Annotated in this window: 49 protein-coding genes, 3 pseudogenes and 2 riboswitches (1 of these 54 running past the window's edge); of the genes and pseudogenes, 12 read left to right on the plus strand and 40 right to left on the minus strand. The window is 36.9% G+C overall.

Annotation, left to right across the window (positions count from 1 at the left end; all coding sequences use genetic code 11):
- Window positions 1-54: 54 nt before the first annotated feature.
- The 9 genes from JFL43_RS15465 to JFL43_RS15500 all read right to left on the minus strand — a co-directional run bounded on the left by JFL43_RS15465 (window position 55) and on the right by JFL43_RS15500 (window position 11,893).
- Window positions 55-255, minus strand: a complete 201-nt coding sequence (locus JFL43_RS15465; protein WP_200749729.1) for a hypothetical protein — start codon at window positions 253-255, stop codon at window positions 55-57.
- Window positions 256-825: 570 nt separating this feature from the next.
- On the minus strand, window positions 826-1,431 hold the full coding sequence (locus tag JFL43_RS15470) for a response regulator transcription factor (RefSeq protein ID WP_100795744.1): 606 nt from the start codon (window positions 1,429-1,431) through the stop codon (window positions 826-828).
- Window positions 1,424-2,563 carry a sensor histidine kinase gene (locus JFL43_RS15475; RefSeq protein ID WP_200749761.1) on the minus strand — a complete coding sequence of 380 codons (1,140 nt, stop codon included), beginning with the start codon at window positions 2,561-2,563 and terminating at the stop codon, window positions 1,424-1,426. The genes JFL43_RS15470 and JFL43_RS15475 overlap by 8 nt, the downstream gene beginning before the upstream one ends.
- 97 nt (window positions 2,564-2,660) lie before the next feature.
- Window positions 2,661-3,713 (minus strand): fatty acid desaturase, encoded by a 1,053-nt coding sequence (locus tag JFL43_RS15480; protein ID WP_200749730.1) that lies wholly within the window; start codon window positions 3,711-3,713, stop codon window positions 2,661-2,663.
- 297 nt (window positions 3,714-4,010) lie between these two features.
- Window positions 4,011-7,445, minus strand: coding sequence for a methionine synthase (gene metH, locus JFL43_RS15485; RefSeq protein WP_200749731.1), 3,435 nt, complete (start codon window positions 7,443-7,445; stop codon window positions 4,011-4,013).
- Window positions 7,426-9,285 carry a bifunctional homocysteine S-methyltransferase/methylenetetrahydrofolate reductase gene (locus JFL43_RS15490; RefSeq protein ID WP_200749732.1) on the minus strand — a complete coding sequence of 620 codons (1,860 nt, stop codon included), beginning with the start codon at window positions 9,283-9,285 and terminating at the stop codon, window positions 7,426-7,428. Before JFL43_RS15490 ends, metH begins: the two co-directional genes overlap by 20 nt.
- Before the next feature lie 72 nt (window positions 9,286-9,357).
- Window positions 9,358-9,465, minus strand: a riboswitch (SAM riboswitch).
- Window positions 9,466-9,686: 221 nt separating this feature from the next.
- Window positions 9,687-10,082, minus strand: a complete 396-nt coding sequence (locus JFL43_RS22650) for a class A sortase (RefSeq protein WP_234447822.1) — start codon at window positions 10,080-10,082, stop codon at window positions 9,687-9,689.
- A 35-nt stretch (window positions 10,083-10,117) separates the two neighbouring features.
- Window positions 10,118-10,351: a hypothetical protein gene (locus JFL43_RS22655; RefSeq protein ID WP_234447818.1), complete on the minus strand. Its 234-nt coding sequence runs from the start codon at window positions 10,349-10,351 to the stop codon at window positions 10,118-10,120.
- A 153-nt stretch (window positions 10,352-10,504) separates the two neighbouring features.
- On the minus strand, window positions 10,505-11,893 hold the full coding sequence (locus JFL43_RS15500; RefSeq protein WP_100795739.1) for a protoporphyrinogen oxidase: 1,389 nt from the start codon (window positions 11,891-11,893) through the stop codon (window positions 10,505-10,507).
- 260 nt (window positions 11,894-12,153) lie between these two features.
- On the opposite strand from JFL43_RS15500, the gene JFL43_RS15505 reads away from it, so the two are divergent.
- Window positions 12,154-14,187: a Na+/H+ antiporter gene (locus JFL43_RS15505; RefSeq protein ID WP_100795738.1), complete on the plus strand. Its 2,034-nt coding sequence runs from the start codon at window positions 12,154-12,156 to the stop codon at window positions 14,185-14,187.
- Between the two features lie 42 nt (window positions 14,188-14,229).
- Here the strand turns inward: JFL43_RS15505 and JFL43_RS15510 are convergent, their stop codons facing one another.
- The gene (locus JFL43_RS15510; RefSeq protein WP_200749733.1) at window positions 14,230-16,158 is read right to left on the minus strand and encodes an acyltransferase family protein; all 1,929 of its coding nucleotides are present in this window, start codon (window positions 16,156-16,158) and stop codon (window positions 14,230-14,232) included.
- A gap of 1,251 nt (window positions 16,159-17,409) precedes the next feature.
- Here JFL43_RS15510 and JFL43_RS15515 point away from each other — a divergent pair.
- Window positions 17,410-19,026, plus strand: a complete 1,617-nt coding sequence (locus tag JFL43_RS15515) for an SH3 domain-containing protein (protein ID WP_200749734.1) — start codon at window positions 17,410-17,412, stop codon at window positions 19,024-19,026.
- Window positions 19,027-19,734: 708 nt separating this feature from the next.
- On the opposite strand, the gene JFL43_RS15520 is transcribed toward JFL43_RS15515, so the two are convergent.
- From JFL43_RS15520 to JFL43_RS15535, 4 genes are all read right to left on the minus strand, one after another.
- On the minus strand, window positions 19,735-20,763 hold the full coding sequence (locus JFL43_RS15520) for an LLM class flavin-dependent oxidoreductase (protein ID WP_200749735.1): 1,029 nt from the start codon (window positions 20,761-20,763) through the stop codon (window positions 19,735-19,737).
- A 12-nt stretch (window positions 20,764-20,775) separates the two neighbouring features.
- A complete protein-coding gene (locus JFL43_RS15525; protein WP_200749736.1) occupies window positions 20,776-21,612 on the minus strand; it encodes a VOC family protein in 837 nt (278 codons plus the stop codon).
- 17 nt (window positions 21,613-21,629) lie between these two features.
- Window positions 21,630-22,022 (minus strand): DoxX family protein, encoded by a 393-nt coding sequence (locus JFL43_RS15530; protein ID WP_100795733.1) that lies wholly within the window; start codon window positions 22,020-22,022, stop codon window positions 21,630-21,632.
- 188 nt (window positions 22,023-22,210) lie between these two features.
- Window positions 22,211-22,564, minus strand: coding sequence for a helix-turn-helix domain-containing protein (locus JFL43_RS15535; RefSeq protein WP_200749737.1), 354 nt, complete (start codon window positions 22,562-22,564; stop codon window positions 22,211-22,213).
- An 87-nt stretch (window positions 22,565-22,651) separates the two neighbouring features.
- Here JFL43_RS15535 and JFL43_RS15540 point away from each other — a divergent pair, with 87 nt between their 5' ends.
- Entirely contained in the window at window positions 22,652-22,990 is a 339-nt protein-coding gene (locus JFL43_RS15540; RefSeq protein WP_200749738.1) for a hypothetical protein, read from the plus strand.
- Between the two features lie 102 nt (window positions 22,991-23,092).
- Here JFL43_RS15540 and JFL43_RS15545 read toward each other — a convergent pair whose 3' ends face one another.
- Window positions 23,093-23,662 (minus strand): manganese efflux pump, encoded by a 570-nt coding sequence (locus tag JFL43_RS15545; protein ID WP_200749739.1) that lies wholly within the window; start codon window positions 23,660-23,662, stop codon window positions 23,093-23,095.
- Window positions 23,663-23,798: 136 nt separating this feature from the next.
- Here JFL43_RS15545 and JFL43_RS15550 point away from each other — a divergent pair, with 136 nt between their 5' ends.
- A complete protein-coding gene (locus tag JFL43_RS15550) occupies window positions 23,799-24,554 on the plus strand; it encodes a DUF817 domain-containing protein (protein ID WP_200749740.1) in 756 nt (251 codons plus the stop codon).
- A 176-nt stretch (window positions 24,555-24,730) separates the two neighbouring features.
- Here JFL43_RS15550 and JFL43_RS15555 read toward each other — a convergent pair whose 3' ends face one another.
- The 7 genes and pseudogenes from JFL43_RS15555 to JFL43_RS15585 form a co-directional block, all read right to left on the minus strand.
- Window positions 24,731-26,131, minus strand: a complete 1,401-nt coding sequence (locus tag JFL43_RS15555; RefSeq protein WP_200749741.1) for a plasmid pRiA4b ORF-3 family protein — start codon at window positions 26,129-26,131, stop codon at window positions 24,731-24,733.
- Between the two features lie 156 nt (window positions 26,132-26,287).
- Window positions 26,288-26,643 (minus strand): annotated as a pseudogene (locus tag JFL43_RS15560) (transposase); the annotation flags it as partial.
- 227 nt (window positions 26,644-26,870) lie between these two features.
- Complete coding sequence (locus tag JFL43_RS15565; protein WP_234447820.1) at window positions 26,871-27,680, minus strand: CYTH domain-containing protein; 810 nt, start codon at window positions 27,678-27,680, stop codon at window positions 26,871-26,873.
- Window positions 27,677-28,783 (minus strand): MBL fold metallo-hydrolase, encoded by a 1,107-nt coding sequence (locus tag JFL43_RS15570; RefSeq protein WP_200749742.1) that lies wholly within the window; start codon window positions 28,781-28,783, stop codon window positions 27,677-27,679. Before JFL43_RS15570 ends, JFL43_RS15565 begins: the two co-directional genes overlap by 4 nt.
- Entirely contained in the window at window positions 28,776-30,437 is a 1,662-nt protein-coding gene (locus JFL43_RS15575; protein ID WP_200749743.1) for an ABC transporter permease, read from the minus strand. Before JFL43_RS15575 ends, JFL43_RS15570 begins: the two co-directional genes overlap by 8 nt.
- 61 nt (window positions 30,438-30,498) lie before the next feature.
- On the minus strand, window positions 30,499-31,527 hold the full coding sequence (locus tag JFL43_RS15580) for an ABC transporter substrate-binding protein (RefSeq protein WP_200749744.1): 1,029 nt from the start codon (window positions 31,525-31,527) through the stop codon (window positions 30,499-30,501).
- On the minus strand, window positions 31,524-32,489 hold the full coding sequence (locus JFL43_RS15585; RefSeq protein ID WP_200749745.1) for an ABC transporter ATP-binding protein: 966 nt from the start codon (window positions 32,487-32,489) through the stop codon (window positions 31,524-31,526). The genes JFL43_RS15580 and JFL43_RS15585 overlap by 4 nt, the downstream gene beginning before the upstream one ends.
- Window positions 32,490-32,626: 137 nt before the next feature.
- On the opposite strand from JFL43_RS15585, the gene JFL43_RS15590 reads away from it, so the two are divergent.
- Together JFL43_RS15590 and JFL43_RS15595 are read left to right on the plus strand one after the other, a co-directional pair.
- Window positions 32,627-33,529: a LysR family transcriptional regulator gene (locus tag JFL43_RS15590; RefSeq protein ID WP_200749746.1), complete on the plus strand. Its 903-nt coding sequence runs from the start codon at window positions 32,627-32,629 to the stop codon at window positions 33,527-33,529.
- A gap of 278 nt (window positions 33,530-33,807) precedes the next feature.
- A complete protein-coding gene (locus JFL43_RS15595; RefSeq protein WP_100795725.1) occupies window positions 33,808-34,524 on the plus strand; it encodes a 3-ketoacyl-ACP reductase in 717 nt (238 codons plus the stop codon).
- A gap of 214 nt (window positions 34,525-34,738) precedes the next feature.
- On the opposite strand, the gene JFL43_RS15600 is transcribed toward JFL43_RS15595, so the two are convergent.
- Both JFL43_RS15600 and JFL43_RS15605 read right to left on the minus strand, forming a co-directional pair.
- Entirely contained in the window at window positions 34,739-34,903 is a 165-nt protein-coding gene (locus JFL43_RS15600) for a hypothetical protein (protein WP_198517869.1), read from the minus strand.
- A 366-nt stretch (window positions 34,904-35,269) separates the two neighbouring features.
- Window positions 35,270-36,175, minus strand: a complete 906-nt coding sequence (locus JFL43_RS15605) for a cation diffusion facilitator family transporter (protein ID WP_200749747.1) — start codon at window positions 36,173-36,175, stop codon at window positions 35,270-35,272.
- 536 nt (window positions 36,176-36,711) lie between these two features.
- A riboswitch (M-box (ykoK) riboswitch) is annotated at window positions 36,712-36,882 on the plus strand.
- Window positions 36,883-37,254: 372 nt separating this feature from the next.
- On the opposite strand from JFL43_RS15605, the gene corA reads away from it, so the two are divergent.
- On the plus strand, window positions 37,255-38,223 hold the full coding sequence (corA, locus tag JFL43_RS15610; protein WP_200749748.1) for a magnesium/cobalt transporter CorA: 969 nt from the start codon (window positions 37,255-37,257) through the stop codon (window positions 38,221-38,223).
- 206 nt (window positions 38,224-38,429) lie between these two features.
- Here corA and cobT read toward each other — a convergent pair whose 3' ends face one another.
- On the minus strand, window positions 38,430-39,491 hold the full coding sequence (cobT, locus tag JFL43_RS15615; protein ID WP_200749749.1) for a nicotinate-nucleotide--dimethylbenzimidazole phosphoribosyltransferase: 1,062 nt from the start codon (window positions 39,489-39,491) through the stop codon (window positions 38,430-38,432).
- Between the two features lie 629 nt (window positions 39,492-40,120).
- On the opposite strand from cobT, the gene JFL43_RS15620 reads away from it, so the two are divergent.
- Window positions 40,121-41,518: an alanine/glycine:cation symporter family protein gene (locus JFL43_RS15620; protein WP_200749750.1), complete on the plus strand. Its 1,398-nt coding sequence runs from the start codon at window positions 40,121-40,123 to the stop codon at window positions 41,516-41,518.
- A 505-nt stretch (window positions 41,519-42,023) separates the two neighbouring features.
- Here JFL43_RS15620 and JFL43_RS23225 read toward each other — a convergent pair.
- Entirely contained in the window at window positions 42,024-42,182 is a 159-nt protein-coding gene (locus JFL43_RS23225) for a hypothetical protein (protein WP_325166692.1), read from the minus strand.
- A 291-nt stretch (window positions 42,183-42,473) separates the two neighbouring features.
- On the opposite strand from JFL43_RS23225, the gene JFL43_RS15630 reads away from it, so the two are divergent.
- Window positions 42,474-43,331 (plus strand): DUF2268 domain-containing protein, encoded by an 858-nt coding sequence (locus JFL43_RS15630; RefSeq protein ID WP_200749752.1) that lies wholly within the window; start codon window positions 42,474-42,476, stop codon window positions 43,329-43,331.
- A gap of 54 nt (window positions 43,332-43,385) precedes the next feature.
- On the opposite strand, the gene JFL43_RS15635 is transcribed toward JFL43_RS15630, so the two are convergent.
- The 5 genes and pseudogenes from JFL43_RS15635 to JFL43_RS15650 all read right to left on the minus strand — a co-directional run bounded on the left by JFL43_RS15635 (window position 43,386) and on the right by JFL43_RS15650 (window position 47,648).
- Window positions 43,386-44,093 (minus strand): class I SAM-dependent methyltransferase, encoded by a 708-nt coding sequence (locus tag JFL43_RS15635; protein WP_200749753.1) that lies wholly within the window; start codon window positions 44,091-44,093, stop codon window positions 43,386-43,388.
- A 485-nt stretch (window positions 44,094-44,578) separates the two neighbouring features.
- Window positions 44,579-45,751, minus strand: coding sequence for a TerD family protein (locus JFL43_RS15640; protein WP_200749754.1), 1,173 nt, complete (start codon window positions 45,749-45,751; stop codon window positions 44,579-44,581).
- Window positions 45,752-45,800: 49 nt separating this feature from the next.
- Window positions 45,801-45,902, minus strand: a pseudogene (locus JFL43_RS23230) (hypothetical protein); the annotation flags it as partial.
- A 719-nt stretch (window positions 45,903-46,621) separates the two neighbouring features.
- Window positions 46,622-46,735, minus strand: coding sequence for an IS3 family transposase (locus JFL43_RS15645; protein ID WP_267907812.1), 114 nt, complete (start codon window positions 46,733-46,735; stop codon window positions 46,622-46,624).
- On the minus strand, window positions 46,725-47,648 hold the full coding sequence (locus JFL43_RS15650) for a GNAT family N-acetyltransferase (RefSeq protein ID WP_200749755.1): 924 nt from the start codon (window positions 47,646-47,648) through the stop codon (window positions 46,725-46,727). The genes JFL43_RS15645 and JFL43_RS15650 overlap by 11 nt, the downstream gene beginning before the upstream one ends.
- A gap of 174 nt (window positions 47,649-47,822) precedes the next feature.
- Between JFL43_RS15650 and JFL43_RS15655 the strand changes: the two are divergent.
- Window positions 47,823-48,059: pseudogene (locus tag JFL43_RS15655) on the plus strand (tyrosine-type recombinase/integrase); the annotation flags it as partial.
- A 67-nt stretch (window positions 48,060-48,126) separates the two neighbouring features.
- On the opposite strand, the gene groL reads toward JFL43_RS15655, so the two are convergent.
- Entirely contained in the window at window positions 48,127-49,752 is a 1,626-nt protein-coding gene (groL, locus tag JFL43_RS15660) for a chaperonin GroEL (RefSeq protein WP_100795715.1), read from the minus strand.
- A gap of 37 nt (window positions 49,753-49,789) precedes the next feature.
- Window positions 49,790-50,074: a co-chaperone GroES gene (gene groES, locus JFL43_RS15665; RefSeq protein WP_100795714.1), complete on the minus strand. Its 285-nt coding sequence runs from the start codon at window positions 50,072-50,074 to the stop codon at window positions 49,790-49,792.
- A gap of 186 nt (window positions 50,075-50,260) precedes the next feature.
- Between groES and JFL43_RS15670 the strand changes: the two genes are divergently transcribed.
- On the plus strand, window positions 50,261-50,971 hold the full coding sequence (locus JFL43_RS15670) for a CPBP family intramembrane glutamic endopeptidase (protein ID WP_234447821.1): 711 nt from the start codon (window positions 50,261-50,263) through the stop codon (window positions 50,969-50,971).
- Between the two features lie 113 nt (window positions 50,972-51,084).
- Here the strand turns inward: JFL43_RS15670 and tatC are convergent, their stop codons facing one another.
- The 3 genes from tatC to JFL43_RS15685 form a co-directional block, all read right to left on the minus strand.
- Window positions 51,085-51,855, minus strand: coding sequence for a twin-arginine translocase subunit TatC (tatC, locus tag JFL43_RS15675; protein WP_100795713.1), 771 nt, complete (start codon window positions 51,853-51,855; stop codon window positions 51,085-51,087).
- A 17-nt stretch (window positions 51,856-51,872) separates the two neighbouring features.
- On the minus strand, window positions 51,873-52,064 hold the full coding sequence (locus tag JFL43_RS15680; protein WP_100795712.1) for a twin-arginine translocase TatA/TatE family subunit: 192 nt from the start codon (window positions 52,062-52,064) through the stop codon (window positions 51,873-51,875).
- A gap of 81 nt (window positions 52,065-52,145) precedes the next feature.
- Complete coding sequence (locus JFL43_RS15685) at window positions 52,146-52,784, minus strand: redox-sensing transcriptional repressor Rex (protein ID WP_200749756.1); 639 nt, start codon at window positions 52,782-52,784, stop codon at window positions 52,146-52,148.
- A gap of 126 nt (window positions 52,785-52,910) precedes the next feature.
- Here JFL43_RS15685 and JFL43_RS15690 point away from each other — a divergent pair, with 126 nt between their 5' ends.
- Window positions 52,911-54,851, plus strand: a complete 1,941-nt coding sequence (locus JFL43_RS15690; protein ID WP_200749757.1) for an ABC-F family ATP-binding cassette domain-containing protein — start codon at window positions 52,911-52,913, stop codon at window positions 54,849-54,851.
- 375 nt (window positions 54,852-55,226) lie between these two features.
- Here JFL43_RS15690 and tsaD read toward each other — a convergent pair whose 3' ends face one another.
- The 4 genes in view from tsaD to tsaE are tightly spaced (at most 9 nt apart) and all read right to left on the minus strand, a layout consistent with a single transcriptional unit that may run on beyond the window.
- Window positions 55,227-56,246 carry a tRNA (adenosine(37)-N6)-threonylcarbamoyltransferase complex transferase subunit TsaD gene (gene tsaD / locus JFL43_RS15695; protein WP_100795709.1) on the minus strand — a complete coding sequence of 340 codons (1,020 nt, stop codon included), beginning with the start codon at window positions 56,244-56,246 and terminating at the stop codon, window positions 55,227-55,229.
- Entirely contained in the window at window positions 56,246-56,689 is a 444-nt protein-coding gene (rimI, locus tag JFL43_RS15700) for a ribosomal protein S18-alanine N-acetyltransferase (protein ID WP_100795708.1), read from the minus strand. The genes tsaD and rimI overlap by 1 nt, the downstream gene beginning before the upstream one ends.
- 9 nt (window positions 56,690-56,698) lie before the next feature.
- Complete coding sequence (gene tsaB, locus JFL43_RS15705) at window positions 56,699-57,403, minus strand: tRNA (adenosine(37)-N6)-threonylcarbamoyltransferase complex dimerization subunit type 1 TsaB (RefSeq protein ID WP_200749758.1); 705 nt, start codon at window positions 57,401-57,403, stop codon at window positions 56,699-56,701.
- Window positions 57,400-57,671 carry the 3' portion of a tRNA (adenosine(37)-N6)-threonylcarbamoyltransferase complex ATPase subunit type 1 TsaE gene (gene tsaE / locus JFL43_RS15710; RefSeq protein ID WP_200749759.1) on the minus strand. The gene runs 181 nt beyond the window's last position, so 272 of the gene's 453 nt are visible here — the last part of the coding sequence; the start codon falls outside the window, past its right edge; its stop codon occupies window positions 57,400-57,402. Before tsaE ends, tsaB begins: the two co-directional genes overlap by 4 nt.

A 57,671-nucleotide genomic window follows, 5' to 3' on the forward strand; every position in this document is an offset into this window, starting at 1 on the left:
CTCCCATTTAACTCACTCAAGCTTTCATTTAACTCACTCAGCCTTCCATTTAACTCACTCGTGCTCATTTGATACACTCGAGCTTCCATTTAACTCACTCAAGCCTTCATTTAACTCACTCAGTCTTCCATTTAACTCACTCAAGCCTTCATTTAACTCACTCAGTCTCCCATTTAACTCACTCAAGCTTTCATTTAACTCACTCTGCCTTCCATTTAACTCACTCGTGCTCAGATGATACACTCGAGCTTCCATTTAACTCACTCAAGCTTTCATTTAACTCACTCTGCCTTCCATTTAACTCACTCGTGCTCAGATGATACACTCGAGCTTCCATTTAACTCACTCAAGCTTTCATTTAACTCACTCTGCCTTCCATTTAACTCACTCGTGCTCAGATGATACACTCGAGCTTCCATTTAACTCACTCAAGCTTTCATTTAACTCACTCAGCCTCCCATTTAACTCACTCGTGCTCATTTGATACACTCAAGCTTCCATTTAACTCACTCGTGCTCATTTGATACACTCGAGCTCCCATTTAACCCACTCGCACTTCCTTTTAACTCACTTACGCCCGCATTCAATACTCTCGTGCTCTTTGTTTCTCTACTCATCAAATTCCCTAACAAAAAAAGCATCTCACAAGGAGATGCTGACTAATTTATTATTTTGATTTTAATAGGATTAATTTGCGCCGGGAGAGACTCTATTATACCTTCCTATGTTATTTCTATGTGATCACCAAGAGTTAGAGTAAGGGTCTAATCGATGCTCGGCAGCTATGCGGATATTTTTAAAATATCGCACCTTTGTTCATTTGCTCTATTTATTCCATCCCTTTTCCTTAAAGCGAGCAATTGCTTCAATACGATTGCTTACGTCTAGTTTGTCTAAAATGGTTGAAATATAGTTTCGCACGGTACCAGGCGAAAGAAAAAGCTCCCCCGCTATTTCTTTCGTCGTTTTACCCTCCGCTACTAGCTCCAGTACTTCACTTTCACGTTCTGTGAGCGGATTTTCGGTGGCATCTTCATACACGATATCGATTAACTCAGGTGCATACAAACGTCGTCCCTCCATAATAACGCGGATGGAATTCACAAGTTCTTCAATTGGGCTATCTTTTAACAAATAACCACGCACCCCAGCTTTACGTGCACGCTCAAAATAACCTGGGCGCGCGAAGGTTGTTAAGATGATAATTTTACAGTCATTGTTCTGTAATTCTTCGGCAGCATCTAAACCGGTTTTCAGAGGCATTTCGATATCCATAATGCATATATCGGGTCTATGCTCCTCGACAAGTGCAACGGCCTCTGCACCATTTTTGCCAATGCCGACTACTTCCATATCATCTTCCATATTGAGTAAAGATTTCATAGCACCAAGTAACATACCTTGGTCCTCTGCTATGACGATTTTAATCATTTTGGTCACTTCCCTTTTGATGTGTTATGACGATTGGTACAGTAATATCTAGCTCTGTGCCATTTTGTTCAGTAATTTCCAAATTGCCATTTACGAACTCTAAACGCTCCCTCATGCCATTTAAGCCATTACCTGCTGGCTTCGCTTTACTTGTTGAAAGACCGACACCGTTATCTGCAATTTTAATTTTTAACTCATTTTCATTTTGGATAAACTTGATTTTACATTTTGTTCCACAACTATGCTTTACAATATTATTAACAGCTTCCTTCAAACACATGCTCAACACATTTTCGACAATCGTTGGTATCTTATCAAAGTTTGGATTTCCTTCAATCGTCAATTCCATTTCAGCTGCATTTAAAATTTGTTGAATGCGAACAAGTTCATCACACAACTTTACTGTACGCATATCTGCTACAAGTTCGCGCACTTCCTTCAAAGCAATGCTTGCTGTTTGGCGTATATCTTTTAATTCGGCTACTGCTGCCTTTGGATCTTTTTCTACTAAGCGTGCAGCTAAATCGCTTTTCAAACCAATCATGGAAAGCTTTTGTCCGAGTGTATCATGCAAGTCACGTGCAATACGCTGACGCTCCTCATAAACACTTAACTCAGAAATCCGTTCTTTCGCCGACTCCAACTGCCCTGCAAGCTTCTCACGCTTATTCCAATTATATAAATTAAACGGCAATAGCACCGTTCCTATAACCGAACTAATGATGAAGTGAATTTGAGGTAAAAATAATTCAACTTCAATAAAAAAACCCGCTACAATTGCCCCTATCGTAAAGGCAATATGTAAGCCATACATAATGTAAAACCCAACTGTATTACGAATATTCCCAATAAAGAATGCCGTAAACAATGATAAATAAACATAACCAAAAAGTAGCGTCATTCCCACATTTATGAGTATCTCAAAGGATACCCACATGTACACAAGCCCATTGTTTGCACTATGCGAAAAACGATATGAGATAAAATATAAAAGTAAAATTGCAATACCAATCGCAATTTCAAAACGCGATGATGCTCTAAAAATAAAAAAGAACGGCAGTAAACAGAAAATAACCCAAGCATAAATACTTAGCCACGGACTTTTTGGGAAAATACTAAACCAGTTCAGCATAACTTCATTCACCGTCCTATCTAGTTACCCCTATTATATCAAATGCCTTACAAACAAAAACAGCCATCTCCTTTTGTAGAGATGACCATTTTAGAACTCAGCTTGCTTTTTTCATAGGTACATCTGTTTTTCTTGATGAACGATCATGTGCATCTACTAAACTCTGTACAGCCTTAAATGTTACAAATGTTTTATGCGATGGATCATATAATTTATAGCGTAATGATTCAAAACTAGTTTTTAAAGTAACTGTTGTTGCTGTTTGAAGTGGTGGTACTTTCTCATGTGCTTCTTCTAATAAGTAGTTTGGTACACGAGGTGATAAATGATGCACGTGATGGAAGCCGATATTACCTGTTACCCATTGTAACAACAGTGGCAATTTATAATATGAGCTACCTTCAATCGCAGCTTTCACATAATCCCATTCAGACTCTTCTTCAAAATAAGAATCTTCAAATGTATGTTGAATGTAGAACAACCAAATTCCTAGTGAAGCCGCTACAAACATCGTCGTACCATGTACGATTAAAAGTGCTGGCCATCCAGCTGTCAAGACAATACCTGCTACAAGCGATACGATAATCATGTTTGATAAATACGTATTCAAACGCTCTTTTTTTCGTGCATCTTTACGATTAAAACGACTTGAAATTAACACTAGGAAAATTGGGCCTATTCCAAACATTACAAGTGGGTTACGGTATGCACGATATTTGAAACGCTCCCATTTTGAAGCTGCAATATACTCATCAATTGTCATTACCCAAATGTCACCAACACCACGTTTATCTAAATTCGAGCTAGTTGCATGGTGAATTGCGTGCTCACGTTTCCATTTTTCATAAGAAAACAATGTTAATACACCTGTCATCGTACCAACAATATCATTTGCTTTTTTATTTTTAAAAAACGAACCGTGTGTACAATCATGGAAAATAATGAATGTACGAATAACAAACCCTGCAGCAATCACGCTCAAACCAACCGAAGCCCATACCGATACCGGGATTAACATGTAAGCTGCTGTCCATAAAAGTATCAATGGTAGGATTGTGTTAATCATTTGCATAACGCTCTTTTTCACTTCTGACTTAGCAAACGGTGCGACATCTTTACGTAACTGCTTCGTCTTTTCTATATTATTCATGTGAAGTCCCTCACTTTTCTTCGCTTTGGATATTTTCATTTTACGACTTGCAGAAAAATGACAGTAGGCATAGATGTCATGATTACTATATGACATCTGTCATATAGTAAGTGTTAGTAGTTGGTCATAGGATCAAAATACACGGAATCAAATCATCGATTTTACCTCTACTTTCCAATTATTTATATTGATTAAAATTATCCTTCTCACTATAAAGTCAGAGTGTCATATGCCATTATTAGAATTTATATATCAAACGCAAAAAGGTGAGATGGCATAAATCCACCTCACCTTTCTTTATTCTACATTGAAATATCGCGCATCAGGGTGTGCAAAGACAATTGCTGAAACGGATGCTTCTGGCTCCATCATAAATTCCTCTGTTAGATGAACGCCGATATCTTCTGGTTTGATCAAACCAAATAGCTTCGATTGGTCTTCTAAATTAGGACATGCTGGATAGCCAAATGAGAAACGTTGACCTTGATATTTTGCTGCGAAACGGTCACGCATTGTGAAGTCCGTTGCATCTGAGAAACCCCATTGATCGCGAATTTCTTGGTGGATACGCTCTGCAAATCCTTCTGCTAACTCAAGAGCTGTCGCTTGCAATGCATGACTTTCGAGGAATTTACCTTGCTCCTTCAAACGCACTGCAGCTTCGCGTACACCATGGCCTGCCGTCACTTGCATGAAAGCAACATAATCCATTTCTCCACTATCTACTGTTTTCAAGAAATCAGCTAAGCATAAGTATGGCGTCTTGTTTTGACGTGGGAAAGTAAAGCGTTCAATGATCGTCTTACTATCTGCTGGGTCATAAATAATAACGTCATCTCCATCTGCTTGGGCAGGGAAAAACTGATACATGCCTGATGGGGTTAATACACCTGATTCCAAAAATTCCGTTACTAATTCGTATAATTCAACTGCACGTGTGTCGCCTTTTTCAAGCAATTCATCATTATATCCTCTTAAGCCTAAATGATGGCCAATTAACGTACGCATATTCACATATGGATATAAATGTGATACAGAATAATCTTTCAAAACATGGCGTCGTAAATCAGTCGGTACAAAGACAGGTGCATCTGAACGTACTGTTTTCACAGGTTTTTCCGCGACCGCTACAGCTGGTTTCGCCGCACGTTTCGCTTCAGCTGCTGCACGTTTTTCAATGGCATCTTCTAGCTCATGTAATAATTCGCCTTTACCATCACTTTGTAAGCGGTTCGCTAGCTCAAGCCCTTGCATCGCATCTTTTGCATAGATGACAGGCCCATCATACTCCGCTGCAATTTTCGTTTCAGTAAAGCGTCTTGATAGTGCCGCCCCACCTACGAGCATTGGTGTAATAATGCCAGCATCCTTGAAATCCTGCGCTGTAATGACCATTTGCTGTGCTGATTTTACGAGTAAACCGGATAAACCAACAATATCTGGATGTTCTTTTTTAATGACTTCGATAAGTGCTTGAGGTGTTACTTTAATACCAACATCAATTACTTTATAACCGTTATTACTTAAAATAATATCCACGAGGTTTTTCCCGATATCATGCACATCACCTTTAACCGTCGCTAGAATAACTTTCCCTTTTCCAGAGTCATTTTCATTTTTATCCATGAACTGTTCTAGGAATGATACAGACGCTTTCATAACACCCGCACTTTGCAATACTTCCGCTACGATTAACTGGTTGTCATTAAATAAGCGCCCTACTTCAGCCATTCCTTCCATTAAAGGTCCATTAATAATCTCTAATGGTGAATCGTACATGTTCATAGCCGCTTCCAAATCGGGAATCAAGCCCTCTTTTGTACCTTCAATAATGTAATAAGCAAGTCTCTCTGGTACTGTTTTCGGAATATCATCCTCGGTCTTTTCCTTCTTCTTATCACGATAAAAATCAGTAAAGTCAGCAAGCGTTTTATCCGTTGTTCTATAAATTAAATCATTCGCTAAATTAATCTCATTCTCTGGAATCGAAGCATAGCGTTCTAATTTCTCTGTATTTACAATTGCATAATCAAGTCCCGCTTGTGTACAGTGATATAAATACACAGCATTTAATACTTCACGGCCAACTGGAGGAAGACCAAATGACACATTACTTACACCTAAAATAGTTAACACACGTGGCATTTTCTCTTTAATCAATCGAATACCTTCTATTGTTTCTACAGCAGCGCCGATATATTGTTCATCCCCAGTGCCGACCGGGAATACAAGTGGATCAAAAATAATATCTTCTGGTGAAATGCCCCATTTGTTTACGAGTAAATCATATGAACGTTCAGCAACCTTCAATTTGCTATGACGGTCAACAGCCATCCCTTTTTCATCAATTGTCCCGATAACAATGGATGCACCATATTTTTTAACAATTGGTAAAACCGCATCATAACGTTCTTCTCCGTCCTCTAAGTTGATGGAGTTGATGATCGCTTTCCCTTGAGAATATTTTAGCGCCTCTTCAATTACTTTTTCATCTGTTGAGTCAATTACAAGAGGAACTTTAACCTTTTTCACTACTTCTGTCATGAAGTTTTTCATATCCTCAAGCTCTTCACGGTCTGGGTTTGCTAAACAAATATCCATAACATGTGCACCATTTTTCACTTGTGCACGAGCAATTTCTGCAGCTTCTTCAAATTTACCTTCTATAATAAGACGCTTAAATTTGCGTGATCCAATAACATTCGTACGTTCTCCTACAAATAATGGACGCATTGAGTCATCATAAACAAGTGGCTCAATCCCTGCAATGACATGGCCATGCTCCGTTTCTGGCATTTGCCGCGGTTGTTTATCCTCCACCACTTTTCGAATAGCTTTAATATGCTCAGGCGTCGTACCACAACAGCCCCCTACGATATTCAGCCAGCCTTTATCAGCAAAGCCTTCAAGCTTTTTAGACAAAGATTCCGGCGTTTCATGATAATGACCTTCTTCATCTGGTAACCCCGCATTCGGATAGCAGCTAACATAACTTGTAGCCAATTCAGAAAGTGAACGTAAATAATCTGTCATAAATTCCGGGCCTGTCGCACAGTTCAAGCCAACTGATAGCGGTTTAATATGTTCAATTGAAATATAAAACGCTTCAATACTCTGTCCTGCAAGTGTTGTTCCCATCGGTTCAATCGTTCCTGAAATCATGACTGGCAGCTCTTTACCTGCTTCATCAAATGCTTGCTTGAGACCTAAAGTACCAGCCTTCACATTCAGCATATCTTGACTTGTTTCAAGCAATAACAGGTCAGCTCCACCTTCAATTAAAGCTTTTGCTTGCACATAAAAGTCTTGTTGTAGCTCATCAAATGTAATACCACCAGTGACAGACAGTGTTTTTGTTGTTGGACCCATTGCACCTGCAACGTAACGAGGCCATTCAGGTGTCGACAATTCATCTGCTACTTTTTTAGCAATTTGCACAGCTAGTAAGTTGATTTCATGTGCCTGATCACCAAGGTCATATTCATTTAATACAACAGGTGTACCACCAAATGTATTCGTACTAATAATATCTGAACCCGCCTCTAAATAAGCACGGTGTACATATTCAATAACGTCAGGTCGTGTAATATTCAAATATTCATTACAGCCATCATATTCATCCCCACCAAAGTCTTCCGGTGTTAAATTAGCGTTTTGGAGCATAGTCCCCATCGCACCGTCTAAAACAAGAATATTATGTTGGAGTCGTTCTTCAAGTGGTTGCTTTAACATAGTTGTGATCTCCTACTTTCTGTTTGTCTAACTCTTGAATATAATGAATTAATTCCAGCGACATGTCGTAACGTATAAATGGTGTAATAATATATATACCATTGAATAATTCTGCTGCTGTATCGATTAATTCCTTGGCAATCGCAATCCCTTCTGCAGTCGCAAGTTCTTTATCATCACCCGTTGCACGCATTCTCTCAAGCACTTCATCTGAAAGCTTAATACCAGGTACTTCGTGATGTAAGAACTCTGAATTACGAATTCCTGTTAGAGGCATGATACCTATAAAAATCGGCGTTTCCAAATGCTTTGTGGCTTCATAAATTTCAACGATTTTTTCTTTCGTATAAACTGGCTGAGTAATGAAATAGTCAGCCCCGCACTCTATTTTTTTCTCCAGTCGCTTCACCGCTCGGTCAAGCACTCTCACATTTGGGTTAAATGCAGCTGCTACTGAGAAGTTTGCCTTTTTACGAAGTGGCTGCCCTGAGAATGAAATTCCTTCATTCAACTGCTTAATAAGCTGTATCAACTCCAAACTTGAAACATCATAAACGCTTGTCGCACCTGGGAAGTCACCTACTTTTGTAGGGTCACCAGTAACAGCTAAAATTTCGTTAATCCCTAATGCATCTAGGCCCATCAAATGTGATTGTAAGCCGATTAAATTACGATCGCGGCAAGTAATATGGGCAAGTGAACGAATATTATTTTGCATTTTCAAAATAGAACCCATTGCCATATTGCTAATACGCGGCGAGGCGAGTGAGTTATCTGCCATAGTGACAGCCTCAATCCCTGTTGCATAGAGTTTTTGGGCACCTTCAATAAAAGTAGCTGTTTCAAGGTGGCGAGGTGTATCGAGCTCAACAATAATTGTTCGTTCCTTTTTCGCCTTTTCATGAAGTGGCTCATGGTGATCTTTTGTTGCCTCTTTAATTTCAATTATTTTTTTCTTCTTCACCACTTTATTTGTAATAGGTGGTAGGTCTGCAATTCGTTTTTTCACCGCTTCTATATGCTTCGGTGTAGTCCCACAACATCCACCGATTAAGCGCACGCCTTGATCACGTAGTAAAACCGCTGCACGACCGAAATAATCGGCCTCTGATTCATAGACGATTTTGCCGTCTTCAACATCTAGTAAACTAGCATTTGGATATGCAGATAAGAATGCTTTTGCTGGTAATTCTACATCTTCAAATGCTTGGATTGTATGGTGGGGACCTAAACGGCAGTTCACACCAACAATATCTGCCCCAAATGCTTCTAATTGTTGCAGTGCATCATTTAATAATAAACCGTTTTGTAAAATGCCTGGCTCATGCATTGATACTTGTGAAATGATTGGTACATCTGTTAGCTTGCGCAAATGCTTTACTACTGTTGATAGTTCTTCGAAATCATAGTACGTCTCAAGTAATAAACCGTCTGGATTACCTGCTAATAAATACCCCGCCTGCTCATCAAGTGCAGCTACGATTTCATCTAATGTTGCTTCACTTTTACGAATACCACGAATACCACCAATTGTACCAAGCACAAATTGGTCACCTGGTGCAGCAGCACGTTTTGCTATTTCAATCGCGGACTCATTGAACGCTCTTACAGAGTTCTCTAAACCATAACGCTCTAATTTAATAGCATTAGCTGTATACGTATTTGTTTGAATAATGTCAGCGCCCGCTTTAATATATTGTTGGTGAATATTTTCAATCACTTCGGGCTTTGTAAGATTCAATTCCTCGTAGCAATAATCAATTCCGTATGAGTATAACAATGTACCCATCGCACCATCAGCCGTTAACATCTGTGTTTTTAGTTTTTCAAGTAATCCCATTTAGTCCATTCCTCTCTAAATAAAAAAGCCTTCTTATAAATAAGAAGGCTTGACGATAACGATATTCGCTCCTTCTTATCTTTTCGGACAATTAGTAAATCCGCTGGAGTTAGCACCTGACCACATGGGCTGGTTGCTGAAGCTTCAAAGGGCCAGTCCCTCAGCTTCTCTTGATAAGAAATATTTATTTAATTGTTAGAATAATTAAAAGAATCATAACCTTTTACCTGAATGACGTCAAGTGGAATTTCATAATTGTAGAGAAACCTGATATTAGTAGTATATTTTCAGCACAAAACAAAAAAGGATGCTCTTTTCCCAAACTACAGCAACACGAGCTCTTTCATTCGCATTAACTGTACTCGGCTGCTCTAGATGTTTTTTTCTATTACTAACAGCTGTCACCATTCATTCGTAAAAATCTTATTCCCTTCTTTTTCATCGTACTCCATTGTATCAACAAGCTCAGCTTGAATGATCATCCTTTTTGAGCCGTCGTAGTTACATGTAACGAGTGTTAAAATTTTATCATTTGCATCATCTATTACATCTATTTGTTCCGGTTTTACAATAAATACTTTATCAATTTTATATTCGTAAATTTTCTTGAAGCCAGTCAAATAACCTGCCATGCCTTCCTTAGCATTTGTTAGTGGACTAAAAAGCGCCTTACCATTGTTCATATTATGTCCAGCGAGGGCATAATTGCCTTTGCCCATCTTTTGTTTCTGCTTCATCGCACCTGCACCGACTGCTAAATTGGTATTCGATACACCATATAAAATAGGCAATCGCATTTTCACTTTAGGTACACTAATTGCTCCGATAGCATTTATTTCTTTTTGATCGAAATTGCCTTCACAACGTCTTTAACATTTAAATCTGCTACTTGTTCAAAATCAAATGTCGCATTTGGATTTTGCATTGCTACTTCTATATCTTGCTGTCCAATAGTAGCTTTAGACATTTTCGAAATGACAAGCCCCATTAGTGTTTGATAAAAAATAAGTATTAGACCAGCTATTAAAAAGAGCATTCCTAAAATCATTTTTACCTTTTTCCCCATATTATCCACCTTCTCTCCGATCATTCATTTTATAGTACTAATTCATATCGTATTTTCTAGTGGTTTAGCCGATTACCGTATATGTTTGAACAAAAAAAGAGCTAAAGAAATAGTGTTTTCATTAGCTCTTTCACTTCAATATTAATCCGTCAATCAACCTATTTTAGCAATAATCGATTGAGCAGTTTCTTTACCATTTTTAATACATGAACCAATTCCAACGCCGTAATATGAGCAGCCAGCTAGTAGTACATTTTCATGAGAAGACGCCAGTTTAGTTGTTAACGCTTCTATAGTTTGCGCATGACCAAGATGGTAAACAGGCATTGAATCATTCCACTTTTTGACATCTACAACAATAGGCTCCGCTTCGATTTTCAAGCTTTTCGCAATATCATCTAATGCGATATTCGTTAACTCTTCTTTACTTAAATGCTTCATCTCTGCAAAGGCTGGGTTTGAACTCTTATAGAACATACGCACGAGTAATTTGCCATCCTCTGAAGTATGACCCCATTTACGACTTGTCCATGTACAAGCATTACATTTTACATCGCTATTTTCAGACACGATAAAGCCCGTACCATCGGCTGGTAACTGGGCGTCAGGAATATCGAAGCCTAAATAAATCGTAATAAGTGAAGCATTGCTAAATTCATTGAAGTCCCCATCTAATGTTGGATCCGCTAATAGCTTCTGAGTTACTTCATGTGGTGTTGTTAAGACGACGAAATCAGCTTCAATTGATTCGTGATTTTCAAATGTCAGTTCATACTTACTGCCATTTTTTGCGATATGATTTGTTGTAATGCCTTTCAAAATTTTAACGTCGGTTAGTTTTTCTTCAAAACGGTCGAATAATGAAGATAATCCCTTTTTAAAAGATATAAATTTTTTATTCGTAGCTTTTTGGAATTCTTCTTTATGTGCACTAAACCCTTTAATAATACTGCCATATTGCTCTTTATAATCGAGTAAATAAGGTAATGTAGAAGCCATTGTAAGTGTATCTAATTTACCAGAGTAAACTCCTGATAACACTGGCGCAATTTGTTTTTCAACAAGCTCTTTTCCTAGGAAATGTTCTAAGAAAGAACCGATCGAGCTTTCCTTTGTAAAATACTCATTTGGCAACTCTAAATCTTTTAACGCTTCTTGTTTTCCTTCAGCCGAAACTAAAGTACTGCTTTCAAGCGATTCTATACTAGTTGGAATACCAAAAACACTATCCGCTGGAATAGCGTGTAATTTATTATTTGTATAAATATAGGAAATTCCTGTACCATTATATACAAGTTCATCTTGCAATCCTAATTCTTCAATTAAAGGCATAACACTTGAATGACGGGCAACAATTGAATCTGCACCCGTTTCCAAAATAAAGCCTTCATTCTTTACAGAGTGCATTTTACCGCCTAAATGTTCATTTTTTTCAACTAAAATTAAATTAATATCTAAACCTTTGTTTTCTTTTTCCTTTTGTAAATAATGCATAGTAGAAAGGCCTGTTATACCTCCACCAACTACAATAACTGTTTTCAAGATGCTCACTCCTCACAGCAGATTCTGTCTTGTCTAAATTGTATATTTGTAGTTCTAGTATAAACTTTCATTTTCATAACTGTCATGATATCCATCACATATTCTAGTACAAATTTGCGAACGTTTACAGCTTTGCCATATTCACACGGACTTTTCCTTCATAATCTAAAAAGCATACTTATGCAATTCATTTTCTCAAAAAGAGGGCACTCAATAAATACGTTCTTTTCAATTGATACTTTCTCGGAATGGAGCTTTTTATGGACCTATTAATTACGATTCTCTTATTGTTGGTTTTCTTGTTACTGTCAAATGTAATTGGACATTATATTCCGTTTATCCCAACTGCACTTATTCAAATAGCTCTCGGCGTTTTACTAGCTTTGTTTGCTAATGAAATGACGCTTGAACTTGAAACAGAGTGGTTCTTATTACTTTTCGTTGCACCTCTTTTGTATAATGATGGGCGCAATTTCCCTAAGGTTGAACTATGGAAAATGAGAGCGCCTATTCTTGGTAATGCTATTATTTTAGTTCTAATAACTACGCTCGTTGGGGGCTACTTTATCCATTGGTTGATTGCAGACATTCCACTTGCTGCTGCATTTGCATTAGCGGCCATTTTGTCTCCAACTGATCCAGTAGCGGTGAATGGTATTGCAAAGCGGATTCAAATTCCAGAGAAAATTTTAAATCTCGTACGTGGTGAATCACTTATCAATGATGCTTCTGGTTTAGTTGCCTTTAAATTTGCCGTAGCAGCAGTTGTAACCGGGTATTTTTCAATTAAAGAAGCTTTTTTAGTGTTTACGTATATGTTTTTAGTCGGTGCTATTCTTGGCCTAATTTTAGGAATCATTATTACGCAACTTCGCTTTACGCTAAGAAAAAGAGGCATTCGTGATATCATCTTTCATTCACTATTACAGCTGTTAACGCCCTTCATCATTTATTTTATCGCAGAGGATGTTTTTCATGCATCTGGGGTTATTGCTGTTGTTGTAGGTGGAATCGTGCACGCGCTTGTGAAAGGTCATACGGAGGAGTTAATTACAGAAGAACAGTTAATTACAGAAAACGCTTGGTCCATCGTACTGTTCATTTTAAATGGAGTCGTATTTCTGTTGCTTGGTTTGAATATCCCACTATCGATGACGGAAACTTTAGAAAATCCGATGATGAATAATTGGCAAATCATAGGCTACACCATTGCGATTGGTAGTGTTTTATTAATCATTCGCTTCATTTGGTCATATGCATTTTCTCACTATGAATACAAAAGAGATGTTACTCAAGAAATAGAAAAACCTAGTCTGGAAGCGAGCTTACTGACAAGCTTAACAGGCGTACGCGGTGCTGTAACAATGGCTGGGGTTTTATCCATTCCATTACTCATTGACGATGGCAGTCTATTTCCAGAGCGCTCCTTAATTTTATTTTTAGCATCTAGTGTCATTTTATTTACATTGTTGATTGCAACGATTTTCTTACCTCTTTTAATTGATGAAGCAGAAATTTTAGAAATTCGTGAAGGCAAACTCACTTTTAATGAAGCCAAAAGACGCTTACTCCTCACTTCAGTACGTAAAATTAACTCAGTGATAACTGAAGCAAATCAAACTGTTGCTTTTGAATTAATAGATGAATATAAAATGATGTTTAATCAGATTGAATTAGAGCTAAATGCAGAAAAATTAGCTACCAAAGAAAGAAAGCTGCAAATAAAAAGACTGCGTTTACTCGGCTTAAAAGCAGAAAGGGACTATGTGGAAAGGGTCCAAAAGGAGCAAAATCTAGACCCAGATATTTATTCAGCGTGTCAAGCAGCCTTTAAAGAGCGCGAAAAGAACATCACTAAGCCAAATCGTCCTAAAGTAATTGCTATACTTTATAGTATTTTACTTAAATGGCGCACTACACAAAAAAAATACAGTTTAAATAAAGACAAACGCTTTGAATATTTCCGTAAAAAGAAAGAGTTACGTATGCTCGCCTTGTGGGCAGGTGTAGATGCACTAAAACAATATGCCAAATCAGAAGAAAATCCTGATTTGGCTTATGCCATTATTTTTGAATATCGTAAAGGCATTGATAAGATGAAGCAATCCGTTACCCAAAATTCTGAACGCAATGACGAACTAAAAGAAAAACTACGTGCTCTTTTGAACGAAACAGAACGAATTGAAATTCAAAAAATGTACGAAGCTGGTGAAATTGACAGAGCAGAAGAAAAGGAATTACGCCGGTTTATCAACTATATCGAAAGCATCGCGTTATATGAAACGGTAGAATAGAGAAAAAACCGCTCCTTTTTTAAAAGGTAGCGGTTTTCTTTATTATTGCTCATTTACAGATTGTGCTATAGCTTCACGTACAAGATCGGCATAAAATTTGCCACCCTTTTCATTTGGATGAATCCTATCTTCATAGAAAATGTCTTGATCCTCGCCTGTTTCACTATACCAATCTACTAATGTTACATTGCTATTTTTTTCTGCAGCTTTATTTAATTTTTTATTTACCCCGTCCTGCCAGCCTCTTGGCACTCTTGTATTCATTAAGTAAATTGTACGATCGTTGCCTATCGCATTTAATAATCCATCCAATTGTGTTGCACTAAAATCTCCATTAGAGCCAAGACCAATCACAACAACTTGCCCTAGTTTCCCTTGGTTTTTTAGTACTGTGACGACTTTTGAAGCATCATACACTTGGCGACCGATTTTTGCATCAACAACAATTTGCGGTATTTTCTTTTGTAACTCTGTAGCAGCACTTAACATAACTGAATCACCAATAGCACTAATTGTTACATCTTCAGGTACTTGTTTTGCAGCTAATTGCACTTTTCCCTCTTCAGCTGATTCTTGTTCTTTTATAGCGTTTTCTCCCGCCTGCTCAACCTCGGCTTTTGCTATATCATCTATCTGTTGCTCTTGCTTAGCTATTTGCTCATTGTTTTCTACTTTTTCCTGCTGCGCCTTTTCAAGTTTCTGCTGTTCTTCTATTAGATGTTGTTCAAGCACTTCACTAGCCGGCTGCTTGGCTGGTGTAAAAATCATCCCCATAGCAAAAATAATAATGACACAGCCACTTATTGCTGATCCAATACGATACGGAATCTGCCATTCAGACCATGACCAAGACCATTCTTTCGATTGGAAATTACTTAGCCATACACGCCACTGTCCTTTTCGAATAGGGTCCTCGATAAAACGCCAAGAAAGACCTGCTAATAGTAGTGTCAGCACAATAATAATAATTACTTTAGTAAAACTAACAGCCTCATTACCAACTCCGGCCCCCATTAAAACAACGATTGGAAAATGCCAAATATAAATACCATACGAACGTACACCCACCCAAACGAGTGGCTTAAAGCTAAACAAATCGCCTAAACGACTTGCAGGATGTACAATAGCTGCGATTAAAATAGCCGTAATAATTGAAGCTAAAAACATACCGCCCATATATAAAAATTGGCCTGCCTCATCCATCGTCATCATCATTAATAGTAATAATGCAAAGCTAGTAAAGCCAACGATATCAAGTACTTTTTTCGCATCATTCGTCAAGTTTTTAGCAAGCTTACGACTTGGCCAAACAAGAGCCATCGATGCTCCAATTAATACTGAAAACACCCTTGTATCCGTACCATAATAAACGCGGCTTGTATCCGTCCCAGGCTCATACATCACAGCCATAGAAATAGCTGACACTAATGCTGCTACAAAAATACCAATTGCAAGCTTTCCTCTATTTTTAACGAACTTCAAACCAATCATCATAATAATTGGCCATAATATGTAAAATTGTTCCTCTACTGCAAGTGACCACATATGTTGCAATGGGGATGGTGGTGCAAACGATGTAAAATATGAATGATCTTGCATGATATAAAACCAATTGCTCACATACAAAGCTGCTGCCGCAATCTCCGAACGTAGCCCTACTAAAAATGAACGTTGAAAAAGTGTGATCCATGTTCCGACTAAGATTAACATGATAATCAATGCCGGAATTAATCGTCTAAACCGACGAAACCAGAAATTTTTCAAATCAATCCTACTCGTCTTTTCCCATTCATTTACTAGTAAATCGGTTATTAAATAACCTGACAGAACAAAGAAAATGGCAACGCCCAAATATCCACCATCTACTGATTTAAAATGTAGATGATATAAAATGACTGCTAACACTGACAAAGCCCTCAATCCGTCCAACCCACTTATGTATCTGCGATTACCTTCCATTGGCTTTGGCATTACTGTACCTCCTAAATACACAACACTGTAATCTATCTATATTTGACGAATTAATCAAAGGAATAGTTTTAAAAAACAGCTTTTCTTTAAAAAATATTCATTTCATTAACAAATTAAGTCACTTTACTTCCATGCTGCTCCTAGCATTTTATAGTAAACTCTCTTTTTATTCATAAAGATAACTACTTAATTTCCAAAAGTACTTTCTCCTATTTATTTTCAAATTAAATCCAATTTAAAAAACTGCACCTAAGTTGACTGCAGCATCAACTTAAAGACAGCCTCTTAGACTATTGGGGACAGTTTTGAAACGTTATTAATTAAAAGGCTACTATTAGTAATATCCTACCTACCTTGCCTTATTGCATTTCTCTTTGTTCATGACAAGTATCCTTCATGTAGCTTTGTAATATAGTTTAACCTTGATACGGGAGCAAATAGAAAGAGCATGTTTTGAAAAAAGATTGATCAAAACATGCTCTTATTCAATGTAAAGGATTAACTTTTTAGAAAAAAGTATGTTCATTTTTAACACCCTTGTTTCACTAAAATACCCCGTCAGTTGAAGACGATTTTTAATGTGTCCTTACTTTCGTATTTGATACCTAATAACTTCGTTTCCAAATGTAAACCATATAAACTACAATTCCCATTACAAAGCTAAACCCAGCAAAGTATCTATTCTCTTTATGTATTAGTGGATATAGAATAATTAACAATACTCCAAAAGCTAGAGCCATTACGACCGAAAGTTGTCCTGATAATGTTTCAAACAATTATCTTATCCCTCCCAAAATTAAATCGTTTTATCCACAGTCTCCTACCTATAACACCTCACATACACTTAGTTTTTTGGTATGTAGTTGAAATAACCAGGTATCACTACCCATAATCGTAATAACTCCAATATTCCCATACATTGCATAGTAGATTATGAAGTTACTCCCATTTATAGTTACGGGACTCACTCCATACTTCACTTTTCATAACGAACAGTTAAATATAATGATTCTAATTACTTATTCTGTAAAGTGTTTAATTCCCCACACTTTAGTCATTACCATATTTTTATTAGTAATAAAGTTCCATATCCACATATCATATTTTATTATTATTTTATAGGTATAAATCAATTAATTTTATTAAATAATCATTACATTTTAGTAACAAATAATATAAACTCCTCACGTTTCATTTAAAATACGCCTTTTTTACTAAATAACTATTAATATAGCGATGAGGAGGTATAGAATGAAAAATAACAAAATTAAACTCTTGTTTTTACTAGTCCTAAGTTGCATATTAATCATTCCTTCCTTTGTGGTTGCAAAACAAGCTAACGCTGCATCTACAGTCACTATGAAAGTGAATATTACATCACTCAATATGCGTTCAGGTCCAAGTACGAACTACAAAGTTGTCAAAGTTTTAAAAAAAGGAACAACAGTAACAAAGGTTTCTACAAAGGGCACTTGGACAAAGGTGAAATCTAGCGGTAAAACAGGTTGGGTTTCTTCCAAGTATTTAAAGAACATCACTACTACGACGGCAAGCACTACGAAAAAGGCCGTTGCTAAAGTGAGTAGTTTAAACATCCGTAAAGGCGCCGGTACTTCGTATAAAAGTCTTGGTAAATTATCAAAAGGAACTACAGGTACTGTCCTTGCTGAGAAAAACGGCTGGGTACAAATCAAAACGAGTAAGTATACTGGTTGGGTAAGCAAAACGTATTTAACAATCACGACTAATAAAAGCTCAACTACTAGTAGCTCCAAAGCTCCTCCATTAACTCCGGCAGCTACTTCAACTGCTAATGTAGGTAAATATTTTACTGTCAATGTTGATTCTTTAAATGTTCGAAAAAGTGCTTCAGCTAGCTCCACAAAATTAGGAGTCATTAAGAAAAATAAATCCTATAAAATTCTTGCACAGTCTAGTAATAACTGGGTTAAAATTACATATACTACGGGCAAAACAGGTTGGATTTCTGCAAGCACTAGCTATGGTAAAATCACTAAAACAAAACCAACAAATACAGATACGAACGACAATTCAGATAAAGTCACAGTAACACCATCCACTGATATCGGAAAATATTTTACTGTCACAGCTGATTCTCTAAATGTTCGAAAGAGTGCTTCTGCTACTGCTACAAAACTAAGCGCTGTTGTTTACGGTAGTTCATTTAAAATTCTTGATAAATCCAGCAATAACTGGTTCAAAATCACTTATGCTACGAGTAAAACAGGTTGGGTTTCTGGAAGTTACGGTAAAGTCACTCAGACAAAACCCACGAAACCAGTATCAAATGATGATAAAAACACGACTAATGGCGCATTAAGCGGCAAAGTGATTGTCGTAGATGCAGGTCATGGTGGTACAGATCCAGGTGCTGTTGCAAACGGCGTACTTGAGAAAGACTTGAATCTTCAAGCAGCATTAGCATTACGTACAAAATTACAAGCGGCAGGTGCTACGGTGAAAATGACACGTACTACTGATATTTTCCCAACACTATATGACCGAGTTAGTTTTTCAATCATGATGAAGCCAGATGCTTTTATTAGCCTTCACCATGATTCTGCTACAGCAACAGCACGCGGCTTCACTGTTCTTTATACAAAGAGTAGAGAAAGCACTCTTGCCACTTACATCCAACAAGGGATGGCAAGCGCAGTGCCGAATATGATTAACCGTGGATACAAACCTCAAGATTTATATGTACTAAGAGAAAACCCTCAAATTGGTGTTCTAGTTGAATTAGGATTCATCACAAATTTAGAGGAAGTACAGACTTTAAAAACAGATGCTTATCGTAATTCAGCTGCAAATGGAATTACAAATGGTTTGATCAATTACTTTAACTAGTATAAATAAAAAGGAAACACCTCTATTTAAAAGAGATGTTTCCTTTTTTAGTCCCACTAATGACGCGATGCTTTTACATTAATTTTTCTGTTTAAACGGGGATGTTTTATAAATAAAAAAGGCAATCCCAGCAATTATTAATACGATAATAAAGTATTTATAAAATAAAAGCGTGACGAACAATTTCATAAGCGACATACCAAACTTCAAAATGATAAATAGGCATATAATTATACCCAATAACTTCAAAATAGGATTCATAACTAAAATAAACCTCCGCATCAGCAATTAATAAGCCGATTCTTTGTGTTTATTATAGCATGTCCACTTAATCCACTACCTTTATTTTCTAACCTACTAAAATCTCTCTATTTTACCAGGTGTGTTGATCACCAAATTTAACCATCACTATTAAAGTGGTAGGTTAATTTCCGCTACGGGATGCTCGCTTTCCGCGGGCAAGCACCCTCCGCTACAATCAACTAAAAAATGTAGTAACATATGTTAGGATTGAACATGAAAAAATCATTTTTACGATAAATAACAACCTAATATTCCCCTAACACACCTGCTATTTTATTATTTCATAAACATGTACGAGCTAATGATGCATTATCAACAATCAATCACGGACCAATTCATAAATAAAACACGCCAAAATGGCTGTCTTATCAATCGGATTTCCGACGATGAGACAGCCATTTTCAATTATATATACTTATTCACTTGAGGCATAATTTTGGTCGCAAGTAATTCAATGGATCTTGCCACCTCCTTAAACGGAATAGCGCCAATATCTAGTTGTGTTAAGAAACGTGTATGTCCTAGTAGATCATGTTGCATTAATATTTTCTCGACTATTTCATCCGGGCTACCGACAAATAACGCACTTTCTAGTGTTGTCATTTGTTCGAACCCTTCACGATCTAAGCTAAAATGCATGTTATGCTGTTTATTAACATATGCCCAATAGTTTTTATAGTAAGGATAGAAGGCATCACGTGCTTGCTGACCATCCTCTGCAAAATAGCCATGACCTGCAATTGCTACTTTATACTGCTCTTTTGGATGACCCGCTGCGACAAAAGCACGTCGATAATTTTCTACTAACGCTATATGATCTATCAGATTACCGCCAAGGAAAACAACTGTCATACCTACTCCGAAGCGCCCTGCTCTCGTTGCACTTGCAGGTGTACTACCTACACCAATCCATGTTGGGATGGAATTGATTGCACGTGGTGAAATCTCTGCATTGAGTAACGCTGGACGGTGATTACCTTGCCATGTGACACGTTCCTCTTTATCTAACTTCAAAAATAATTCTAAATGTTCTTCAAATAATTCATTATATTGGTCAAGATCATAACCAAACAGTGGGAATGATTCTACAAAGGCTCCGCGCCCCGCCATAATTTCTGCACGTCCATATGATAATAAATCCAAAGTAGCAAAATCTTCATATAAACGGACTGGATCTACAGTACCCAGAATTGTTGTTGCGCTCGTTAAGCGAATATCTTTTGTCTGCTGAGAAATAGCACTTAACACAACTGGTACAGATGAAACTGCATAATCGAGACGATGATGCTCTCCTACACCAAATATATGAAGACCAGCCTCATCAGCAAGCTTCGCCGCCTTTATAATGTCTTGCAAACGATCCTTTGCACTGTCCATTTTGCCAGTATTCGGGTTCAAGCCTAAATCAGCTAGTGTATACACACCAAATTCCATTATGTGGCCCCCTTATCGTGACATTATTATATGGTTGCCGGACGGATCTGTTACTTTAAATCCCACTGTTATTTCTTCGAACGCTATACTAGCTTGTTGTAAACGTTCTACAATTTGCTCATCACGATCATCTAATTGCACAGTAAAGCTCTCTAGACCAACGCTATTCGCAGCAGGCACAGGTGCTCCAACACCATTCCAAGTATTTAATCCGATATGGTGATGATATTTCCCTGTAGAAATAAATAATGCTTGTCGCCCGTAACGGCAAACAACTTCATAACCAAGCGCCGTGTAAAATGCTTCCGCTTGTTGTAAATCAGCTACGTGTAAATGGATATGCCCCATCAATGTACCTTCAGGGAGACCTGTCCAATTATTTGTTTCAAAGCTCATCAATGACTCGAAATTCAAAGGTTCAGTCGTCATATACACTTGCTCTTCTTGCCATGACCATTTTTCAGAGTCACGGTCAATATAAATTTCGATTCCATTATTGTCCGGATCTTGTAAATATAATGCTTCGCTCACATCATGATCCGAAGCACCAAAGTATGCACCAACTTCTTGAAAATGCTTCACAATTGCTGCTAAATCTGAACGCTCAGGTAACAGTAACGCGAAATGGTATAAGCCTGTTGTTTTTACTTCTTCTACGGCAACATTTTCAAGTTGTATTAATGATAATATACTCGACTTCCCGTCCGTTGTTAAAATCACTTCATTCTCATTTTGCTTTAAAACTTGGAATCCAATAACGCTTGTGTAATAGGCTACTGAACGCTGTAAATCTGCTACTTTAATTTGAACATGCTTAATATATAAATTAGGTTTCTCATGATATTTCATTTGAATACCTCATCTCATTATATTTTAGATTTCAATAAAGCATCTACAGAAAGTGGTGTTGGTGTTGCAAAAACAAAGTACACTGACATTGCAAGTAAAGCTAATTCAAATTCATAGCCAGCCATACCATCAGCTCCTAACAAGCCTAAAGACCATTTTGCTGTCACGATGGCACCTAACATAATGATTGCAAATAATGCCCCGATAATTCGGCTACCTAAGCCTAATATCATGGCTACTCCCCCAACGAGCTCAATAATTGCAACGAAATATGCTGCAAAGCCTGGAATACTTAAGCTATCAAAGTATCCCACTATATTTGAAATACCTCCTTGGAATTTCATATAACCATGGATGGCAAATATCCCTCCTAAAATCACTCGTAAAAAAATTTGTCCAATCTGATGCATAATTCAAAACCTCCATATTTCTTTTTGCTTACTTTTTGTAACTTAGTATATTTTAATTATTTAGTTATGTCAAGTAAGTTTATAAACATTAATAATAGCTGTCCCAAAATCCAACTTTTAGGACAGCCATTTTCTATTTGTTTTCACTGGAGTAATCGACTCTATTCATTTCCCACCGCTTGTCATCTTCAAAGCTGCTTCAATTCTAGAATCATATTTGTGATTTTGGACTTTTTTTGTTGTAGTTCTTCTTCAGCTTTCACAACAGCTTCCAGCTCTTTATCCAAGCTATCTAAAAAACCTTGAATTAGTTTTTCTGAACCACATCCATCTGTTCGTTTCAAATTGAATATGGCTTGAACATCTTTTAATGAAAACCCTACTGATTGCATTTCTTTAATCGCATGAAAATCACCGACATCTTTTGGTGAATAATACCTTACATCATTTTTCCAACTAGGTCTCAACAAATCTAATTCCTCATAATGACGAACTGCATCCTTTGTAGTGTTCACCTGCTTTACAAATTCACTAATTTTCACTTGCAACAGCTCCTTAAAAAATATTTGGTTGACGTGGGGTTAACCCCACACTCTATCCTTCAGTTATACAAGAAAGGATGGATGCAAATGATTAGCAGTCTATTAATACTAGTATATTCAATGGTAAGTATTGTTGGCGTGGTTTCGCTTGTTATAGGAAAATGTAAAATAAGCGTCGCGTTAAATTGGTTTGGAAAAATGTCGCTTACTCTTTTTACATTGAGTTACCTCTTCTTTTTAGCATTGGGCATTGCAAAATTATTCATGTCCTTGTCCATCAATTGGTTAGTTGCTGCAAGCTGCCTTATCGTAGGATCAAGAATACTTAATGGATTAGCTCTTTATGGGAAGAATAATTGGCGTCATTATGTTGTAACTGGAACTCTTTTATTTTCAATCATGATACTCCATTTAATGGATATTTAAAATCGATTTTCATTGAAATAATACAGTTTTATTAAAATACCGAGTAATTTTTTATAACAAAGAGTGCACTAAATCTAAACGGATTTAGTACACCCTTTTTAGTTAATTAAACATCTCAAATACACCAATACCAATAAGCATCAATCCTGAAAAAGCTGTAGCATATTTGCTAATAAACGACCTTTGCAGTAAACAGCCAAAATGGCTACCTGCTCCAATCATGACGACTGAAAAAAAGCCAATAGAAATAACTGTCCACATAGCTGAAATACCATTGGCACCAATTCCTATACCACCTGCAAGGCAGTTTGCAGATAAGGCAAAACCAAGTGGTACCGCTTCTTTTACAGAGATGATACGATTTCTATCCCTATCCATCATTTCGGGATTTTCCAAAGGTTTCTTACGGGAAAATATGTTGGATAATAGGGTCCATAAACCAATCCCACATAATAAAAAGCTCCCTACAAGGCTCGCGTTATGTGGAGAAATATATTTGATCACCTCAGCACCCGCAATCACCGCTACATAAGTAATAATCATCGACACAATAGCAATGGTGATGTTTGATAAAATGGGGATATTCGTTTGTTTCATACCGTAAGCTAGGCCAACCCCTAAATTGTCTATATTAGCTGCAATACCTATCAAAATAATGGTGATCCAATGCATAAAATCCTCCTTACAACTATACACTCGCTCTTTAAAACATATGCATAGGCAGCTGTCACTGACACACCTTTCATTAGCGCTCTGTTAAAATATGCAACAAACCCCATTCCTTTTCGTCCAAATAGCAGGTGATTCTATGAGAAATTTACTGCAATTCACATATTTACAGGCAATATCATGCGTTTTTCCTGTCATTATTTTTGCGACACTTGCCCTGTCAAATTTGATGACAATTCCGTATTTACCACGCTATGATTTTATACTAATCATTTGTCTAGCAGCACAAGTTTTTATGCTCCTGTCAAAATTAGAAACATGGGATGAATTCAAAGTAATTTGCCTGTTCCACATTATTGGGCTCGGACTGGAGTTATTCAAAGTACATATGGGTTCATGGTCATACCCTGAGGAGGCGTACAGCAAAGTCTTCGATGTTCCTCTCTATAGCGGCTTTATGTACGCTAGTGTCGCTAGTTATATTTGCCAAAGTTGGCGGCGATTAGATTTACATATTTATAATTGGCCACAGCCATTTTTTGCTTATAGTATTAGCCTGTTCATTTATATGAATTTTTTTACGCATCATTATATATATGACTTGCGCTGGTTTTTAAAGGCACTGTTATTTGTAACTTTTTTTCGCACGGTTGTAACATATAAACTGAATGAAAAGATATATAAAATGCCAATGATTTTATCGTTTTTCCTAATCGGCTTCTTCATATGGGTTGCTGAGAACATCGTGACATTATTTGGTGCATGGCAATACCCGAATCAAGAAACGTCCTGGTCTCTCGTCCCAATAGGTAAAATAAGCTCATGGTTCCTGCTAGTAATTATTAGTATTATTATTGTGGCGCAGTTGAAGCGAATAAAAAGTAAGATAAAATGAATAATTTACTGAAACATTATTTAAAAATCGCAAAACAAAAGGTACTAATCAAGTTAGATGTTAACTTAATTAGTACCTTAAATTAAAAGTATCAATCCCCTTTTTTACAATATAAAAATCTATACTTCTTGCACGAACCTACTTTTTAGAAAATGCTATTATTTTTCAATCTAATTCTAGTTTTTTTCCCAACAACACTTCTTATATTTCTTTCCACTTTCGCAAGGACATGGATCATTACGCCCAACCTTGCCACCGTTAAGAACTTGTAACGGCGTGCTTGATAGCTGCATTAGATCTCCATTTACCATTTGTGCAAGCTCTTGCGGTGTATGGCCTCGATTTTCCCATAGACGAGTCGTATTCATGATTGAAATAATAACAGGAAGATATGTGTATAGTTGCTGCTGATCTTTAAATTCAAATCGTTCAGTAAAATTTCGAATGATAGAATTGTGATTGCCTTCAGAAACTTGAATAGTTGAAACAAGCTCTTCTATTTCTTCTCCTGCCATCAACGCATTGCCACCAAAGAAATCATTTTCTAGCATTTTCCTAAATTGTTCCTGCTGCGGAGTACGCTCAAAATAGAATTCATCACTGTACTTTAGCAATTCACCTTGTCCAGGCACATAAAACGGCTTCCCTACTGCTTCCTTCTGCAATGTTTCAAAGATATTAAATACTTCAACAGTTTCATGTGTGAAATTATGGAAGTGGGTATGCACATGCTCCTCTTTTAAATGTCTTTTAAACGCAGATGTATCCATAAGTGCTGACAGCTCGTTACCCGATAAATTTGCATCATTTTGCTTATTATAAATTTCTCGCAACTTTTGAAATGGGACGATGCCATATAAACGAGTACATGCGATAATATACTCGCTAACCAGTTTTTGATTTGGGATTGCCTCTAGGTCTATGATATCAGAACCTCGGTATTTATCTGACAGTATTGTATAACGCTCATGATGGATATGGTCCCATTCTGTTTTCTTATAGTTCATACCTTTTAAAGTATGATTTTCCCAGTCGATATCAAACGTTGTATAGTTTTGACTCTCCGCCCAAGTAATCGTATCCAAGTATTCAGGATGTGTGGGATCATGGTAAATTTCTAAAAATGTTTTATACCCGTATACACCACCGACATCTTCTGGCGGTGCATCACCCTCCCCTGCTAGCAAAGTCGGGAAGCCAAAGTAATAATCCTCCACGATTTCTTCTAGTTGAACTTGAATATGCCAGCCATCCCCAAAATCATATTCATATAAAAGCGTACTGTACTCTTCTAAATAGCTATCAATTTTAATACGTGTTGGCCTTTTTAGTGTCTTTCCGAGGTATTTGCTTTTCTTATACTCCTCATGCATCGCCACGTTATCTGTAACATAACTATCCTCAAGCTCTACACCGAAAGAATGAACTGCCATATCTGTCCAGTAACTTTGAAAATTCGTCACATGTTGAATCATTTCGTGCAGTCGGTTAAACGTTGCACCTGCTGGCATGATTACGCGTCTCCACACAGCTGGTTCAATATCTTCAAATGTTAGTTTTACAATATATGCTTTCATACGTCACCTACATCTTTTTTCATTAATGGTACGGTATTTTAAAAAATACTTCGAGTAATTTTATTGAATTTCTTTATACTGAATTAAATGCATTAAATAAAATAAATTAAGTTGTTATTAGAGAAATTGCAGTATGCGACAACGACTATTTGTTTGCTACGGTACAGCTTTTACCTCAATTTTTCGAAGCCAGATGTAGGCTGTTTTCCATAAAGAAGCCCTTAAATATCGGCTAATTTGCAGGGTTTTTCGTTTGCTCTTGGTTTCAATTTGCGCTAGAACACTCAAACAAAATACAATGAGGGCAATGGACACTTGATTGTAAATCGCATTTTCACTTTGACCGTAGCACTTTTTAATGTTGAGATGTTTCTTGATTCATTTGAAAAACACCTCAATGGCCCAGCGTGATTTCTACATGTCTGAAATTTCATCGGGTGCATAAATCAAAACGATTTGTGATTAAGTGGAGTGCATTTCCTTTTATCGACGACTTTTAGTAAATGAAGGAACATATTAGGATTTTGTTTGAATCGTATGGACATGTAGTCATGCTGTTAAGCATTTATACTTTTAATTATGATTAATTAACAAACAGCAATAAGAATTAATACATGTTTATCAAAACTAAAAAGATATAGATCTCTTTTTAAAAAAAAGAGTCTATATCCTTTTTGAGTTCTCCAATTTAAATTCATCTAAATAATTTATTCAATTAACTCAAATGATATCGAATCAGTTACTTTTCCATAACAAAAGCAGTTTTCCCCCGCTGATCATCACTAAGATATCCCTCAGCTTCTAATTTGTCATGCCATAATTTTTCAATGGCAGCAGCTTTTGAAGCATCGCCTTCTTTAGCAGATAATTCAATCATGACATCACCTTGATAATTCCAAACTTCAATATCTGCCTCATAACCGGCATAATTCCCCTTGTACGTTATAGCTTTTGCTGGTCCATAAACTTCAGCCTGATCTAACGTGTTATTATACCAATCTTCAGAGTTCCAATTTTGAATTTTATTCGGTACATTTTCTAGAATTAGTTTCTTTGCAGCGTTCGTATCAACAGCATCGAAAGAAACTTTTGATGTTTCCTTTAGTGATTCTTTCCGACTAATAGCGAAAGTGTGATTTCCATCCTTAATATCCATTTCAAATTTGTAGTTAGATTCATTTCCAGTAAAACCATGATCTTTTGTTATCGTAAGTGCTTCATCAAGTGGCGTATTTGAAAATCTCTTTTTATACGTAATATCTATCTTATTGCTACCTTTATATACACGTAAACGGTGGTTATAATCCGCTCCTAAAAAATCTTTATTTGCCGTATCGTAGTAGTAAATTTTCACATCATCTTTTTTAGTAGCTGAAAAAACACTTAATATCTTAGGTTCTAAAAAAATGTCCGATTTAATATTATATTTAATTTCATTCCCTGGATTAATTGCTGCTTTCACCTGTGAGGCTCCAACTCCAGTAATACATAAAAGAACAAGACCAACCATACAAAGTTGTAATGCTATACTCTTTACGCTTTTCATCATATTATGCCCTCCTCATTTTCTACTAATTTTGAATAAGTAGTTTCCATATTAGTTAACTGACTATGAAAAAAGATAGTCTCAGTAGCGTTCATTTTTTTTGAGAACTCCATAATATCAAGATAATCAAGATGTGTTTTGTAAAAAAACAGTTTCGATTGGTCTCCATTTTCCACTAGTTTCTTTAAAAATCCGCTATTTTTCAAGTAGCCTGTGAAAATCACAATGGCGGTTGGATGTTCTTGGAGCAGCTCATCTATTCTCCATTCATTTACTTCTGGAACAAAATAGATTGCATTGTCACTTTCTGCTTTCTCTCTAAAACAATCCTTTTTAAATAGTTTTAGGATTGCTTCATACTTCGTTGGCAAAAGGTTGTCAGGTGAGTCGTAATACTCCTCAAAAAAGGAAAAATATACCTTATCAATATTCATTTCTCTTGCAGTATGACGAAAAAGATACGTTGCAATATCAGCAGTTTTCCCTGAAAATGAAGATGGAAAAATAATTGGGCGACTTGGATGTTCATTAATATAATTCTTAATTTGCTGCAACACGTCCAAATTCCTAATTTGCTTCTCAACATGTCCACTATCAATCAATGCTACATCATAAATCGTTCCATCTTCTATAGGTAAGGTAGCATTCAAAAGATAGGAGTCCATGACATAATCTCCTGAGAAAAATATCACCCCCTCTAAAAATTGAATCTTATACCAAACACTCCCTACTAAATGGCCACTATAACCCCATTGAAAATGAAGGTAATCGCTCACTCTCAGCCATTTTCCAAATGACTCTGGTTGAAATATTTTAGTATTCTTAAAAGATTGTTTTAGTTGTCTAGCTGTCATTTTACTCATGAAGATCTCACCTGTATAACCCAGTATTTCTAGCATTGGGAGTGCACCTGTATGATCAATGTGAGAATGTGAAATAAACACAGCATCAAGCTTTGCTACATGAGCTTTCGTTAATTTTGGAGTAATCTTTTCGGTATTGTTCATAATCCCACAATCGAGCAAGATGGCATGTCCCTCATTTTCGATATAAAAGCAGTTACGCCCATACTCGCCAACGCCTCCTAAAATTTCTACATTAAGCACCTACTCGTCCACCCCTTTTTTGCAACCAATCTAATAGGAACATGAATACCACAGTCATAGCTACTGTAATAACAGCAACAGCCATCCCTAAACCAACATTTCCCTGTTCAAACTGGCTGTAAATGAACGTTGCCCCGGTCTCAACTGAAGGGGGCAAAATGAGTAATCCCGCTACAAGTTCGCGCATCGAGATAATAAAAGTCATCATCATACCAGCAAGAATTCCCCGCATTAACAAAGGAATAAAGATACAACGATACACATCCCAACTGTTCCGTCCAAATATAGCAGCTGATTGAAAAATCGACTGATCTAGTTGAGATAACGAAGATTTTATATATTGAACCGAGTACGGTAAAAAAAGTACACAATAGGTTACAACAGCCATTGCCTTCGTGTTATAGATCGTTGCTGGTAGCCAAGGTGAATTCCAAAACATGATTAAACCCACTACAAAAACAATTCCTGGAATGATATTTGGCATAAGACTAAAGAAATCCAGTGCTTGTTGCTTTTTTGTCTCTCCTTTTTTTATATAAAGTGCAATAAATAAACCTATTACAGCAGTAACAATAGCTGTTATAAATGAAAATACAACACTATTCAGAAATGCTGATAATCCAGCACTACCACTAGTAAATACGGCCTGATACGATGCTAAGTCGAAGTTCCCTGCACTTAGACCATCTCCACGTACTTTTTGTAGTGATGTCACAATAATGGAGAAGTAAGGAACACCGATAGAAAGCAGGAGTACAATTCCTACATATAGCCATGAACCTAGTTTTATATACCACCCTTCTTTCACTTCACGACCAGCTTGTGTTTTGCCAGAAAGCACGCTATATGTATTTTTCCGCCCAATTAGATTTTGGAAATACCAAATGATTAAACAAACAGAAAGTAAGAATAAAGAAAGCGATGTGGCCATACTAATGTCCACAGGCCATCTTGATAAATACGAATGGATTTCTGTAGTAAAAACTTGAAAACCGATTCGACTACCAAACGTTGCAGGAGTACCGAATTCTGCCAAAGTTTTGATGAAGATCAGTAACACTCCTAGAACATAACTAGAAACAAGTAATGGCAAAACGATTTTAGCCCAATTTCTCCAGGGATTTCGTCCGAAGATCCGTGCAGCATCAAGAAAGGATCCATTTATTCTTAGTAATGTATTTCTCAACATTAAATAGAGAAAGGGAAATAGATGTAGGCTCATAACCATTACCATTCCAAATAAAGAGAAAAAGTAATCTGACATCCATGCTGCGCCCGGTATTAGTTGTTGCAAAAAGCCATTATTCTGCATAAATAAAATCCAACCCATTGAGCCAATATATGGCGGGGTCATAAAGGGAATCGTTAAGATAATGTCTAACCAGTCAAATTTAAATAAGCTAGTTTTCGTACGAATCAACGCCATTGGTAAAGCTATAATTGTTGTGCCCAAAATAACTAAAAGTCCTAGTAATAAAGAATTGCCTAACGTATGCCACATTCTATCATTTTCAAACATTCTACTAATCTTAGAAAAATCTAATTGCCCATCACTGACAAATGTATAATATAGAATGGCTAATAATGGTGCGATAGCAAACGTTACGACAATGGCTAGTAATAACCCAAAAGTTCGTCTGCCTTCCATAATCATCGTTGTTTCATTCCTTCCTTAGAAAGCAAAAGCTGAGAAACATATCCCAGCTCATTAATTGTTATTGAAAAATATCATTAAATTTCGTTAAAATATCTATTTGCTTTGTCTCTGCACCTTTCCAGTTAACGCTAAGTTGTGGAATTTCATCCAATGCTGCACGATCTTTTACTTGTATTTCTTTGTTTCCTGGAAGTAAATAAGCATTCGTCACTAGCTTTTGACCTTCATCTGAAAGTAAGAAATTAACGTAAGCTTGAGCACCCTTAACGTTTTTTGCATCCTTCATAATTCCAACTGCACGTGGACTTACAATCGTTCCGCTTTTCGGATAAACAATTTCTACAGGCTCACCATCTGCTTTTGCTTTATAAGCCATATAATCTACACCTGAGATTGTTGCATCTTTATCTCCAGTAATAACAGAATCTAGAGCTTCCTTATTCGCGCCATTTACTTGTAGTCCATTTGTTTTCCATGATTGGATAATGTCCCAACCAGATTTTTCTGCTTCCGTATAGCCATAAATGAAGTCAACAGCTGAACCAGACAGACTTGGATCTGGAATATTGATTTTATCTTTCCATTCAGATTTTGATAGATCTGACCATTCGATTGGTGCTACTTTTGCATTTTTCGTATTATAAGCAATTCCTAACGCTGAAGCACTGTAACCATAGTAGAAACCATCTGCATCCGACCAGTTGCTATTAATTTGATCTGCATTTTCAGCATCTTTAAAACTTTGAAGTTGATTGGATTCTTTCATTCCATCCATTGAAGCTACTGAAGCTAACACAACAACATCTGCCACAGGGTTATTTTTCTCTGCCTCTAGACGAGATAAGATTTTCCCTGTCGTCCCTTGAAACATTTCCACTTTCATTCCTGTTTTTTCCTCAAATGCTTGTTGAACATTTGCTGCCAAACCATCTGGACCTGAAGAATAGACAGTTAAGGTGTTAATTTCTTTAGGTTCTGCACTAGCTTCAACTTCTTTATTTGCTGAATTACCATTTCCACACCCCGCTAATGCTAATGTCAAAAGAGCTCCAACAGTTGCTATCATTTTCAAACCACGTTTCTTCAATGTAAACCCTCCAATTGATAAATTTGTTTTTCATCTACAAAAACTTCTAGTTGCTTGCCTTGTTCAAGTGGAACGTTTTCATAAAAGCTCCATTGTTTCCCTTCCACTTCTGCTTGGACTAAATAGCGATCTCCTATAAAGGTACTTTTTAAAATCATTGCTTGTTTTGCAATAGCACCTGATTGTGAATGTCTAGAAACACCTTCAGGTCGAACAATACGGCTACCTTTATTAAACCAATTTACTTTTCCTATAAAATCTGCCACATAAGGTGTCGCAGGCGAATGATAGATTTCTTGAGGTGAACCAACTTGTGCAATTCTTCCTGCTTCCATCACAATAATTTGATCTGACATCGTTATAGCCTCTGTTTGATCATGTGTGACAAAAATGGCTTGGCAATCTAGTTCATGGATAATATGCATAATTTCTTCTTGCATTTTTTCTCGAAGAACTGCATCTAGTGCTGATAAAGGTTCATCGAATAGTATTAATTTTGGATTTGTTGCAAGTGCCCTTGCAAGTGCTACACGCTGCTGTTGACCTCCTGATAATTCTCCAGGTTTACGTTTCTCGAATCCTTCCATTTTCACCAACCTCATGACATGCTCCACACGGGCCGGAATTTCCGACTTGGGCAACATTCCTTTTAGACCAAAGGCGATATTCTGATAAATAGTCATATGTGGCCAAAGAGCGAAATCTTGAAAGACCATTGCAATATTACGTTTATTAGGTTTCACATTTTTGCGAAGCTTGGACGAATAGATGACGGTCTCATCAAATTTAATTTCACCATTTGTTGGCTTCTCCAATCCAGCTAGTATTTTCAATAACGTTGTCTTACCACAGCCTGATTGACCTAAAATCGATACGAACTTACTATCTAGTTCCACATCAATGGGCCAGAGTGCTCGAGATTCTCCATACTTCTTTTCTATATTCGTAATTGAGATTTTCATAATATCCTCCTCGCCTATAACCACTATAAAGCCCAGATATTTAGGAAATATTAACCTAGTATTAACAATTCGTTAAAAGAAATCTAATATACTATAGCCAATGCAATACTTTATCTAATTTACTTTAGGAGGATAAAATGAATAATCTTAAATTACAGGCGTTTTGCTTACTCGTGAATTTAAAAAAGCTAGCTCCTGTCGCTAAGGAGTTAGGTATTACAGCGCCTACCGTATCCTTTCATATTCGCTCAATTGAAGAAGAATACGGCGTGCGATTATTCCGTACAAATGCAGGTGGCTATCGTTTAACTGAAGCAGGAGAAGGACTCTATCACTATGCAAGTCAAATCGTCCAGCTACAAAAAGACATGAACCGATTCTTTGAAAATCTAATAGCAGGTCATATTGGCTCGATCCGTCTAGGAGCAAGTGGACTACCCGCACATATTTTCATGCCCGACATTATCGATCAAGTTTCCACAGCCTATCCAGATATTCAAATTTCTCTAGAAGTAAAAACAGCTCCCGAAATCGAAAAGAAATTAGCACTCCAAGAGTTAGATTTCGGACTAATAATGGAAACAAAACAAGAAAATCCGGCACTTTTATATGAAACGATCGGTGAAGATTCTCTCGTTCTTGCATTAAGTCCCACCCACGATCTTGCAACAAAAAAGAAAATCTCAAAATCAGATGTCCTTGAAAACAAAATATTACTGCACACTTCATCAAGTTCAACCAATCATTTCATTGAAAAATGGTTAGATCCGTTTGCACCATCCTTCTACACAATTGAACTAGATTCCGTAAGTACCATCAAAAAGATGTTAACTTATGGTAAAACATTAGCGTTTCTATCTGTTACTCTCATGGAAGAAGAATTAGAATCTGGAACATTACTCAAGAAAGATTTGAACGATATCACCCTAACCCGAAAAATTCAACTCGTTTACCCTAAATCTCGTTTAGACAATAATGTGGATGCGTTCGTAAAAAAAGTGATTCACAGTCTAGCTAGTGAAAACAAAGCCATTAATTAATATTTTATGATAGCGCCTGGAACGGACACACAATCTTATAGGGAAAACATTCACCTATTATAAGAACACCATCTTCTATGTGTATAAGTTCATATTAAAATGAATAATTTATATAGCCCATAGATTCATTTCACTTACATTTTAGAAATCATCCTTTATTGTTAACCAACGAATCTCAAAGCAGATTAATATACTTTTTTATTTGTTCGGGGTACCCTATGTATGAATGCGAAATACCTAATTAATACAATGATAGAATTTGTTGAGGAGAGACTAACATGCAGAATATTAATGGCAAAACAGCACTTATTACAGGTGGAGGCCGTGGAATTGGTCGTGCTACAGCGATTGCTTTCGCAAAAGAAGGCATTAATGTTGGTTTAATTGGTCGCACACTTGAGAATTTAGAAAATGTAACGGCTGAATTAAAAGAATACGGAGTGAAAGTAGCCATTGCGACGGGCGATGTATCGAATATAGACGAAGCAAATGCAGCAGTTGAAAAAATCCGTGGGGAGCTTGGCGCTATCGACATCTTAGTGAACAGCGCAGGCATTTCTAAATTTGGTAAATTCCTTGAACTTGATCCAGAAGATTGGGCAAAAATCATTCAAGTGAACGTAATGGGTGTATACTACATTACGCGTGCCGTACTTCCAGAAATGATTAAACGTCAAACTGGCGATATCATCAATATTTCTTCAACAGCAGGTCAAAAAGGTGCGCCTATCACAAGTGCATACAGTGCTTCAAAAGCCGCTGTAATTGCATTAAGTGAATCACTAATGCTAGAAGTAAGAAAGCATAATATACGTGTTAGCACATTAACACCAAGCACAGTCGCTACTGATATGGCAGTCGAACTAAATTTAACTGATGGAAATCCAGAAAAAGTAATGCAACCAGAAGATATTGCAGACTTTATGATCGCTCAGCTTAAAATGCATCCACGAATTCTTCTTAAATCGGCTGGTCTATGGTCGACGAATCCATAAGTATTGATATGCTAAAAAAGAGACAAGCGCTTTAAGGTGCTTGTCTCTTTTTTATTTAGAATTTTTTAAATCCGATGGGGATGTAATCACTCTATTCATTAGTTAGTGTTCCCCTAACTTCTTCTTATTTTGACAAGTATACGAATGCAATAGTTTTACAAACGCTTTTAAAGATTAAAATCCCCTGCATTTCTCCAGGGGATTTTTGGTTTTATTAGGATGAATTTATTTTACTAGAGGAAGTATTAAAAGTTTTGGAAGTATCACTGAGGGCTGCTGCCGTATCATAGGCAATTAACGTAACGCCAAATTTCTCTTCTAATTCATTCAGTTCCTGCATTTGTTCCCGGTCAAGCTGTGCAAATTTGTTTTCTTCCATCTAATCACTCATCCTTTCTGTAAAATAGTGTGTCCACGGAGAAATGGATTATGCAATAAAACATTGCCAAATTAGGATGGTGAACGATTTTAATTTTCAACAATTCTTAAGCTTAAATATTAAATTTATGAACTCGCTTTTAACATAGAAAAAAGTCTTTGCCTAATTATTTAAGAATCGATGTTTAATATTATTTCTCCATAATAATATGATTATCTTATAAGGAATTACGAGAAGATGAATAGAAAAGCAACCATGCAGCAATAGCAAGGTTGCTTTTATTGTCTTTATACTATTAATACCATCTTTTTTGTGAGATTTAAGTTGTATGTGTAGGTGCTTGTGGTCATGCCCTTTAACTCCTATTTATGTTCCTTCAGTATCATACCAAGGATTTAAGTGAATAAGAACTTCATCTACATCCTGGTGATTTTCCATTATGGTTTTCTTGATTTTGCGAATAATATCATGACCTTCTTGAATGGTCAATTCACCAGGTACACCCACGCGAAGATCCACCAATACATAATGCCCGTGTTCTCTAGCACGTAAACGATCTATGCGTTTCACTTCTGGAATAGTTAGTATTAAAGACGTAAAGTTACCCAATCTTTCTCGACTTACACTTTTCTCCATAAGGGTGTCTATCGCTTCTATTAACATCCCATATGCAAGTTTGAAAACTAAGATTGTTACAATGATACCCGCAATTGGATCTCCGTAAGCGAGGATTCGAATTTCATAAAATTCTCCAACAAGTGCAAGCCCAATCCCCAATACAGCTGCAAATGAAGCATACACATCTGCAAGATGATCATATGCAGTTGCAATTAAACCCTTACTATTCGTTCTTTTGCCAATTCTAATCGTATATACGTATAAAACTTGCTTCCATACAAGTGAAATAATTGCAGTTAGAAAAGCAATTATACTTGCTTTTTCAGGTTCATGAAAGAATGCTGAAAAAGATTCAAAAGCAATATAAACTGCTGCCAGTATTAAAATTATTCCCACAATGGCAGAACTTATCACTTCAGCTTTTCCGTGTCCATAGGGATGGTCTTCATCAGCTGGACGTTTAGAAATACGCATAGATGTTAAAGCTGCAGCACTTGCTATAACATCTCCAGCATTATGGTAACCATCTGCAAGAAGGACAGGACTATGAAAGAGCGTACCTACGACAATTTTAATAAACGTTAAAATAATGTTACTTATTAAACTAATCCATCCAGCAATGATTGAATCATTTGAATTTGTTCCTGGATTCATAAATTTGCACCTCCTATAAAATTCTTTCCCACAAGCAACAAAAACCCTCGACCGGTTTCAGTCAAGGGTTTTTGTTTTTGCAATATATTTTTTTGTAAAATTGTAAGTTTAATCATATTTATCACTCACTATTATTAGGCGTTATTGAATCTTAACATGGTTTTCCCACTGTAGCAAGATAGATACTTTTCCCGGACCAAAGGATATTAGCGAAGAGTATAGCTTATGTCACTCCGTTCAGAATTAGTACTTAATTTTAATATCAAGAATAGTGTAATGATATGCCTTTCCGTGCATTTAACCAATATTTAATTACTATTTTAAAATAATATAAAATCTAAAAATAACTAATAATTTGAAACGATGTTTGATCAAAATCTTATGCTGTCACAACGCCAATTAACATCTCTATATTGGTCTGATTGAATGATTTATTCATGTGAGTTAAATAAAATGAAGTACTATAAAATCTTAAAATTATGAGTTGACAGTTTATTTCTTTACTGCTATGCTTCTAGTCGTATTAGAAAACAAAAGATATTCCTCGTTAGGTGAGGCTCCTATATGAAGATATGCTGCTGCCCAGAAACGTCCAAAGACGCCAATGGGTCAACAGGAACCATCGAATTAAGGTGGTTTTTAATGTAGCTGGATGATATTTCTATCCTATGTCATATAGTGCTAAAACTCTACGAAAGAGGCTTATTCAATCATGTATAAATGTATTGGGCACCCTTCTTCGTAGAGGGGTGCTTTTTATTATTTTAAGGAGGTGATGAGAAATGGACAGTAATCCTGATCCCGGTGAGCGAACATCAGATATATGTAACAAGAGAAACAGGATAGCCGATTTCTTATCGCCTTATGGGAAATCGAATTCATGAAAGATGCATAACGATGACAACCTTTGCAAATCATAAAATAGCGTTTTAATTTTATGTTTTGAAAGGTACTGGAGTCCGACTAATCTACTGTTTTGCCCCGCACAAAACAGCGAGTCAAAAAGGGGCGAAACATAAATGGCCTTACTTCCACATCGATCCATGTCCTTAGGTAATAAAATAAGAGGAGAATTTATTATGATAAAAACTTATCTTTACAAACAAGGAAATAAAGAAATAGAGCACAATTTTGATTTTACAAAGATTGACGATCATTTAACTAATCAAGAGGATTTATTATGGATTGACATATATGATTATCAAAATAATGAGCTAAATGAAATAGCAGAAATATTTAAATTCCACCCACTAGCTATTGAAGATTGTATGCACGGGGATTCACGACCAAAGATGGATAGTTACGGAGATTATAAATTTTTCGTTTTTCATGCCCCGCTATATAATGAAAAAGGCGAAAATGAGATCTCAACCGTAGAGTTAAATATTTTTGTAGGATCCAACTATATTGTCACGATTCATAATCAAAAATTAAAATGGCTAAAACAAATGGAAGCTATTTGTTCAGAAAGTCCGAGGTTTATGAGTAAGGGTGCTGATTTATTATTACACACAATAATTGATGGGATTACGGATGAATATTTCCCTGTTTTAGATCGTATTAGAACCCGTATAGATGAACTAGAAGATGAAATGTATGAACACAAGCCAAAGAAAGTTACAGAAGAGTTTCTTGCACTTAAAAGAGCCATCATTTTAATTCGCCAGGGTATTATGCCACAAAGAAGAATCTTTTCGAAAGTGAATGGGAAGTGGCAATTTGACATTCAGGAGGAAAATATACCTTTTTATAAAGACTTAAATGATCATTTAGAACAAATTGTAGAATCTACAGAAACTTACAGAGACTTAGTTAACAGTGCCTTAGATACGTATTATTCTATAATTAGTGCAAAGTCAATTGAACAGCTAAATCTGCTTACGGTTATATCCACCATTATGTTACCTTTATCAGTTATTACAGGATTTTTTGGTATGAATGTGCCTTTACCATTTCAGGATACATGGTTTGCCACAGTAGTTATTTTTGTATTTTTAATAACCTTTACGTGGGGCATGTGGGTATTTTTCAAGAAAATTATTAGTTGAAATATTATTACATTTCAACTAATAATAATGAAGCTAGAGGCTGATTCCATGCCTCTTCCATACTCCGATTGTATTGGGATGGCTGGGTTGAAAGCTGTTTCATAAGTTATTAATGGTAATTTCCCGCTCATATAAAAACCCCGTCATTAATTCAGTAACGAACTGATGACGGGGTTGTTTTATGATTGGTAACTGGCACATATTATCTATTGATTTACTGGTGTTTCAGTTTCTTCTTTACCTGCTACTCTAGCACTTTCGAATGTAGCCATTTCGTTTATCATATGAACTGCAGACTGTAAAATTGGGTAAGCGACGGCTGCACCGGACCCTTCACCGAGGCGCATATTCAATTGCACCAAGGATTTTTTCTGTAAATATTTGATCGCCGTTTGATGTCCAGGCTCTACTGATTCATGCGATAAAATCATATAATCCGCAACTGTAGGAGCAATCAATTTTGCGAGACATGCAGAAACAGAACAGATAAAGCCATCCAACAAAATAGGGACACGTTTTTCGGCTGCTGCAAGCATGGCCCCTGCCATTGCAGCCATTTCAAGTCCTCCCACTTTTGACAGAATATCAATGGCATCTGCCGAATTAGGTTTATGCAGGCTGATTGCATCACGCACAACTTTAATTTTCCGTTTATGCTGTTCAATGGAAATTCCAGATCCTAACCCAACAATTGTTGCAGGATCTGCACCAGTTATCGCGGCAAGTACCGCACTGCTTGATGTTGTGTTGCCAATACCGACCTCACCAACAATCAGACACTTAACACCCTTTTCAATAAACTGAATTGCTTCTTCATAACCGATTAGAATGGCCTTTTCTGCTTCTGCCTTTGTCATGGCCAATTCATTAAGAAAGTTGCCAGTACCTTTTCGGATTTTTCTATGAATCACTTTCTCCTCTGTCACATCTCCATCTACACCAACGTCAACCGCTTTAAAAGTGGCACCGATTTGTCTACCGAATACACTGATCGCTGCACCACCCTGCACAATATTTGACACCATCTGAATCGTCACTTCCTGTGGAAATGCGGATACACCTTCTTTTGCAACACCGTGATCAGCAGCAAACACAATGATGCCTGGCGGTGTTATGCCCAACGTTAGATTCCCTGTCATTTCCGCAAGATGAATCGCAATATCCTCCAGTCTACCTAAGCTTCCTAGTGGCTTTGTTAATGTTGCTATGTACTTTTCTGCCTTTTCTCCAGCTTCTTTATTCAGTAAAGGTATATCTACTTCGATCATTATTTTCCCCAACTTTCTGTTTAATTGACTTGGATAAGGGTCATGGATCCATTGGAAATAAACTCATAGTCATTATCACACTATAATTATTCCATATATTAACACTAAGTGCAATGAGTGTCTCTATATCTTGGTTTCTTACCTTTTCGACCGTGAAGCACGTAAGTAAATAGAGATACCTATTAAAATTAGCCCTACCCCTACCAGTGATAAATACATTCCTCTGTAACCAATTAAAGGGACCAAATAGAATATAAAAGGGCCAAAACCAAACCCTAATTCAAGAAAAACAAGGTCGCTAATCCAATAAATACTGCTGCTAATAAAAAGACGAAACTGGAATGTGCCTGACTAAGTAGTAACATCCTAATTGCAAATAGCTTTAACCCAAGGTAAACAACGCTATTGCCCCCTTTAGGTTAATCTATTTTCCAGTAAATAGTGATAGGTTTGAGTGACTGCACTTAATGACATATGTCAAACCATACTCGGAAGATTGGTTGGTATATGAATAATTTTAATGTTATTTGTGATTTTGAGTGGCTGACAGCACTTATTTTTCTTTTTAAGTTGATTGTTTATGAAAAAATGGTATAGACTTAGAGGTATGCAAAAAAGGAGGCAGGTCTATGGAATGGATTGAGAGTTTTGTTAATGAAACAAATAACATTTTATGGAAATATATATTAATTATCTTATTAATAGGTTCTGGATTGTATTTTACTTTGGGAACTAAGTTTGTACAATTTCGTTTGTTTGGCGAAATGTTCCGATTAATACTAGAGAAAAAGGAAAAAGATGAGGGTGTTTCTGCTTTCCAAGCATTTACGATTAGCACAGCTTCTCGTGTAGGTACAGGTAATATAACTGGAGTTGCACTTGCTATCGGAGTAGGTGGACCTGGAGCTATATTCTGGATGTGGATTATTGCCATTATCGGAATGGCAACTGCCTTTATTGAAAGTGCACTTGCACAGGTTTACAAAGTAAGAGATGGTAACTCTTTCCGTGGCGGCCCTGCTTATTACATGGAAAAAGCGTTAGGGCAACGTAAATTGGCAATCGTTTTTAGTATTCTTTTAACATTAAGCTTTGGCTTTATCTTTAATGCAGTACAATCCAATACGATTGCTACTTCTGTTGGTGAAGCATTTAACATCCATCCTTATATCATTGGGCTAATATTAGTCGTGTTAACAGCTATGATTATTTTTGGTGGCGTACATAGAATTGTGAAAGTTACACAAGTAATTGTACCCCTAATGGCCGTCTTTTATATACTCATTGCTCTTTACGTTGTGGCGACTAATTTATCGGAAATACCAGGTGTATTTAGCCTAATTTTATCACAGGCATTCGGTTTTAAAGAAGCAGCTGGTGGAGCTATTGGGGTTGCAATAATGCAAGGTGTACGCCGCGGCCTATTCTCGAATGAAGCAGGTATGGGTAGTGTACCAAATGCAGCTGCTACTGCAAGTACTTCACACCCTGCAAAACAAGGGCTCGTTCAAAGTCTAGGCGTATTTTTTGATACGATTATTATATGTTCTGCCACTGCATTCATTATTATTTTGGCAGGTCTATATTCAACGGGCGCAGATGACGGAATCGTCCTAACTCAAAATTCTTTCGCTGTACACGTAGGTAGTTGGGCTCCATACTTTATAGCAATTGCGATTATTTTCTTCGCATTTAGTTCAATTGTGGGCAATTACTATTACGGTGAAACAAATATCGAATTTATGAACGCACATAAAGGATGGTTAACTGGTTACCGTTTATTAGTGCTTGGAATGGTCATGTTCGGTTCTATAGCGAAAGTTTCACTCGTATGGAACTTAGCAGATTTATTTATGGGGCTTATGGCAATGTTAAATATTGTTATCATTATTTTACTAGGAAAAATAGCTTTCCGCGTGTTAGACGACTTTACCATGCAACGTAAAAAAGGAAAAAATCCAACATTTTATGCTAAATCAATTCCGGGATTGAAAAATACGGAATGTTGGGAAGAAGAAGATAGATAAAGATACAAAACGTGCAGCATATGCTTGCACGTTTTTTTATAGGCATAAATCCAATATTTAACATATTCATTCAAATGAAAGAAATTGATTTCCTTGGATTGTAAGAATAACCTAATCACCTTCTACAGACACTCCGTATTGCTACCCCTTCGTAGGTCAATCCATACGACCTCCGCTCTTTACTTGAAATGTTACATAATAATATGTAAATAAAGCAGCATCTCATGCTCTTCCACTAATTTCAGTACGCTTCGTTATTACTTGAGCTAACATTGAAAGCTTAGAGTATTTACTATTAGTTTGAGTGACTGGCACCTTCTAATCATAGAAAAACTGCATCTCCAATTGTTAGTTTTTATCTAACAATTGGGGTGCAGTTCAATTTGCGGTTCTCAGCCAAAGCACGCGTTTGCCCCATTTCCCTTATTTATTTTCCAACAGTTAAGGTAATGGAAGTTATACAATTGCTTCTGGAATAGTGAAATTGATTTGAATAGGATAGGTCTTACCAGAAAAACGCTGAAGCCAGGGCGATTCCAGCAATTGCACCAAGAGCTATGCCAAATCCGGTTCCAAATCCACGTCTAAATCCACGTCTACCTGGTCCAAAGAATCCTAATCCATAACCACCAAGGCCTCCTCCAGTAGGTTGAATCCAGACCATATCTCTATTGACTCTTCTAATTTCGCCAACATGAACGCTACCATCATGACAAGTAATTCTCACCGTTCTTCCATGAAATCTGCAACATTGATCAAATAATTGATTCATTTTCATCCTCCTTTCAAGACTATTTACATACAAGTATGCTCTGCTAGTATATGGAAGTGGTAATTTTACTTAATGGACAATCGTCTAGAGAATAACAGATTAGTAGCAATTTATATTTACGAAAAACAATGAGGCATCCAATACATATAATAGAAGACAACAAAATGGAAAAGGATGAGATACTTGTCAGTAATTCAAACGCAAACTTGGCTTTATAAATTTATTGAATTATGTGAGGCACGGTCAGGTAAAGGATCAGCTTACATACAATGTGAGACACTATGTGGGCCACTGATGAAATTAACACCTAAAGTCACTCAAGAAGTCTGGCAATATGAGCTCTTAAACTATGGGCTATTCGAGCCAAATGAATGGATGAATATAAAGGACACCGTGAAGGAAATGGAAGCACAGAAAGTTTGGAAAATTGTCGAGAAGGAATATCAACATTTACGGAAATTATGGAATGGTCCAGCGGTTTCAATCTATATTTTTCCTGTAAAAAAAGGGATTCCGGGATCAAAAGAGAAAATGCCGCAGAAAAATGGTGTAGCATATAGAGGAGCATTATTTTTGTTCTTGTCTGCAAACCTGCCAAAAAAAGAGCTAAAGGCCATGTTGGCACATGAATATAACCATGTTTGCCGTCTAAACTATTTAGATTTGGCTCCGACCAAAATCACTCTGAAGGATTCCGTCATTATTGAGGGACTTGGTGAGTATGCAGTAAAGGACTTGTATGGTGAAAAGTGGTTAGCACCTTGGTCAAATCTCTATTCATTTGAAGATGCTGTTGCCGTATGGAAACGACGTTTTATACCTTCATTAAATGTTCTCGACGTAAAAAATCACTACCATTTTCTATATGGTAAAGCTAGAAGTCCACTTCCTAAATGGATTGGTTATCATATAGGCTATCAGATTGTCGATAGCTTCCAAAAGGCGCATGGTCCATTTCATAATGGTGAATTATATTACAAATCCTCTGACGAAATAATTGCTGGTTCCAAGTTTGCTGTAGATAAGTCGCTTTTGGATTAAGTGGGCTAATCTGATTGCTGTATAATTCTTCTCTGCATAATCATATAAAAAGATTCACGCTAAGTGACATCTAAATGCACGAAAGCCGATGTAATGATAGTTACGATGTATAAAGTAATTATGTTCATCCCATAAAACATATAGATTTTCATTTATGTTTTCCGATTGGTTGATGTCATTAATTTCACTTTGAATAAGTTCAGATGGTGTATTTAATAGTTCAATTCGAGTGAATCCTGCTTGCTGTAGATGCACTATCCACTCTTCTTCATTTATAATTTTCTTAATGCCGTATAAGCTACATGCCTTTTTTTGCAATTCTTCTGGCAGGGATTTTTCAGCTGTCATTTCAATGATGATCATACTTCCATCACTCTTCAAAACTCTAGAAAGTTCATGTAACGTCTTCGAAATATCCGTAAAAACAATAACAGACTCAGCTATGATGAAATCGAAGGAATCATCCGCAAAATCCAAACTTTGCGCATCCCCTTCCATCACTTTGACTGGGATTTCATTATTCTTGAATCGTTCCCTTGCTTTTTCTATCATAATTGGATGTTTATCTATCGCCGTCACTTGGCAATTAAATTGCTCAGCTAAAAAAGCTGCCGTCTGCCCCGTTCCGCACCCTATCTCCAGCACAGATTCATTTGATTGAATGCTTTCATCTTCTAATATAGATTGGGTTAGATTAAACCCACCAGGATGTGCACCGCCAATTCCAAAGTAAGCCAATAAGTCTAAATAAGCGTTTGACACAGGAATTCCCCTCCTATTTTTTATACAGCTATAGTATGCTTGCGATTTGGATCTGTAAGTGTATAGGGAGGGGGTAGTTGGTATAAGACGCGCACAGAATTATTAAGATGATGACTGATACTGGTATGATTACCTCGTATTAAATAATTTGACGATGTGAAAAAAGCAACCTTGCATTGATTGCAGGGTTGCTTTTATTAACTTTGATTTGTACTCTAGGGTAATCTAAAAGAGATTATTCTTTGTTAAAACTTAATTTGTATGAGTGACTGGCACCGATTATCTACTAAACCCGAAAATACCCTTTTTTAAATTTCACCATTATTCTTGTGCAATGGATAAGTTCTTTTATGCTTTTACAAGTATTAGATATCCAAACTTCTTTATCACCGGTACATATAAAGGTTAATTGATACTATGTATTATTCACTTTTCCATTAATTGTCCCACAACTTGGACACATAAATAATCCTTTTGCTCTTTTTTCACTTAAATTCCGTTGGCCCTACATCCATCTTAAATGATCCGTCTCTTTCCAAAAGAGGTGACCTTTCAGAGTTCATTTTTGAATAAGTTTCGACATGACTCACAGCCATTTCATTTTCCTCGGTGAAATTGATATGTGCAATTGCGACCCAATAAGAAAACTTATTTTTTTGAAATAAAGAGGAAGTAACTCTTTGCCCCATCTGATTATCAACAACCGCTTTTGCTTTCATGGATTTGAAACTTCCAATACCATTCGACAAAGCACTATAAGCAGCAAACAAAACATAATTGAGCTTAGATGGTTGATGAATGACAATAGTCTCTTTTCCTGATTGTTTCGAATCTCCATCCAATGTAATAAAAGGTGCTTTATTTATATTTCCCATGTCTTTATAGTAGACCTTACCCATTTCACCATTCTTTAAGACGTAAAAACAATATAAATCTAGATCTTTCCTCTCCTTTTCCCATTCAAGAGTAGCAACGACTTTTGCTGACTTCTGAATAGATATGGATTCTTTCTTTTTTAGTGTTACGTTCATCGGTTTTGTTTCCTTTGGAGTAGATGGAACTACTTTAGGCTCATTGGAAATAGTGGTAGCTGCTACTTCTATCTCCTTAGGATTAGTAGCTACTTCTATCCCAAAGTTTTCACATAAAGCAGGGAGACCTCCATTGAAACCCATACCTACAGCATTCAATTTCCATTCTCCGTTATGTCGGTATATTTCACCTACAACAATTGCAGTTTCTTTTTTTAGCTCTTGACCAAAGTCAAATGAATATAAAATGCGTCCATTCTCACGATCTTTTACTGTAAGTCGAACAGAATCAATGTTTCCAAAGTTTTTTCCGTTCATCTCACCTTCATGTATTGTGATCGTTAGAGCTATCTTTTGTACGTCAGCTGGAATGATTTCTAACGACATGTGAATTTCTGCAGTGCTATTGGTCGATCCTATATGCTGGACTGAACCGTTCATACTAGATGGCTGACCGTAGAAAACAAAATGTTTATCGTCTTTACATTGCCCATTTTGCTCCAATAAGAAAGCGGCACCGTCTATTTCCATTTCTATATTAGGTTTCTCCCATTCTAAAACAATTGCAATATCTTTAGTCGTGGAATTTTTCGTAATATCCACTTTCTGTCCTCTAGATATGTTCATCTAGTTCCCTTCCTTTCTCTCTTTGTTTGCTTCCAAACAAGAAGCAAACTTAGATTTCTTTGATTAGTCCGTGGCAAGAGTAAGTCATGTATGTAAAAATCTCAATCGGCACATTTTGTTCTTTGAAAAGTAGAAGGATGTAGGTTAAATCATCCTTTCATTTTAACTGTGCAATTAATATCTCATACGTATAACATACGATAAATATCCAATATTCACAATGATAGCATGAACAAAACCTCCCTCATCAATTCACTTAATAATTGAAGAGGGGGGTTCATTTTATTAGATGAGTACTCTAATGCTAGTGTCTTACAAGCACAAGGTTAGATAGAGCCTATTTATAAGAACTAATGGATAGTTTTCGGCCATTTCAATAAACCAGCCAATAACCATAAATGATGTGAAATACGGAATAATCCAATAAAGTAGGAGATATTTCAAAGAGTCAAAGTATGCTAGTATGCCAATAATTCCAATCCAGGTTACTACCATAGCTGTATATTGTTTAGGATATTTTTTAAATTGTAACATTCTGTGTTTTAAAACGTAATAAGCGTAACAAGAAACAGTTCAAGGGGTTGAATGGATAGGTTCATTTTTAATTTTAATGTCTATTTATATCTCTGAATATTCACCAAAAGAAAAAGAACGAATAGAAAACTAAAAATGATAAATATGAATTAATTGTTTATTAGCATATCGGTGTTAGCATAATCATAGGGAAACAGCTTAGTTAAATCCTTACAATGGATTTCAAGAGGGAGTGGCCGTATGACAAACATAAAGTTTAAGGAAGAGTTTAAAAATATGCAAAACCCCCTCATCAATTGGCACTGAGTGTCGTTTTTGAGACAATAAGAAAACACCTTATTTTGCAGCCAGTTGACGGTATTGTACCGGCGACTGGCTGTTTAATTTCGTTTTAATCCGGATATTATTATAATAATAAATTAAAGGAAATACTAACTGTTTATTTTTCATTCAGTTGATAGTACGCTTCAATAAGTTCTACTACTGGAACATTATCTATTTTCATACCAGTCAAATCACTCTTATATATTTCTACATTTCTAAGATTACTGTTTCTAAATTTGCTTCCTTCAAGGTCACATCTTTCAAATGAGATTGGCTTATTTTCATCACCAAGATTTGTATCAATGAAACTAACCCCGCCTAAAGTGACAAATATCATCTCACTGTTAGAAAGATTTAAATCGGCATATAGTGAATTTCTAAGATTTATATTTTGGAACTTTGAGTGGCTAAGATTACAATTGCTAATATGACTATTCATTAGATTACTGTTACTGAATGAACTTCCTTCTAAATTTACTCGATAACACTCCATTTTTGCCATATCGCAATTCTCGTATTGGATACTTGAAACGTTTTCAACTAAATTACCTTTTTCTGATGAAGTTTCTATTTTCTTTAGATAACCATATTCATCTTCAGTTTCAAAAATTGTTCTATAACCCATTTTTCCATAAAAATGGTGATTGTTAATTTGTCTACTTGATGTCTCAAGGTCCCAAGTCCTTACATTAGGAAACTCATCCTCTATTAAATTTATTACCCTTGAACCAATTCCTTTACCTTGGTAGTTAGGGTCAACGAAAATACGGTCTATTCTCCCGTAACTTTTACCAGAAATAGTTACTATAATTCCACCGACAATTTCTTTATCCTGTAAGACTTTAAAATACTCCAATTCTCTAATCATATACTTAGTCACCTCAATAGAAGAATATCCCGGTGGCTGAATATTGTAATCAATTACATTATCTTGATTTGGAAGCCACTTTTTTAATTCTTCATCAAAAGTCCTTTTCTTAATTTCTGTTAGTTTTTTAGCATCCGTAATGGTTGCTTTTACAATGGTTACAATTGACATTTAGGTGTTCTCCTTTATCATTTACCCTTATATCACCATGTAGGAAAGGTATTTTCTTCTTCAACTAACCTGTCCCGGCATTTATAAGAATTTATTAGATTATATCTTACTTACATTACTTGAAAAAACCTCATACTTATTTCATAAAAGAAAATAAGCCTCAGTATGACATGACTTCTTGCAATCGCAAAATTAAACCCTGACTTAACACCTCACTCATTGAGACATACACACACTTCGCTTTTAGCAGAAGCAGGTGTCGCACTCGAACAAATCATGGATAGACTTGGCCATTCAGATGATCAAATTACCAAGGACGTCTATCTCCACGTGACAAAAGAAATGAAAAAAGAAGCTTCCCAAAAGTTTGCACAACTAATGAGAAGCCTCGATTATAATCCTTTATGTTAGCAAAATGTTAGCATTTCACTTTCACCTTACATACAACCCCTTATATATCAAGGGTTGCAGCGGCTTATTACATCATGCCGCCCATGCCGCCCATATCAGGCATTGCAGGAGCTGCTGGTTCTTTGATGTTTGCTACTACTGCTTCTGTAGTTAAGAATAGAGCTGCTACAGATGCTGCATTTTGTAGTGCTGAGCGAGTTACTTTAGTTGGATCTACGATACCAGCGTCGATCATGTTAACCCATTCGCCGTTTGCTGCGTTGAAGCCGATGCCAGCTTCTTCGCGTTTTAGGCGGTCAACGATGATTGAGCCTTCAAGACCTGCGTTGTTAGCAATTTGACGAACTGGTTCTTCAAGAGCGCGAAGAACGATTTTAACGCCTGTTGCTACGTCGCCTTCGTTTGCTGCTGCTACTTCAGCTACTTTGTTGTAGATGCTTACTAATGCAACACCACCACCAGCCACAATACCTTCTTGTACTGCTGCGCGAGTTGAGTTTAGAGCATCTTCAATGCGTAGTTTACGTTCTTTTAGTTCTGTTTCAGTTGCAGCACCAACTTTGATCACTGCTACACCACCAGCTAATTTTGCAAGGCGTTCTTGTAATTTTTCTTTATCGAATTCAGAAGTAGATTCTTCGTATTGCGCACGGATTTGACCTACGCGTACTTCGATTGAGCCAGCTTCGCCAGCGCCTTCTACTACTGTAGTGTGGTCTTTAGTCACAACGACTTTACCAGCGCGACCAAGCATATCAATTGTAGTTTGTTTAAGGTCTAAGCCGATATCTTCAGTGATTACTTGTCCACCAGTTAGAATTGCGATATCTTCTAGTAATGCTTTACGACGATCACCGAATCCAGGAGCTTTAACTGCTACTGCATTGAATGTACCACGAAGTTTGTTAACTACTAACGTAGCAAGTGCTTCGCCTTCTACGTCTTCAGCAATGATTAATAGTGGTTTACCTTGTTGAACAACTTGTTCAAGTACGGGTAGGATTTCTTGGATGTTAGCGATTTTTTTGTCAGTGATTAAGATGTATGGGTTATCTAGGATAGCTTCCATTTTATCTGTATCAGTAACCATGTAGTGAGAAGCATAACCACGGTCGAATTGCATACCTTCTACTACATCAAGTTCAGTAGTGAAACCTTTAGACTCTTCGATTGTGATAACTCCGTCGTTACCAACGCGTTCCATAGCTTCTGCGATTAGTTCGCCTACTTCTTCGTCAGATGCAGAGATAGCTGCTACTTGAGCGATAGCTTCTTTGTTTTCAACTGGTTTAGAAATAGTTTGTAATTCTGTAATAGCAGTTGCTACAGCTTTTTCGATACCTTTACGAATACCGACTGGGTTAGCACCAGCTGTAACGTTTTTTAATCCTTCGCGGATCATTGCTTGCGCAAGAACTGTTGCAGTAGTAGTACCATCACCAGCGATTTCGTTTGTTTTAGAAGCTACTTCAGATACAAGTTTTGCACCCATGTTTTCGTATGGATCTTCTAATTCGATCTCTTTAGCGATTGTCACACCATCGTTTGTGATAAGTGGTGAACCGAATGATTTTTCAAGAACGACGTTACGTCCTTTAGGTCCTAATGTTACTTTAACAGCGTCTGCTAATTTATCTACACCGCGTAACATTAAGCTGCGTGCTTCTTCACTAAATTTAATATCTTTTGCCATTGATGCATACCCCCCGAATAATTTGTAGTTTCAGTTATTAGCCGATAATAGCCAAAATATCGCTTTCGCGTAAAATTAAATATTCATTACCTTCATATTTTACTTCTGTACCAGCGTATTGAGAGTAGATAACGCGGTCTCCTTCTTTTACGTTAAGTGGAACTGTTGCACCACTATCAGTCAAGAATCCAGTACCTACTGCGATAACGTTACCTTCCTGAGGTTTCTCTTTTGCAGAGTCCGGAAGAACGATGCCGAATGCTGTTTTTTCTTCTACTTCGACTAGCTCGATAATAATGCGATCACCTAATGGTCTTAACAAGTGAAACAACCTCCTAGAAATATGGAATTTATATTTTATTAGCACTCTTAAGTCATGAGTGCTAACACAACTCTTATAATAAAGAATTCCTCCTTTTTTTGCAAGCACGAAGCGTAAAAAGTTTTGTTTTCGATAGCGATTATTCTACAATAGAGGTAACATCGTTTTTAAGAGAGGATTTTAAATTTGAAATCAAATAAAACCGCATTTTTCGTATTGATTGTCTACATCATCATGCAGCTGTCATCTATTCTTTTTTTGCGACCGCTCCTAAGGCTTATACAAAAGTTGAATCCTGAGATTAGCAATAAGGCAGCCCTCTTAATGACACAGGGCTGGTGGATTTTCATCAGTATGTGTACTGCGCTAATTATTTCACTCATCATTGTTAGACGTGACAAAAGCTTCTGGCAAGTCTTTAAAGGTAAAAAGGCATCCATTCCTATGTCGATTGTTTGGGGTATTATCGGATTCTTCCTCGTATTCTTTGGCCAAACAGTAGGTGCCCTCATAGAGCAAAAGCTTGGCATAACAACAGGCTCTGAAAATACAGCAAATTTAATTGAAATTGCTAATGTTGCCCCTGTCGCTATATTAGGTATTGTCGTGTTTGGTCCGATTTTAGAGGAGTTTATTTTCCGTCGCGTTATTTTCGGGTCTATTTTTCAAAAGACTAATTTCTTTATCGCTGCGTCTGTCAGTGCAATCGTCTTTGCAGTGATCCACTTCGACTTCTCACACATCATACTGTATGCCATTTCAGGCTTTATATTCGCCTTTTTATATCATAAGACACAACGTATCATTACATCGATTATCGCGCATATGATGCTAAATGGCTTTGTAACAGTAATTCAACTTTATCAAGATAATATTGTAAAGTTTTTAGGTCAATAAGATTGACAGTCCGCTCGTTTGTTGAGTGGACTTTTTTGTTTACTCACAACTAAATTTCTGAAGTAATTCGCGCCACCCCCTACACTTTCTCCACAAAAAAATCCCTCTACTGATTATTCGTCAGCAGAAGGATTGTTTGCTAATTCGATTTGACGTTGCTGTTCCGCTCTTAAATACTTGCGGTAGCCGACGCGTGAAATGAGAATACTAATTTCGTATAAAACACAAAGTGGTAATGTTACTAACATATGAGACATAATATCTGGCGGTGTAATGATAGCCGCAATGACTAGTAATATAAAGTATGCGTATTTACGTACTTTACCCAACATCATTGGTGTGATTATACCTAAACGTGTAAGGAATAAAACAACTATTGGTAATTGGAAGATAACCCCGAAAGGCAATGTACTTTGCATCAAAAATTGAAAGTACTCATTGATTCCTATCGTTTGTTGTACATTTAAATCCATCGACATTTGCATCATGAACTTAATAATATAAGGGAATAATAACTCGTAAGAGAACATTACGCCGCCTAGGAAAAGCAACACACTATATGGAATATAGCTCAATGTTACTCTACGTTCCTTTGCATATAATCCTGGGCTGATAAATGACCATATTTGATACAAAATAACAGGAGATGTCATAACCGTAGATAAAATAAAAATTACTTGAAAATATACTTTTACTGGATCTGTTACTTTAAATGAATGTAATTGCAATTGTTTTGCTTCATCCGTAAATTGTAAAAAGTGGATTAACGGTTCAGCTAAAAAAAAGCTCCCGACCACACTAATAACAAAGAAAACGGCAACAATGTATAACCGTTTTCTTAATTCTTCTATATGTTCGATAATCGTTAGTTCATTATTGTTCATCCAACTAACATCCTAACTTATTTTTCTTCTACTTTTTTAGTTTCGACGACTTTTTTTGAATCATCTTCGTCTTCTGCTAAACCTTTAGTAGCGTTTTTAAATTCTCGGAGAGTAGAACCCATTGCTTTTCCAAGCTCGGGTAATTTCTTCGGTCCAAAAATAAGTAGGGCAACAACTCCAATGGCAATAGCGCTCCCTGGACCAATCATAACAGACACCTCCTCTTAATATGCTCTTATTTTAACTCATTTCGTTAAATTCCGCTATTTTCTAAATGTGAATATTTCAAGTCATTCTTCATCATTTCGCATGAAATAAATGAGTGTTTGCAATTCGATAGATAAATCGATTGTATGCACGCGGATTGTGTCCGGTACCGTTAGTCTGATCGGAGTGAAGTTTAATATACCTCTGACATTCATTTTCACTAGACGATCTGTCATCATCTGTGCTGATCGTGAGGGGACCGTTAATATTGGAAGCTCTGCTCCGTACTCAACCATCTTTTCTTCCATAGCATCCGGATGATAAACGGGAATACCGCTAATGAACTTTCCTTCTAAAGGAGCCTTTGTATCAAATGCAACAACGATTTTTGTATTATGATTTTTTTGAAAGTTATATTTCAAAAAGGCGTTCCCTAAGTTCCCTACTCCAATAAGTGCTACATTCGTTCGCTCATCTTGGTCTAAAATATTTCTAAAAAACGCTAGCAAGTTTGGGACATCGTAACCGTAGCCTTTTTTGCCAAGCGCTCCAAAGTGAGAAAAGTCTCGACGAATGGTCGCAGAATCTATTTTCATCGCTTCACTTAATTCCTTTGAAGAAACGCGTTCCTTCCCGGCTTTAGCGAAGTTTTGGATAAATCGATAATAGAGAGGAAGTCTCTTTGTAGTAGCTTGCGGAATTTTAGCTGATTCGTGTTTCACACAGTTTCCTCCTACAATCAATCCGAAATCGTTTCAATATTACATGACGATTGTTATTCTGTAAAGTTATCTCATTGCACCCTCTCGCGCAATCCTATAAACTAGAATTGAACTGAGGTGTCTAAAATGATTGTTTTACAAGTCAATCAATTATATAAATCTTACATTGCGGATGAAATTTTAAGTGGCGTTAAGCTAGAAGTGCAGCATCGTGATCGCGTAGCACTTGTTGGCCGTAACGGCGCTGGTAAATCTACATTATTGAAAATAATAGCGGGTCAGCTTTCTTATGATTCAGGTGATATTATTATGCCTAAAGATGTTCGTCTTGGATACTTAGAGCAACATGCGGGTCTAGAATCTTCATTAACCATTTGGGAAGAAATGTTGACTATTTTCGAACCACTAAAAAAACTAGAGCAGCAGTTACGTAACTTAGAACATCAAATGGCCAATCCCACGGTTTACGAAGATGCTGAAAACTATGCAAAAGTAATGGCTGACTATGATCAATTGCAACATGACTTTAAAGAGCAAGGCGGCTATCAATACGAGGCTGATACTCGTTCTGTCCTTCATGGTATGCAATTCTATCCAGCTGACTATAATCAGCCTATTTCTTCACTTTCTGGAGGCCAGCGTACACGCCTAGCTCTCGCCAAGCTTCTATTAAGTAAACCTGATTTACTAATCCTTGATGAGCCGACGAACCATTTAGATATTGAGACATTAAGCTGGCTCGAAAACTATTTGAAAAACTATGACGGCGCTATATTAATCGTATCACATGACCGCTATTTCTTGGACCAAGTTGTATCTATTGTGTACGAAGTTTCTCGTCATCATGTCACAAAGTTCACAGGTAACTACAGTAGCTATCTTGATGAGAAAGCAAAAAACTATGAACGTGACATTAAATTATTTGAAAAACAACAAGATGAAAAAACAAAATTAGAAGTTTTTATTCAAAAAAATATCGCGCGTGCCTCTACAACTAAAATGGCGCAGAGCCGTCGTAAAATGCTTGAGAAAACCGAATGGATGGACTCACCAGATGGAGACGAGAAATCTGCGACATTTACATTCTCTATCGACCGTCAAAGTGGCAATGATGTACTTGCAGTGAATGATGTAGCTATCGGTTATGAAGACAAAATGGTATCGCAGCATATTAATATGCGCATTTTCCGTGAAGATCGCATCGCCTTAGTTGGACCGAATGGTGTCGGTAAATCCACACTTTTAAAAACACTTGTCAAAGACAAGCCTACTCTTGCCGGTGATATCCATTTCGGAACGAATATTCAAATCGGCTACTATGACCAGGAACAAGCCAAATTAACCAGTAACAAAACTGCTTTAAAAGAACTGTGGGACGAATGGCCATTAATGAATGAAAAAGATATTCGTACAGTACTTGGCCGCTTCCTATTCTCTGGTGATGACGTCAGTAAAATTGTCCATGACCTTTCTGGTGGAGAAAAGGCTCGTCTAGCACTTGCTAAATTAATGCTCCAAAAATCAAACTTCCTTATTCTAGATGAACCAACGAACCATTTAGACTTAGATAGTAAAGAGGTATTAGAGAATGCACTAATCGATTACCCTGGTACATTACTATTCGTCTCGCATGATCGTTACTTCATTAACCGTATTGCTACTAAAGTTGTGGATCTTTCTACAGATGGAAGCTTTGAATACTTAGGCGACTATGATTACTTTGTAGAAAAGAAAAAAGAACTTGAAGAAATTGCAGCCGAAAAAGTAGCCGCAATGCCTCAACCAAAAGAGCAAACACCAGCTAAAGTAATAGCAGGTGGTCAAATCGATAAGGAAGCGAAAAAGAAGGAACGCCAAATTCGCCGTCGCGTCGAAGAAATCGAAAGTAATATGGCCACTTTTGAGGAGCAAGTCCGTATCATAGAAGAACAACTATGTGACCCAGAAATTTTCCCAGATCACGAGAAAGTGATGGCCCTCCAACAACAGCTAGATAGCGTCAGAGAAAAGCATGAAACTGCTGAAATAGAATGGCTTGAACTGAATGAACAACTAGAAAAGCTTTAAAATGAAACCGCGTGTCGATGTACACGCGGTTTTTGTCGTTTCCAAACAATTCACGTCCCATATATAGGTCAAGGAGAAATTTTTCAATTATTCTCTCCACAGAGTTATACACAGAGTGAGCCCTTTATTTTCAATGTATCAACATAGTTATCCACACTATGCACATTTTTTATTTATTTTGCTCACATTGAATTGTGTAAAAAACACCACTATATGTTGAAAACACACATTTTATCCACAACTTATCCACAGTTTGTGCATAAGTACGAATGTTCGTATTTTTCATCCCGTGTTCCCATTTTATGAAAAAAAGATCACTTTCTAGCGAAAGTAATCTTTTCACACACAATTTAGTTTTAATAAATAAACTTAAATTCAATCGTTCCAAGAAACTAATTCCATACCTGGACGACCATTCATTGCCATATCGCTACGCTCTCCTGATGCAAACATAAATGTACCTGCCGCTGCAATCATCGCCGCATTATCTGTACATAGTTTAAGAGGTGGCACGTAAAACGGAATTCCTTCATTATTAAATGTTTCTTCTAATGATTTTCGTAGACCTTTATTAGCTGAAACACCACCCGCTGCAATCACTTGCTTCACATTGAATTCACGTGCTGCACGCAATGTTTTAGCCGTTAATACTTCTACCACACTATCTTGGAAACCTTTTGCAACATGTAATGGGTTTATTTCGATGCCACGCTGCTCTGCATTATGCTTATAGTTAATCACTGCTGATTTCAAACCACTAAAGCTGAAATCATATGACCCCTCTTCTAGCCAAACACGAGGGAATTTAACTGCCTCTTCACTCTCATGAGCCATACGGTCAATGTGTGGACCACCTGGATATTGAATATTCAATACACGAGCTACTTTATCATAAGCCTCACCAGCTGCATCATCTCGAGTTTCCCCAATCAATTCAAATGAACCGTGATCTTTCATCAAAACAAGCTCTGTATGTCCACCAGAAACGACTAAAGCAAGTAAGGGGAATTCCATCGGCTGCATTAAAGTATTTGCATATATATGCCCAGCAATATGATGCACGCCGACTAATGGCAAGCCATTTGCAAATGCAAATGCCTTAGCCGCATTAATGCCAATTAACAATGCCCCAACTAACCCAGGACCTTCCGTTACTGCAACTGCATCTAAATCCTCAGGCTTCATATTCGCCTGTGCTAGTGCTTCTTCAATTACCATTGTCACTTGCTCCACATGATGTCTTGAAGCAATTTCTGGTACAACGCCACCAAATCGTTTATGGCTCTCAATTTGAGACGACACTACATTTGATACAATCTCACAACCATTTTTCACAATAGAAGCTGCTGTTTCATCGCAGCTACTTTCGATGCCTAATATATATCGATTTTCCATTATAAATTCACCCACATGACAAGAGCGTCCTCTTGATTATCTGTATAGTATCCCTTACGAATACCACCATCTTGAAAGCCAAGTTTATGATAAAGATTTTTTGCAACCGTATTTGTTACACGTACCTCTAAACTCATTACTACAACTGCACGTTCACGCACGATGCGAATCGCCTCACGCATAAGCCTTTCACCAATTCCTAAACCTCGTGCAGATGCCGTTACAGCAACATTTGTAATCTGACTCTCATCCATTACAATCCACATGCCACAAAAACCTACAATTTGCTCCGCGTCGTCCACAGCAACAACATAGGTAGCCTGCTTGTTTGTTGTCATTTCATGATAAAAAGCATCTTTAGTCCAAGGTGTCGGAAATACTTCTACTTCAATCGCATGTACAGCTGGTACATCCGCAACCGTCATTTCTCGGTAAGTAATCATCATCTTCACCTATTTCTGACCTTTCTGCTCTTTTAACCAGTTCGCCTCAGCCTCAGCTAAACGACGATACTGCGGTACAAATGAATGCACTGCCTCTATTGCAGGCAACTCCTGTTGGTCAGCTAGATGAATCAACTGACTAGCACTAGGTAAATCCAATGTATACGGTGCACGTATTGCATTATCCCCTATTTCTGCTTGAATTGCTTCCCAAAATAACTCTACATCATGTCCCACGAACATTACCGGGGCATTTAAGTCTTTCAGTTTATCGAGTAATCCTTGTAAGCTATAATGCCCATCCTCAACTACTGCAACTAAATCAACTTGCGTATCATAAGCACCTGCATACACATTCTGTCTTCTTGCATCGATAATAGAGCACACAACACCATTATAAAGCGCTGCATTTGCTACTAATAGCTTCAAGCTTGAAATGCCCACTAGCGGTTTTTTCAACGTCCAAGCAAGCGTTTTTGCAATCGTCACACCAATTCGCACGCCCGTATAAGAACCTGGACCTTCACCAACCGCAATCGCATCAACATCAGCAGGTTTCATCTTTACTCTTTCAAATAAACGTTCAATTGCAGGCATTGCCCCAATTGAATGATTCAATTTAATATTCGTTACTTCCTCCGCAACAACTTGACCATCTTTCACTATTGCCACAGCTAACGGGGAATTCGATGTATCTATACCTAACCAGATCATTTCATTAACTCCTCACACAATCGTTCATAACGCTTACCAATTGGTTTCAATAAAAATTGTCTCTTATTTTCATCCACACGCTGAATTTCAATAGCTAATCGTTCAGTAGGTAGGTCTTGTTCAATGAGGTGAGCCCATTCAATAACAGATACAGCATCACCGAAAAACAGTTCATCCCAACCTAAATCCTCATCACTATCCGCTAATCGATAGACATCTAAATGATTAAATGGCAATCTACCCTCATACTGCTTTAAAATCGTAAAGG

The organism is Viridibacillus soli, from assembly GCF_016612995.1.
Lineage (GTDB): Bacteria > Bacillota > Bacilli > Bacillales_A > Planococcaceae > Viridibacillus > Viridibacillus soli.

Excerpts from the sequence above, each read along its gene's own strand:
- JFL43_RS15585 (WP_200749745.1), bottom strand. The coding sequence starts at position 32,489 with ATGAAAATCTCAATTACGAATATAGAAAAGAAGTATGGAGAATCTCGA.
- JFL43_RS15505 (WP_100795738.1), top strand. The coding sequence starts at position 12,154 with ATGGACCTATTAATTACGATTCTCTTATTGTTGGTTTTCTTGTTACTG.
- JFL43_RS22655 (WP_234447818.1), bottom strand. The coding sequence starts at position 10,351 with ATGGGGAAAAAGGTAAAAATGATTTTAGGAATGCTCTTTTTAATAGCT.
- corA (WP_200749748.1), top strand. The coding sequence starts at position 37,255 with ATGATAAAAACTTATCTTTACAAACAAGGAAATAAAGAAATAGAGCAC.
- JFL43_RS15515 (WP_200749734.1), top strand. The coding sequence starts at position 17,410 with ATGAAAAATAACAAAATTAAACTCTTGTTTTTACTAGTCCTAAGTTGC.
- JFL43_RS15640 (WP_200749754.1), bottom strand. The coding sequence starts at position 45,751 with ATGAACATATCTAGAGGACAGAAAGTGGATATTACGAAAAATTCCACG.
- rimI (WP_100795708.1), bottom strand. The coding sequence starts at position 56,689 with ATGATTACTTACCGAGAAATGACGGTTGCGGATGTACCAGCTGTACAT.
- tsaD (WP_100795709.1), bottom strand. The coding sequence starts at position 56,246 with ATGGAAAATCGATATATATTAGGCATCGAAAGTAGCTGCGATGAAACA.
- JFL43_RS15480 (WP_200749730.1), bottom strand. The coding sequence starts at position 3,713 with ATGAATAATATAGAAAAGACGAAGCAGTTACGTAAAGATGTCGCACCG.
- JFL43_RS15590 (WP_200749746.1), top strand. The coding sequence starts at position 32,627 with ATGAATAATCTTAAATTACAGGCGTTTTGCTTACTCGTGAATTTAAAA.
- tatC (WP_100795713.1), bottom strand. The coding sequence starts at position 51,855 with ATGAACAATAATGAACTAACGATTATCGAACATATAGAAGAATTAAGA.
- JFL43_RS15565 (WP_234447820.1), bottom strand. The coding sequence starts at position 27,680 with ATGATGAAAAGCGTAAAGAGTATAGCATTACAACTTTGTATGGTTGGT.
- JFL43_RS15595 (WP_100795725.1), top strand. The coding sequence starts at position 33,808 with ATGCAGAATATTAATGGCAAAACAGCACTTATTACAGGTGGAGGCCGT.
- JFL43_RS15520 (WP_200749735.1), bottom strand. The coding sequence starts at position 20,763 with ATGGAATTTGGTGTGTATACACTAGCTGATTTAGGCTTGAACCCGAAT.
- JFL43_RS15530 (WP_100795733.1), bottom strand. The coding sequence starts at position 22,022 with ATGCATCAGATTGGACAAATTTTTTTACGAGTGATTTTAGGAGGGATA.
- cobT (WP_200749749.1), bottom strand. The coding sequence starts at position 39,491 with ATGATCGAAGTAGATATACCTTTACTGAATAAAGAAGCTGGAGAAAAG.
- JFL43_RS15575 (WP_200749743.1), bottom strand. The coding sequence starts at position 30,437 with ATGATTATGGAAGGCAGACGAACTTTTGGGTTATTACTAGCCATTGTC.
- JFL43_RS15645 (WP_267907812.1), bottom strand. The coding sequence starts at position 46,735 with ATGAAAAATAAACAGTTAGTATTTCCTTTAATTTATTATTATAATAAT.
- JFL43_RS15650 (WP_200749755.1), bottom strand. The coding sequence starts at position 47,648 with ATGTCAATTGTAACCATTGTAAAAGCAACCATTACGGATGCTAAAAAA.
- JFL43_RS15600 (WP_198517869.1), bottom strand. The coding sequence starts at position 34,903 with ATGGAAGAAAACAAATTTGCACAGCTTGACCGGGAACAAATGCAGGAA.
- JFL43_RS15525 (WP_200749736.1), bottom strand. The coding sequence starts at position 21,612 with ATGAAATATCATGAGAAACCTAATTTATATATTAAGCATGTTCAAATT.
- JFL43_RS15545 (WP_200749739.1), bottom strand. The coding sequence starts at position 23,662 with ATGCATTGGATCACCATTATTTTGATAGGTATTGCAGCTAATATAGAC.
- groL (WP_100795715.1), bottom strand. The coding sequence starts at position 49,752 with ATGGCAAAAGATATTAAATTTAGTGAAGAAGCACGCAGCTTAATGTTA.
- JFL43_RS15605 (WP_200749747.1), bottom strand. The coding sequence starts at position 36,175 with ATGAATCCAGGAACAAATTCAAATGATTCAATCATTGCTGGATGGATT.
- JFL43_RS15510 (WP_200749733.1), bottom strand. The coding sequence starts at position 16,158 with ATGCCAAAGCCAATGGAAGGTAATCGCAGATACATAAGTGGGTTGGAC.
- JFL43_RS15470 (WP_100795744.1), bottom strand. The coding sequence starts at position 1,431 with ATGATTAAAATCGTCATAGCAGAGGACCAAGGTATGTTACTTGGTGCT.
- metH (WP_200749731.1), bottom strand. The coding sequence starts at position 7,445 with ATGTTAAAGCAACCACTTGAAGAACGACTCCAACATAATATTCTTGTT.
- JFL43_RS15690 (WP_200749757.1), top strand. The coding sequence starts at position 52,911 with ATGATTGTTTTACAAGTCAATCAATTATATAAATCTTACATTGCGGAT.
- JFL43_RS15465 (WP_200749729.1), bottom strand. The coding sequence starts at position 255 with ATGGAAGCTCGAGTGTATCATCTGAGCACGAGTGAGTTAAATGGAAGG.
- JFL43_RS15540 (WP_200749738.1), top strand. The coding sequence starts at position 22,652 with ATGATTAGCAGTCTATTAATACTAGTATATTCAATGGTAAGTATTGTT.
- JFL43_RS15475 (WP_200749761.1), bottom strand. The coding sequence starts at position 2,563 with ATGCTGAACTGGTTTAGTATTTTCCCAAAAAGTCCGTGGCTAAGTATT.
- JFL43_RS15555 (WP_200749741.1), bottom strand. The coding sequence starts at position 26,131 with ATGAAAGCATATATTGTAAAACTAACATTTGAAGATATTGAACCAGCT.
- JFL43_RS15680 (WP_100795712.1), bottom strand. The coding sequence starts at position 52,064 with ATGATTGGTCCAGGGAGCGCTATTGCCATTGGAGTTGTTGCCCTACTT.
- tsaB (WP_200749758.1), bottom strand. The coding sequence starts at position 57,403 with ATGATCTGGTTAGGTATAGATACATCGAATTCCCCGTTAGCTGTGGCA.
- JFL43_RS15490 (WP_200749732.1), bottom strand. The coding sequence starts at position 9,285 with ATGGGATTACTTGAAAAACTAAAAACACAGATGTTAACGGCTGATGGT.
- JFL43_RS15620 (WP_200749750.1), top strand. The coding sequence starts at position 40,121 with ATGGAATGGATTGAGAGTTTTGTTAATGAAACAAATAACATTTTATGG.
- JFL43_RS23225 (WP_325166692.1), bottom strand. The coding sequence starts at position 42,182 with ATGGTCTGGATTCAACCTACTGGAGGAGGCCTTGGTGGTTATGGATTA.
- JFL43_RS22650 (WP_234447822.1), bottom strand. The coding sequence starts at position 10,082 with ATGCGATTGCCTATTTTATATGGTGTATCGAATACCAATTTAGCAGTC.
- JFL43_RS15550 (WP_200749740.1), top strand. The coding sequence starts at position 23,799 with ATGAGAAATTTACTGCAATTCACATATTTACAGGCAATATCATGCGTT.